At 37.3% G+C, this 57,671-nt stretch carries 45 protein-coding genes (1 of these 45 running past the window's edge); 26 read left to right on the top strand and 19 right to left on the bottom strand.

Features of this window, described 5'->3' with window-relative positions; translation table 11 throughout:
* From N0B48_RS10345 to N0B48_RS10335, 3 genes are all read left to right on the top strand, one after another.
* Positions 1–669 carry the final stretch of a methylmalonyl-CoA mutase family protein gene (locus N0B48_RS10345; protein ID WP_259838732.1) on the top strand. The gene continues 2,679 nt to the left of window position 1, outside the view, so only the last 669 of its 3,348 coding nucleotides appear in the window; its start codon lies off the left edge, out of view; the stop codon is at positions 667–669.
* A gap of 85 nt (positions 670–754) precedes the next feature.
* Entirely contained in the window at positions 755–1,636 is an 882-nt protein-coding gene (locus tag N0B48_RS10340) for a hypothetical protein (RefSeq protein WP_259838731.1), read from the top strand.
* Between the two features lie 87 nt (positions 1,637–1,723).
* The gene (locus tag N0B48_RS10335) at positions 1,724–2,434 is read left to right on the top strand and encodes a Dph6-related ATP pyrophosphatase (RefSeq protein WP_259838730.1); all 711 of its coding nucleotides are present in this window, start codon (positions 1,724–1,726) and stop codon (positions 2,432–2,434) included.
* Positions 2,435–2,462: 28 nt separating this feature from the next.
* Here N0B48_RS10335 and N0B48_RS10330 read toward each other — a convergent pair whose 3' ends face one another.
* A complete protein-coding gene (locus N0B48_RS10330; RefSeq protein WP_259838729.1) occupies positions 2,463–3,872 on the bottom strand; it encodes a pyridoxal phosphate-dependent decarboxylase family protein in 1,410 nt (469 codons plus the stop codon).
* A 164-nt stretch (positions 3,873–4,036) separates the two neighbouring features.
* Here N0B48_RS10330 and N0B48_RS10325 point away from each other — a divergent pair, with 164 nt between their 5' ends.
* Positions 4,037–5,146 (top strand): serine hydrolase domain-containing protein, encoded by a 1,110-nt coding sequence (locus tag N0B48_RS10325; RefSeq protein ID WP_259838728.1) that lies wholly within the window; start codon positions 4,037–4,039, stop codon positions 5,144–5,146.
* Here N0B48_RS10325 and N0B48_RS10320 read toward each other — a convergent pair.
* From N0B48_RS10320 to N0B48_RS10310, 3 genes are read right to left on the bottom strand one after another with little or no spacing between them, the layout of a single operon-like run.
* On the bottom strand, positions 5,130–5,744 hold the full coding sequence (locus N0B48_RS10320) for a hypothetical protein (RefSeq protein WP_259838727.1): 615 nt from the start codon (positions 5,742–5,744) through the stop codon (positions 5,130–5,132). The two genes, N0B48_RS10325 and N0B48_RS10320, sit on opposite strands and share 17 nt — an antisense overlap.
* 46 nt (positions 5,745–5,790) lie before the next feature.
* Positions 5,791–6,516, bottom strand: a complete 726-nt coding sequence (locus tag N0B48_RS10315; protein ID WP_259838726.1) for a hypothetical protein — start codon at positions 6,514–6,516, stop codon at positions 5,791–5,793.
* Positions 6,513–6,836, bottom strand: a complete 324-nt coding sequence (locus N0B48_RS10310; protein WP_259838725.1) for a PadR family transcriptional regulator — start codon at positions 6,834–6,836, stop codon at positions 6,513–6,515. Before N0B48_RS10310 ends, N0B48_RS10315 begins: the two co-directional genes overlap by 4 nt.
* A gap of 81 nt (positions 6,837–6,917) precedes the next feature.
* Here N0B48_RS10310 and N0B48_RS10305 point away from each other — a divergent pair, with 81 nt between their 5' ends.
* Positions 6,918–7,457 carry a 2'-5' RNA ligase family protein gene (locus tag N0B48_RS10305; protein WP_259838724.1) on the top strand — a complete coding sequence of 180 codons (540 nt, stop codon included), beginning with the start codon at positions 6,918–6,920 and terminating at the stop codon, positions 7,455–7,457.
* Between the two features lie 206 nt (positions 7,458–7,663).
* Here N0B48_RS10305 and N0B48_RS10300 read toward each other — a convergent pair whose 3' ends face one another.
* Positions 7,664–9,028 (bottom strand): T9SS type A sorting domain-containing protein, encoded by a 1,365-nt coding sequence (locus N0B48_RS10300; protein WP_259838723.1) that lies wholly within the window; start codon positions 9,026–9,028, stop codon positions 7,664–7,666.
* A 2-nt stretch (positions 9,029–9,030) separates the two neighbouring features.
* Positions 9,031–9,522: a hypothetical protein gene (locus N0B48_RS10295; protein WP_259838722.1), complete on the bottom strand. Its 492-nt coding sequence runs from the start codon at positions 9,520–9,522 to the stop codon at positions 9,031–9,033.
* Positions 9,523–9,844: 322 nt separating this feature from the next.
* On the opposite strand from N0B48_RS10295, the gene ruvC reads away from it, so the two are divergent.
* Positions 9,845–10,399 carry a crossover junction endodeoxyribonuclease RuvC gene (ruvC, locus tag N0B48_RS10290; RefSeq protein WP_259838721.1) on the top strand — a complete coding sequence of 185 codons (555 nt, stop codon included), beginning with the start codon at positions 9,845–9,847 and terminating at the stop codon, positions 10,397–10,399.
* 29 nt (positions 10,400–10,428) lie between these two features.
* Here ruvC and N0B48_RS10285 read toward each other — a convergent pair whose 3' ends face one another.
* From N0B48_RS10285 to N0B48_RS10270, 4 genes are read right to left on the bottom strand one after another with little or no spacing between them, the layout of a single operon-like run.
* Complete coding sequence (locus N0B48_RS10285) at positions 10,429–11,097, bottom strand: hypothetical protein (RefSeq protein ID WP_259838720.1); 669 nt, start codon at positions 11,095–11,097, stop codon at positions 10,429–10,431.
* 6 nt (positions 11,098–11,103) lie between these two features.
* Positions 11,104–17,883, bottom strand: coding sequence for an RHS repeat-associated core domain-containing protein (locus N0B48_RS10280; RefSeq protein WP_259838719.1), 6,780 nt, complete (start codon positions 17,881–17,883; stop codon positions 11,104–11,106).
* A 2-nt stretch (positions 17,884–17,885) separates the two neighbouring features.
* Positions 17,886–19,067, bottom strand: coding sequence for a lamin tail domain-containing protein (locus N0B48_RS10275; protein WP_259838718.1), 1,182 nt, complete (start codon positions 19,065–19,067; stop codon positions 17,886–17,888).
* Positions 19,064–20,404, bottom strand: a complete 1,341-nt coding sequence (locus N0B48_RS10270; RefSeq protein ID WP_259838717.1) for a tetratricopeptide repeat protein — start codon at positions 20,402–20,404, stop codon at positions 19,064–19,066. The genes N0B48_RS10275 and N0B48_RS10270 overlap by 4 nt, the downstream gene beginning before the upstream one ends.
* Before the next feature lie 432 nt (positions 20,405–20,836).
* Here N0B48_RS10270 and N0B48_RS10265 point away from each other — a divergent pair, with 432 nt between their 5' ends.
* The 5 genes from N0B48_RS10265 (at position 20,837) to N0B48_RS10245 (ending at position 25,501) form a co-directional block, all read left to right on the top strand.
* Positions 20,837–21,907, top strand: coding sequence for a DUF4407 domain-containing protein (locus N0B48_RS10265; protein ID WP_259838716.1), 1,071 nt, complete (start codon positions 20,837–20,839; stop codon positions 21,905–21,907).
* Positions 21,908–21,921: 14 nt separating this feature from the next.
* Entirely contained in the window at positions 21,922–23,784 is a 1,863-nt protein-coding gene (locus N0B48_RS10260; protein WP_259838715.1) for a ClpB D2-like domain containing protein, read from the top strand.
* A gap of 133 nt (positions 23,785–23,917) precedes the next feature.
* Positions 23,918–24,508: a phage tail protein gene (locus tag N0B48_RS10255; protein ID WP_259838714.1), complete on the top strand. Its 591-nt coding sequence runs from the start codon at positions 23,918–23,920 to the stop codon at positions 24,506–24,508.
* 6 nt (positions 24,509–24,514) lie between these two features.
* Positions 24,515–25,204: a T9SS type A sorting domain-containing protein gene (locus tag N0B48_RS10250; protein ID WP_259838713.1), complete on the top strand. Its 690-nt coding sequence runs from the start codon at positions 24,515–24,517 to the stop codon at positions 25,202–25,204.
* 99 nt (positions 25,205–25,303) lie between these two features.
* The gene (locus tag N0B48_RS10245) at positions 25,304–25,501 is read left to right on the top strand and encodes a KTSC domain-containing protein (RefSeq protein ID WP_259838712.1); all 198 of its coding nucleotides are present in this window, start codon (positions 25,304–25,306) and stop codon (positions 25,499–25,501) included.
* A gap of 61 nt (positions 25,502–25,562) precedes the next feature.
* Here N0B48_RS10245 and N0B48_RS10240 read toward each other — a convergent pair whose 3' ends face one another.
* The 8 genes from N0B48_RS10240 to N0B48_RS10205 form a co-directional block, all read right to left on the bottom strand.
* Positions 25,563–27,437, bottom strand: coding sequence for a GEVED domain-containing protein (locus tag N0B48_RS10240; protein WP_259838711.1), 1,875 nt, complete (start codon positions 27,435–27,437; stop codon positions 25,563–25,565).
* A gap of 359 nt (positions 27,438–27,796) precedes the next feature.
* Positions 27,797–29,257, bottom strand: a complete 1,461-nt coding sequence (guaB, locus tag N0B48_RS10235; RefSeq protein WP_259838710.1) for an IMP dehydrogenase — start codon at positions 29,255–29,257, stop codon at positions 27,797–27,799.
* Positions 29,258–29,494: 237 nt separating this feature from the next.
* Positions 29,495–29,995 (bottom strand): DUF4252 domain-containing protein, encoded by a 501-nt coding sequence (locus N0B48_RS10230; protein WP_034731654.1) that lies wholly within the window; start codon positions 29,993–29,995, stop codon positions 29,495–29,497.
* Positions 29,996–30,007: 12 nt separating this feature from the next.
* Positions 30,008–31,294, bottom strand: a complete 1,287-nt coding sequence (locus N0B48_RS10225) for a DUF4252 domain-containing protein (RefSeq protein ID WP_259838709.1) — start codon at positions 31,292–31,294, stop codon at positions 30,008–30,010.
* A gap of 62 nt (positions 31,295–31,356) precedes the next feature.
* Entirely contained in the window at positions 31,357–32,028 is a 672-nt protein-coding gene (locus tag N0B48_RS10220; protein ID WP_259838708.1) for a hypothetical protein, read from the bottom strand.
* Positions 32,003–32,512 (bottom strand): GFO_1088 family ECF-type sigma factor, encoded by a 510-nt coding sequence (locus tag N0B48_RS10215; RefSeq protein ID WP_034731659.1) that lies wholly within the window; start codon positions 32,510–32,512, stop codon positions 32,003–32,005. The genes N0B48_RS10220 and N0B48_RS10215 overlap by 26 nt, the downstream gene beginning before the upstream one ends.
* 461 nt (positions 32,513–32,973) lie before the next feature.
* Entirely contained in the window at positions 32,974–34,134 is a 1,161-nt protein-coding gene (locus N0B48_RS10210) for a putative sugar nucleotidyl transferase (protein WP_259838707.1), read from the bottom strand.
* 333 nt (positions 34,135–34,467) lie between these two features.
* Entirely contained in the window at positions 34,468–34,719 is a 252-nt protein-coding gene (locus N0B48_RS10205; protein ID WP_034731665.1) for a type B 50S ribosomal protein L31, read from the bottom strand.
* Positions 34,720–34,899: 180 nt separating this feature from the next.
* Here N0B48_RS10205 and N0B48_RS10200 point away from each other — a divergent pair, with 180 nt between their 5' ends.
* From N0B48_RS10200 to N0B48_RS10180, 5 genes are all read left to right on the top strand, one after another.
* Entirely contained in the window at positions 34,900–36,309 is a 1,410-nt protein-coding gene (locus tag N0B48_RS10200; protein ID WP_259838706.1) for a hypothetical protein, read from the top strand.
* Positions 36,309–36,635 (top strand): nucleotide pyrophosphohydrolase, encoded by a 327-nt coding sequence (locus tag N0B48_RS10195; RefSeq protein ID WP_034731670.1) that lies wholly within the window; start codon positions 36,309–36,311, stop codon positions 36,633–36,635. The genes N0B48_RS10200 and N0B48_RS10195 overlap by 1 nt, the downstream gene beginning before the upstream one ends.
* 92 nt (positions 36,636–36,727) lie before the next feature.
* Complete coding sequence (locus N0B48_RS10190; protein ID WP_259838705.1) at positions 36,728–37,951, top strand: 3-phosphoshikimate 1-carboxyvinyltransferase; 1,224 nt, start codon at positions 36,728–36,730, stop codon at positions 37,949–37,951.
* Positions 37,952–38,003: 52 nt separating this feature from the next.
* Complete coding sequence (locus tag N0B48_RS10185; RefSeq protein WP_259838703.1) at positions 38,004–38,489, top strand: hypothetical protein; 486 nt, start codon at positions 38,004–38,006, stop codon at positions 38,487–38,489.
* 15 nt (positions 38,490–38,504) lie between these two features.
* Complete coding sequence (locus N0B48_RS10180) at positions 38,505–39,179, top strand: hypothetical protein (RefSeq protein ID WP_259838702.1); 675 nt, start codon at positions 38,505–38,507, stop codon at positions 39,177–39,179.
* Between the two features lie 98 nt (positions 39,180–39,277).
* Here the strand turns inward: N0B48_RS10180 and N0B48_RS10175 are convergent, their stop codons facing one another.
* The gene (locus N0B48_RS10175) at positions 39,278–41,110 is read right to left on the bottom strand and encodes an alkaline phosphatase (RefSeq protein WP_259838701.1); all 1,833 of its coding nucleotides are present in this window, start codon (positions 41,108–41,110) and stop codon (positions 39,278–39,280) included.
* A 387-nt stretch (positions 41,111–41,497) separates the two neighbouring features.
* Here N0B48_RS10175 and N0B48_RS10170 point away from each other — a divergent pair, with 387 nt between their 5' ends.
* The 10 genes from N0B48_RS10170 to N0B48_RS10125 all read left to right on the top strand — a co-directional run bounded on the left by N0B48_RS10170 (position 41,498) and on the right by N0B48_RS10125 (position 57,440).
* Complete coding sequence (locus N0B48_RS10170; RefSeq protein WP_259838700.1) at positions 41,498–42,286, top strand: SDR family oxidoreductase; 789 nt, start codon at positions 41,498–41,500, stop codon at positions 42,284–42,286.
* A 119-nt stretch (positions 42,287–42,405) separates the two neighbouring features.
* Positions 42,406–44,010 carry a BamA/TamA family outer membrane protein gene (locus N0B48_RS10165; protein ID WP_259838699.1) on the top strand — a complete coding sequence of 535 codons (1,605 nt, stop codon included), beginning with the start codon at positions 42,406–42,408 and terminating at the stop codon, positions 44,008–44,010.
* 754 nt (positions 44,011–44,764) lie between these two features.
* The gene (locus tag N0B48_RS10160) at positions 44,765–47,911 is read left to right on the top strand and encodes a SusC/RagA family TonB-linked outer membrane protein (protein WP_259838698.1); all 3,147 of its coding nucleotides are present in this window, start codon (positions 44,765–44,767) and stop codon (positions 47,909–47,911) included.
* Positions 47,912–47,930: 19 nt separating this feature from the next.
* Positions 47,931–49,466 carry a SusD/RagB family nutrient-binding outer membrane lipoprotein gene (locus N0B48_RS10155; RefSeq protein WP_259838697.1) on the top strand — a complete coding sequence of 512 codons (1,536 nt, stop codon included), beginning with the start codon at positions 47,931–47,933 and terminating at the stop codon, positions 49,464–49,466.
* Positions 49,467–49,547: 81 nt separating this feature from the next.
* Positions 49,548–51,890, top strand: a complete 2,343-nt coding sequence (locus N0B48_RS10150; RefSeq protein ID WP_259838696.1) for a phosphocholine-specific phospholipase C — start codon at positions 49,548–49,550, stop codon at positions 51,888–51,890.
* A gap of 223 nt (positions 51,891–52,113) precedes the next feature.
* A complete protein-coding gene (locus N0B48_RS10145) occupies positions 52,114–52,692 on the top strand; it encodes a hypothetical protein (RefSeq protein WP_259838695.1) in 579 nt (192 codons plus the stop codon).
* 98 nt (positions 52,693–52,790) lie between these two features.
* Positions 52,791–53,591, top strand: a complete 801-nt coding sequence (locus N0B48_RS10140; RefSeq protein ID WP_259838694.1) for a WxL protein host-binding domain-containing protein — start codon at positions 52,791–52,793, stop codon at positions 53,589–53,591.
* Entirely contained in the window at positions 53,584–56,340 is a 2,757-nt protein-coding gene (locus tag N0B48_RS10135; RefSeq protein ID WP_259838693.1) for a COG1470 family protein, read from the top strand. Before N0B48_RS10140 ends, N0B48_RS10135 begins: the two co-directional genes overlap by 8 nt.
* Entirely contained in the window at positions 56,337–56,861 is a 525-nt protein-coding gene (locus N0B48_RS10130) for a hypothetical protein (RefSeq protein ID WP_259838692.1), read from the top strand. The genes N0B48_RS10135 and N0B48_RS10130 overlap by 4 nt, the downstream gene beginning before the upstream one ends.
* A 9-nt stretch (positions 56,862–56,870) precedes the next feature.
* Positions 56,871–57,440 carry a hypothetical protein gene (locus N0B48_RS10125; RefSeq protein ID WP_259838691.1) on the top strand — a complete coding sequence of 190 codons (570 nt, stop codon included), beginning with the start codon at positions 56,871–56,873 and terminating at the stop codon, positions 57,438–57,440.
* Positions 57,441–57,671: the final 231 nt, after the last annotated feature.

Raw genomic sequence — 57,671 nt, 5'->3', positions numbered from 1 at the left:
CACGCACAGGAAATTGATTTCAACGATATCAGAACGACGCTACAGGCGCTTTATGCTATCTATGATAACTGTAACTCTCTTCACACCAATGCATATGATGAGGCGATTACAACGCCAACTGAGCAATCTGTAAGAAGAGCAATGGCTATCCAGCTGATTATCAATAAAGAATTAGGTTTAGCTAAAAACGAAAATCCATTACAGGGGTCATTCATTATTGAAGAATTAACGGATCTTGTAGAGGAAGCGGTTTATACAGAATTCGACAGAATTACGGAAAGAGGCGGTGTTCTTGGAGCTATGGAAACGATGTATCAGCGTTCTAAGATCCAGGAAGAATCTATGCATTACGAATGGCTGAAGCATACGGGAGAATATCCGATCATCGGAGTGAATACTTTCCTTGGAAAAGATGGCTCGCCAACGGTTCGTCCGGGAGAAGTTATCCGTTCTACAGAAGAGGAAAAGCAGGTTCAGATCGAAACGCTTCATAATTTCCAGAAATCGAATGAGGACAAATCTGAGGAAGCCCTTGGAAAGTTACAGTATGCAGCTATCAACCAACAGAACTTATTTGCAGTGATGATGGATGCCGTGAAATACTGTTCTCTTGGACAGATCACCAATGCTTTGTTTGAAGTGGGTGGTAAATACAGAAGAAATATGTAATCCAACCTGGATTTGCTTATATAAATTAAACCTCAAGGAATTTTCTTTGAGGTTTTTTTGTATTTTTAATTTAAAGTTGATCATGATGAAAAAAGAATTTCAGATTTCAAGTCCATGTAGTGAAAACTGGGACAAAATGCAGCAGGCTCAAGGAGGAAAATTTTGTGACTTATGCTCTAAAAAAGTGTATGATCTTACCGGGAAAACTGATGAGGAAATTCAGGCGTTACTGAGTGAAAATCTATCTGTATGCGGAAAAATACAGAAGAGCAGATTATATACTGAAGAAGAACAAACATCAAAAATAAATCACCACCTTTTCCAACTCCCGTTTCGTAAAATTGCCAGCGGAATATTTATTGCCGCCATGTTCACCTCAGCCCTGAATGCCCAATCCAAAAAAACAGACACGCTTAGAACCCTGGAAATCGGTATGATCCTTTATGCCGCACCATCTGATACACAGGACGCTCCGGATAAGGACAGAGAGTTTTACAGACCTAAAACAAAAACATTGAAATTTAACATTTCAGGAAATAAAGAAACAGTACAGCAATATAATAAAACAAGCATTCTCACTCTTTCCAAAAAATACTCAACCTATTCTTTCTTTTCCGGTGAAATCAGAATCTCTGAAGATGACATCAGCTTCAAAAATATCTATGTTTTCGAAAATGAATCCAATAAAAACAAGCTGTTTTTATCCGCCAACAGCAGACGTTCAAAAGAAGACAGTCCATTAAACTTAAATATTGACAAAGCTCAAAAGATAGATTTTAACCCTGACAGGAAAAATACGCTGTATTTCTTAGACGGTGAGGAGATTTCTTATGAGGATTATGAAAAAAATAAAAACGATTCCAATATTGAATCATATTTTTTATCAGAAGCCTATGCCGAAGAACTTCTTGATAAAACTTACAATCTTCAGTACGGAATGGTCTTATCTTACCGCAGAAGAAATTAAGATCAGGAGACGGAATAAGAGAAAAAGTCGCATCGCATTTACAATTTCTCACAGGTTTTTATCTTCAATATTTACTATGTTTGCGGTATGAAACCCAAAGCCGTATTCAACTGGAGCAGTGGAAAAGATTCTGCTCTTGCTCTTTATAAAACCCTGCAGGAAAACCGTTCTGAAGTCATTACCTTGCTGACCAACATTAATAAAGAATTTCAGCGAATTTCTATGCATGGCGTTCATGTTTCGCTTTTGGAGAAACAGGCTGAAAGTCTGAATCTTCCTCTGATTAAAATGGAGCTTCCCAAAGAACCATCCATGGAAGAATACCGGGAACTTATGAATAAAACCATGTCTGAAATTCAGGCGATGGGAATCACGCAGTCTGTCTTTGGAGATATTTTCCTGGAAGACCTCCGCAAATACCGTGAAGACCAGCTGAAATCAATAGGCATGGAAGCCGTTTTTCCACTTTGGAAACAGAATACAACTGATCTTATCCATGAATTTCTGGATCTTGGTTTCAAAACGATCGTCACCTGCGTGAATGAAACGTATCTCGATAAAAGTTTCGCAGGAAGAATCATTGACCACGATTTTATCCGTGACCTACCAAAAAACGTTGATCCATGTGGAGAAAACGGAGAATTTCATACGTTTACTTTTGATGGACCGATCTTCAGAGAACCTGTTCAGTTTGAAATCGGGGAAACGGTAAAGAAAACGTACCCCAAACCTAAAGCCAGCCCTGACGATGAAAACGGAGCCTATGTTTTCTGGTTCTGCGATCTGATCATGAAATAAACGCTGCTACAAAATGATTTCCTGATCTTTATTTCAACTGAGAGATGATTGTATTCATCACACCGAATATCAGCACAACATCATTTTCAGAGGTTCTCCAGTTAACAAAAGCAGCCCGGATTCCATTCTGCTGATGATAGAAAGTAGGCGTCATGAAGACTTTTCCCGTCTCGTTAAGCATTGCTAAAAACTTTCCAACCTCATCCTGTTTTCCGCTGTCTTTAAGGGTAAAGCAGACCGTATTTAATCTTACCGGAGCCAGGAGTTTAAAATCATCACTGTTTTCAATCATCTGCCCAAACTGTCTAGACAACGTGATGTTATTGTCTACAATTTCCTGATAACCTTTTTTACCGTAAGCCATCAGAGAAAACCAGGCAGGAAGAGCCTTTAATCTTCTTGAATTTTCAGGAAGAAAGTTTAAGTAGCTGAAATTCTCCAACGGATCTCCAAGATAAGGTGCATTGGAATTCTGAAAAGTTTCCACCTGCAACGTTTTGTACTGCTCTTTTATAAAAAACACCGCACTTTCATAAGGAACATTGAGCCATTTATGACAGTCAACAGTAATACTGTCAGAATATTCCCAACCTTCAACAAGGTGTTTATAAGTGTCCGAACAGGCCGCAAATCCTCCAAAAGCCGCATCAATATGCCACCAGAATTTATATTTCTCTTTTAATGCATGAATTGCCTTAAAATCATCGAAGTCAACTGTATTCACCGTCCCTCCGCTGGAAATCAGAATAAACGGTTCTCCGCCAAGCTTGATGATGTGATCTTCCAGGTCATCTACAGAAATGGCTTCACGATCTTCTCCCGCCGTTTTAATTTTTGTGATATTACCGCTTCCGATTCCCAGAAGCGACAGAGATTTTATAGCGGAGGAATGAGGTGTTGCCGTTAATATATTGATTGCGCCAGAAATTCCATCTTTCGCGATATCTCTTCCCTGCTCTTTTCCCACCCATTGGCGGGCAATAGCTAAACAAGTAAAATTTGACATCGTGGCACCGGTCACAAAGCCTCCCAGAAAATTGTCCGGCAGACCGAGAAGATCCAGCAAAATTTTTATAGTTTCCAGTTCTATATTGGCTGAAATATCTCCATGCCCTTTTGTAGACTGAGTGTTCTGATCATAAATCGTGGCAAGCCAGTCGCCCGCTATCGAAGCAGGTGTAGCACCTCCGGTTACAAATCCCAGATATCTCGGTCCTCCTGAACCCACCATGATCGGCTCAAACCTTTCATTGAATATTTTTAATGTTTCTTCAGTTCCAAAACCCTGTTCCGGCAGATTTTGCTTTTCAAATACCGGCATATTACTGACAGAAGTAGGTCTTTCCGAAATAGTATTGAGGTAGCCTATTCCCTGGTTTTTAATAATTTCCAGAATATGGTCTATTTGGTCTGAGTCATTTTTCAAATATTCTTTCATAATGATGGGTTAGTAATCTATTCAAAAATAAAAATACTTATACACATAATCCCCTGTATTAGCATAAATTTTGCATCCCTTTGAGACTTCTAAGAATTTTCTTACATTTAAATAGACATTATTCTTACAATCAATAACTTCAATTTTAATCTAAAAACACACCTGTGATAAAAAAAATTACATTCCTTTTCCTTTTTTACTGTTTATGTTCATGCAAAACCGAAATTCCCAAAATAAAACCGGTTGACAAAAATGCCATCATTGATTCTACGGTCACGGTGTTCCAGAAAACACTTTTGGAGCAACAGATCGATTCTGTATTTAAAAAATATAATTTCAATGGAAGCATTGCTGTCTTCAAAGATTCACTGCAGCTGTACGGAAAGGAAAACGGTTACTCGAATTTTAAAACGAAAGCCAAGATAGATAGCAGTACTGTTTTTGCGATTGGTTCAGTAAGCAAGCAGTTCACCGCAGCAATGATTCTTCTTCAGATGGAACAAGGAAAACTGAATGTTACCGACAAGGCTTCCCAATATCTTAAGGAATTCCAGAGCAAAGAGTATGAGAACATCACCATTCATCAGCTTTTGAATCATACGTCAGGGCTTAATACTTTCGGAGGGAAATTACTGTTTAAAAGCGGTTCGGATTTCTTTTATTCCAATGATGGTTTTAATACTTTGGGTAAAATTGTAGAAACGGTTTCCGGAAAATCATATGATGAAAATGCACAGGAACTGTTCAGAAAAGCAGGAATGAAAAATTCTTCTACCGGAAATACTTTTAAAGGGAACAATTTCGCCAGTGCTTATCTGGGTAATGAAAAAAATGCTCAGGAAGTTCCCAATATGCCCAAGCGACTGGGCAGTAAAGACATCGGTACTCCTGCAGGTGGTATTCTTTCTACCATAGATGATCTTCACCTGTGGAATAACGCGCTTTATGGTGGAAAAATCCTCAAACCTGAAACGCTAAAACAGTTCACTTCCAAAAGTGCGGAAAGACACCACGCTATTCTTGGAAAGATGGGCTATGGTTATGGGATCATGATGAATATTGGCAAGCCGGAAAGTTATTTTCACAGTGGTTATATAAAAGGTTCCCCTTCTCTGAACATTTATTATCCGCAGACCAAAACATCCGTTCTGATTTTATCGAATATTGCTGATGAAGAAAAGGGCAAAAGTTCTACCTTCAGACCTCATGTTGAAGTAAAAAAGATTACGGATAACCTTGAGAATACCCTATTACAGCTTAAATCAAAACATTAATTTTCTTTGCATTCCAGTATAGAAGCTGGAACTGAATAGCCGCTGCAAACAGAAAGAAGGGTTTTATCATGACAGAAAGGGTCGTATGAAGATCTTTAAAAAAGAAAGATGATATTGTAATCAGCACAACTCCAGCAAACAGATTTTTTAAAAGTAAAGGATGAAAGCTGACCTGAAAATAATCATTTAAATTCATGGTTTTCCGCATAAAATTATAAACAGAAAGTCCCAATATTGTCAACAAAAACAGGATCTGTACATCATTAAACAGATTGGGTTTTATATACAGTAATCCTGAAAAAACCAATGAAAAAATCAAGGCATAGACAGTCATCTTCTTGAAACGGGTCTGAAGAATGTCTTTCTCAATTCTGGTCATTTTTCTTGCGGATAAAAAATCTGCTCTTACCATTTCAAGTTCACTTTTCCAGTTCATTTTGGTTTGAAGAAAAGCTTCCTGGAAACCTTCATTATGTTCTTCCATCAGGTTTGATATCTGAAGTATAAAATGATCTTTGATTTCCAACAATAGTTTCTGATCCAGTTTTTTCGAAACAAGATACTGTATGATCTCAATTTCCTGTGCTGTATTTATCATATTTAATTGGCTTTAAATGGTAATTTATCAGTTGATTATCAATATATCAGGCCTCAGAAGTCTGAAGAAAATTCTGTAGTTTTTTAAGGGTCTTTTTATGTTCAAAAAAATTGAAGAGCGTAAAGATAACCGCAGTCTGCAATACAAAAGGAATCACTAAAGTAATAATAACACCTAAGATTTCTGTCGTATTTTGAGCTTTGAAAAACTGGTAAGCATGATGTCCGGTTTTTCCGATGATCTGCCCCATTGAAATGGCACTTACCACCATAAGTCCCATATTTTTCTGATACATGGTATAAAAGCATTTTCCTTTATATTTAAAATCTGCTCTCATGTATTTCCAGATCTTTACATTTAGAACCCAAACCAGCCCCAATGCCAATAGGAACATCCCATTCAGCACCTGGAAAAACATTCCGTATTCCTCCTGGTTTTTTGCAAAATAAATCAGCAATAGATTAATTCCGAAGAAAAAAAGCCCCATTATAATAGATTTTATCAGCAGCCTGTTGTATTTGTCTTTGATTACTTTTTTGGCAATCAAAGGAATTTGTGCCTGGGAAAACAGAATATAACTGACCATTTTAAATTCTCCATCCCAGGATTTCTTTACTTTCAGAAATGCATCTTCAAAATTGAGATTTTCATGGGTCTGGACATCTAAAATCTGAGATATCATATGGTCTTTTATTTCCAGCAGAATATCCAATGGCAGTTTTTGAAAGATAAGATAGTCCGTCACCTCATTTTCCTGTATCTCAGTCATCATATGTTAAAAATGGTATTTAGGTTTAACAAATAACTTTTCATTTCGTTCTCTTGAACAGCCTGCTGTTTTTTCCCCTTTTCGGTCAGAAGATAATATTTCCGGTCTCTTCCGTTGATTTTCTGAATTTCTGAAGTGATCATTCCATCATTCTCCAGTTTATGAAGCAAGGGATACAACGCACCTTCCGTCATTTCAAGCTCGCCTTCTGTAAGCTCTTTTGCCCGTTGCGTGATCTGGTAGCCATACATTTTTACCTCTTTTGAAAGCAGTTTCAAAATAATGTTCTGGAGTGTTCCTTTGTAAAGACTGTTCTTTTTCAAATGATCTTTTTTATACCTTTCAAATCTATGCATAATTTTCTTATGTATGAAATTTTTTTGAAAAAAAATGTATTTTGCCATATGGAAAAAATGTATTTCATCGCGATCTATCCTCCACAGGAAGTTATTGGCGAGGTGAAGATTTTTAAAGAAGATCTCGTTTTGAACTATGACAATTCAAAGGCACTGAAAAATGATGCCCATATTACTTTATTTCCACCCTTCTCCAGAGAACTGGAGTTGGAGAGTGATATTCATGTGGCTTTTCAAAAGATAGACACCAATCTTTCTCCCTTTGAAATAATACTAAACGGTTTTGGAAGTTTTCCAAATCCCAAAAACCCTGTCCTTTTTATACAACCTGAACCGAATGAGAATTTAAACCTCCTTCATCAAAATGTAAAACAATATTTCAATTTTAAAAAATATTCTTTCAATCCCCATATAACTGTTGGCTACAGAAACCTCAGCTATGACAACTATCTGAAAGCATGGGAAGTTTACAAAGAAAAAGAATACAAAACTAAATTCACAGTTGATAAAATACTACTTCTCCGTCATGATCAGAATTGGACTCCGATCGCAGAAAAGAAACTCACAGGAATCATTAATGAACAATAAATGCCGGCTTTTACAACCGGCATTTATTGAGTAAAGAAGCTTGAGGCTGGAAGAGGGAAGTTATTGAGGGCGGAAATAACAACTATTAATCTGTTCTTATTCAATTTTAAAATTAAACACAATTAATTTCTTGACGACTGTCAGAAATGACAATTCCTAAAAGTAACTTCCATCTCCCTTCTTCTCTCTCCCAGTCTTTACTACATCTACTCTTTCACAATTTTCTGCGATATAATCATTCCTTCATTTTCATAAACATTCACAAGATACGTTCCGGCAGGAAGATTTTTAATATTCACCGACAATGTTGAACGGTCTTTTATATCTGATTTTATACTGATAAGCTTTCCGGAAGTATCATACAGCTCGATTCTGGTATTTCCCGCGAATTCCTGTTTTCCTTTGATAAAAAATTCACCGTCTGAAGGATTGGGATATATGCTGTATCTTCTTTCTTCGGCTTTCACTTCTGTCATTTTTTTGGCAGCAGATTTATTCAGCGTCCAGGTGATATTCGTAAAGTGAAGGGTACTGTGGTTATTCACCTTAAGCAATGGATTATTATCATTCACCGAAAAGATCAGGGTATTATTTCCTACATTCAACTGGGAAGGAGACACTGTGAGTGAATTGGCTGTTGATGCAAGCAATGTTCCGTTCAGCTTCCAGGAATTCACTAATGTATTAGGAATCGGAAGAATTTCATTCACGGTAAAAGTTACATTGGAATTGGCATTAACCGTTGAAGTATTCGCAGGTGTATAAGAATCTACGGGAGATACCAATGAATGAATTTTTTCAATAATAGCTTCTTTACAGACCGAGCAGAACTGCTGGTTCAGGTACCTCATCTCACAACTTTGGTGCGGACGATACCATGAAGGGCTTTCCGCATAAGAATATACACCTACTCCGTTAAGTCCTACCCAGTTTTTCCATTTTACAGTAGCAGGATTTGAAGTCTGGGTTTTATTAGGAGATTCTCCGGAACCGGAAAACCAATATTCATCGGCCAGTTTTCCAAATGAATGCCCTAATTCATGAACAACAATTTCATTGGAAGATCCATTGAGAGACGCGAATGCATACGAACCGCCACATCCTCCATACTCTGTAGAATTACCCAGCACGTACGTAATGTCATAATCCGGAACATTGGCGGCAAGAACCTGACCTACTTTATTGGTGGTATTGCTGTAAATACATCGGTGAACACCGAAATCAAAGGAAGAACCAAGATAATTATTCGGATTGGACACCGGAATTACCGGTTCAGTGACATCAGTCGCCGTTCCAGGATGCTTTACGCCAGAAGCGGTAGAAACCACCTTCACGGCATAGGCATTAAAATAATTTTTATATTCTGTGTAAGGGCTTTTGGTAAAAAGATAATTAACGGTAGACTGAGCCGAGGAGACGAAGGAAGTCTGCTGAGCTGTCGTAAAACCATCACCCAATACCGCAATAATAATACGTTTGTCATTCGATCCGTTCTGAAGAAGGGGAACCGTCTGGAATGTCTGTGCAGCACAGCAGCTGCCGATGAAAAGGGCTAATAGGATTTTTCTCATGGTTATAGTTTTTGGGTGAATAAAAGCTGATTTCCGGATTCCGTTACTTTTTCAATCCTTACCGACTGGATGTGTTCAGAATAAGAATATCTTACACTGAATTCAGCATTTTCAAGAGGAATTTTCTTTCTGCTGACGCCTTCTTTTTCATAGACTTCCATTTCAGGGTGCAGTGGATTTTTCACCAGCTGTTTCGTAATTTCCTTTCCACCTGTATCAGACAGAATCACAATAAGATCTCCGGCTTCCACTTCACTCCTGTCAAAAGAAGGAGCGAATTTCAGCTTTCCTTCAGCAATTTTCTTTTCCTGAAGGATAATTCTTTCTTTTCCGGAAGCTTCCCTATCGGTTCTAAAAAACAGATAAACAATCTTACCTTCTTTCCGGATTTCAGCACCGGAGGTTTTATCCCCTGAATAACCTAACGTACTGCTTTTCTGAAAACTGCACAACAGAAGAACGGGAACAATAAAAAAATTAAGTAAATTTTTCATGGCACATTTTATTTTAAAGTTATACATATTTCCCGATACATTGAATATTTTTTTATTTGAATTTGGGATTTTTAAGGAGGGAAGTGGAGGAGGGAACTTGTTGAAGTCTAAAATATTAAGAAAACTTGAGATTGGGGTAATACAACGTTCCGGGATACGGGTTTCGTGGTTCAAAGCAGTAACTGTCGACCAACAATTCAACTCTCAAACCCATATCTCGTATCCTGTAGCTTCCTTCTTCCTCTTCCCACCTTCTGATCTCAGTTATTTTAAATCCTCTTTTTCTCTGATAAAAAAGTTTAGAATATCCTATCTTTGAGCCATGATTTCAGAGAAGATAATTTTAGGCATTGATCCCGGAACGGCCATTATGGGTTTCGGTATTATTTCCGTAAAAAAAGGCAAAATGGAGATGGTTTCTATTCACGAATTAATCCTGAAAAAATATCCGAATCACGAAACGAAGCTGAAATATATTTTCGACAAAACATTAGCCCTGATTGACGAATACCATCCTGACGAAGTAGCTCTTGAAGCACCGTTTTTTGGGAAAAATGTACAGAGTATGCTTAAATTAGGCCGCGCTCAGGGAGTTGCTATGGCAGCCAGTCTTCACAGAAACATTCCAATCACGGAATACTCTCCTAAAAAGATTAAAATGGCTATCACCGGAAATGGAAACGCCAGCAAGGAACAGGTTGCAGGAATGCTTCAAAATCTTTTAAATTTAAAAGAATTTCCTACAAAATATTTGGATGCATCGGATGGTCTTGCGGTTGCGGTATGTCATCATTTTAATTCCGGAACGATAGCAGATACTAAGTCTTATAGCGGGTGGGATAGTTTTTTGAAACAAAATCCAGGGAGGTTGAAGTAGGGAATTTTAATAATAAAAACCACTGTGATTTACTCCAATATCAAAGGAACTTTCTTTGTCTTTAGTTTACCATGAAATATTTTAATATGATTCTTACGTAAAGAATCTAAATCAAATGGGGTCAAATGTTCTTTAATTCTAGTGCTATCAAATTCCATCTCTACCTGAATGAAATATTTTTTATTTTTATCAAAGGTATAGTATGTTCCTGACTCTTTTAATTGTTTTTTAAAAAACACTATTTTTTTAAAAAATTTATTTTTTTCATTAGGACCAACAAAAAATTTATTTTTCTGCATAGCTCTATAGCTTTTAACCCAATAATAATCTATATTCATTCCTTTATTTAAAAGATTTATCCATAATAATGAATCTTTCTTTTCATTGAGAATGAATTCATTCATCTCTTTTTCATTTAAAAATAATTTGTCAAGATAAATAGGACCACTAACTTTTGGTTCTTGACCATCACTGTCATTTATTATAATTTTTGTTCCTGTATAATATCCCCAACCCTCATCAGAAATAGAAGAAGGTAGATAATATATATATTTTTTATCAGAATTATTTTCCATAATAAAACATATGCTTTCATTAGCCAGACATGAATCATAACAAAATTTGAAATCCATTCTCTTTTTATTACAACTAAATAAACTAAAAATACCACCAATAAGAATTAAAATTTTACATTTCATTTTATTTTATTTTCCAAAATCTCTTAATAATATAGATGCTTCATACATATTTTGATTTGATTGTGAAACTTTCCAATCAAAAGTCCTTTGTGAATCTGCATAAGTTGCAGACCACATATATGCGCCTACCTCACTTTGGTGTACAATATAATTTTTAATCACCTTACTGCCTGCATCTGCTCTAATCATACCTGCCCACATTGCCTCACTTCCATTTACTTTACCAATAGCATGAGTAATTTCGTGTCCTAAAGTCAACGCAGCAGCAATATTTGTAGTATATTTTTTAAGATAAAGTTTAATACTTATACTGCCATCTCCATTGCTTTCTGTTTTTCCATTAAATTTATCACTATCTGGATGGTTTTTAAGTACGGTCGCCCATATTTTCGTTCCATGAAGTTTATTTAGCAATTCTTTCAATATAGGTACTTCATTCATCATCTTCCACATATCTGATGGATTACCTGAAAATTTAGCTTCGGCATCACCCATGATTTTCTCTACCTGATTACGCAATTTATCATAATTACTTCTATCAAATCCATCCCTTACAATATGTGCCGTGTGATTTAACCCACTTGTAATCAGCCCTTGTTTAAAACCGTCCCAAAAACTTCCTCCAGCTATTGCAGAGGAAATCCCTCCGGATAACCCTCCTGTTACAATCATGGTAGCCTTCATCAAATCTTTTCCAAAACTATTATAAACAGTACGTCCAGCCGCTTTTGTCGCACCAAAATCTGTACCCAAGGCCTGCACACTGCTTGCCATCAAAGAAGAAATAGCACTACTTAATGCTCCTGCGCCGAATTTCCCCCCATCTATTGCAGACATGGCCCCTCCGCTCAGAGCATGCATTCCTGCTTCAAATAAAGCCTTTCCTATAGAGAGCCCTTCCTGAAAAAAAGAAGTCGCAGCCGAACCAATACCAAAGCTTATCGCTCCTGAAACCGCTCCCATAAGGGCAGATTTACCTAAACCATACCAAAACGGTATCCCACTGATCATATTGACGATTACCTTGGTTGTAATTGCTACAGCAACACCTATAACAACGGCCAATCCTAAAGTAATTTCATTACCATCTAGATCTACATATAACAGAGGATTGTTATATACATAGCCAAAGCGGTCATAATTTTGCGTATTGAAAGGGTCCTGAACCATATTATCCGGGCTTAGAAACTTTCTAAGGATAGGGTCATACAGACGTGCATTCATATTAATAAGCCCTGCCTTCCAAAGATGCTCATGTCCGGTGTAGCCTCTGTCAAGGAATAAGTTCCCGGTTGCCAATTGCTGACTATCGGTAATAAGCTGTCCCGATTCATCTACCAAACTTTTTAGATTACCCCATGCATCAAAAAAGCGTTTCTCTACTACAGAACCATCTGTTTTCGTAATGGCTAAAATACTTCCCAAATTATCCCTATGAAGGTAATAATTATCACTCTCCTGTAAAAGTCCGGCTTTTACAATCTCTTTTTTAATATAATTTGCAGAATATGGGTCTCCCGTGATATAGGTAATAATTTCTATCTCTCCACTTCCTTTTGGGCCTGGTTTTCTCGTAATCTCCACCGCAAAATCGGAAGAATAGAATTTTGTCCTGCCCGTGACGCTTGAACTCATTGAATATCTGCCGTTTAGTATATTATACTCAAAATTCAAATCTTCTTTTCCGGCAAGCTGTATTCTTAATGGGGATTTAAAAGCATTGTAGGTAATGTGTGCAAAACCTCTTTGGCTATTTACATTCTGTCCATTGGTATTAAAATCAATTTTTTGTAGCTTATAATCGGTTTCATTATAATTATACTTCCCAAGTTCTGTATTGGAAGTGATTCTGCCTCTTTTATCATAAGTATATTCATTGGTCAAAACGTCATTTACGGCTTCACTTAACAGTCGGTTCAACTTATCGTAAGTGAAATCTTCTTTTTTGCCAAAAATATTATTCCTGCGCGAGTTCAGCACTCCTTTATTTACGTCATAATTATAGTCTATATCTAAAGCCAACGTCCCATTATTGGTATTCTGATGTCTGATATTAAATAGAGAAAAGTCATTGGGATTATATTGACTGGTAATTGTAAATCCGTTACCGTATTCCATTTGGGTGGTCTGCCCTCTCGAATTAATATCTGAAACGTGCCAAACCATAGTTCCGTTATCATTATTCTGCTGGATTAGTATGCCATTGCTATCATACACATTTTTAATGGATGATGTAGAGCTATAATTTGAAATAAGGGTATACATATTTACACCTTCTGCTCTTCCAAAGCTATCAAATGTAGTAGATGATGTATACGTAAAATCAGGAGTTTCTTCTTTTTTTCCTTTTATCCGATAATACTGGTCATAATAGGTAGTATAGGTAAATGTTTTTCCGTTACTGGTTCCTGTAATGGTCTCTGGTAATTTTGTCTGTCCGTTATAAGTATAATTTTTTTCTATTGTCGTGTTTTCGGCAGGTGTATTCCCATAGGTTTTCTCTGCAAGAGGTCTTCCCAGATCATCATAGCTATACAATGTATATCCTTTAGGATTGGTTTCTTTGGTAATACGGCTTAGGTTATCATACTCATAGGTAAAATTTCCTGCAGAAGGGTCTGTTATTTTCGTTTTATTGCCCCAACCATCAATCTCAAAAGTGGTTTTTATTCCCTCATAATTAGTTTCACGCAATGCACCATTAGGATAATAAGAAAATGAGAGCACCCCCCCGTGATCCTGCTGTCTTATTGTGTGCCCCATTGCATCCAACGTTTTAGAGGTCTTTTTATAACCATCTTCTACAGTTACTTTCAATCCCTCATAACAGGTAGTAATCACTTTTCCGGTAAAAGATGTATTTTTTACAGGACGGTTCAGCTCATCATATTCTACAGTATTCCATTTGGCGGGTTCTCCTTCAAAAAAAGGTTCCGATATTTTTATTTTTCTTCCGAAAAGATCATATTCGGTTTTTGATACGAGCCACTTACCATTAATAGACTGGGTTTTGGCTTGAATTTCCCTGTCGAATTTATCAAATGTGACAATAGTTTCAGTCCCTCCTTCTCTTTTTTTATGGAGATTATACACTCCTCCTGTTGAGACATCAGCAACAGATTTTGAAATTGTTGTTTTTTTTCCAAGGAAATCTGTAATTTCATTAACATTTCCCCACGAGTCATACGCGTAGGAAGTCATTAATCCCAATGAAGAAGCCTCGGAAGAGGCACGCCCCAATGCATTAACATTGATTGTGGCAAACAAGGCGTCCGGAGTTATTGTTTTATTTAGATATCTGTTAGTGACATCATACTCATAAGTTGTGGTTTGCGGAGAAATACCCGTTACTGAACCTGTTTGGGTCTTCAGATTCCCAATACTATCGTAAGTATATGAATTAAGTATAGGAGGAGCATTAGGTTGATTTCCATATTTTTTATTTTCTGAGACTTCTCCATTTGGAAAATAAGCATGCTCTTCTTTTGTAATAAAAGACAAGCCATCCTTGTATACAGCGTTTTCCACTGAGGCTATTTTGCCATAGAAATAATGATCCGTGTTGAAAAATTCCGGTTTGTAAGTATACTTTGATATAGATGAACCTGCACCACTATAATCGGTATACGCTGTTTTTAATTTCAGATCATCATTTTCGTCATATTCATATTTCTTACCGATGGTAATCTTTTTAAGATAGTCCTTTGAAACTTCATCTGTAGATAATACCAAATACTGATGATTACCCTTATCAAATTTTTTATTAATTATTGTATTTTCAGTGAAAAACTTATTGATACCACCATAAGTAGATTTGACGGTTGCATTATCCATTTCAGGATCACTTGTTTGTATATTCCAAAAAACAGCTTTTCCCGGGTTTTTATTAACATATTTCCCGTTTTTAATTTCAGATTCATAAGCATCACTGGAATACGTTTTTTGAAATCCTAAAAACCCTTTTCCTATTAAATGCTGTATCCCGTTCTCATAACGATATTCCTTTGTAAGTGTCTTCCCATCAAAAACCGTATGTATTTTATGAGCCATATAAAGAATGGGATTGGTTTGATGGATATAATAAGGGTATTTAAAATCCTGAGCTTTATAAAGATAGGTTGATTCAGTAGTATCAGGACTTGCAATCATATTTCTGTAATCAACTCTCTGCACGACTTCCGTACCATTGTTTACTTCCTGAATTTGTTTTTCTAAAAAGTTACTGTTGTCTATAGTAATATTAGTGGATGCTCCTGCATAAACGAAAGAATCTCCTCCAAGAGGATCATAAATATAAACTCCTGATTTTGATGTATTGAGATAATCAAAATTTGTAGCAGAAACAATGAGTGATAGTGGAGAAATTTTGGTGTTTTCTATAGAATACGTTGTAAGTTTCTGGAAAGTTCCCCCTTGCAAGTTTTTATTTTCATAAAAATTCATCCTATTGGTAATATCAGAATTGAAAGACTCATAGACATGGGGGGATGTCATTCTAGATAATGAATTACTAAGATTATTAATTGGGACATTAGATAAAGAACCATTGACATTATATTTTGCGGAACCTATTTTATTTAACGTGATAATATCTGAACGTCCATCATTATTAAAATCGGTGATGATAATATTATGAGTAGAATATCTTGTATAGGCATATTCATCCGGTTTGCCATTCCAGAATTTCTGCCAGAAAGTAGATCTTTTAATATAATTACTTTGGGCAGGCTTTAAATAGGCAATTTTTTGCTGTGTATAATCTTCTTGATTTTTCACAAAAGAAACTCCATTACCCGTATATTTCCACCAAAGTAATGTTTCAGTTTGCATTCGGTAATAAGTATCCCCCATCTTCACCCCGGAGCTATCATCCTCCGGAATCGCATATACATTTTGGGGAGTAAGAAAATCTGTAAGGCCATCACCATTAAAATCACCTAAAAAAATTGGCGTATCACTTCCAAAATTAGAGAGCGTCTGATTTGAAATCTTGATGTTTAAGGAATTTGTAGTGAAATCAATTTTATATACTGAATATTTTGAATTGTTTTTATCGACTGCTAATAACTCAGGCAGACCATCCCCATCAAATTCTATGGGATAAACATCTTTGTTATAAAGAGGTATTGATGTTTCATTTAAAAGAATAGGGTTCAACTCAACAGATGTTCCTGAATTAGCTTTTCCTATCTCAGCCCAATATATGCGGTCATTACGATTTACATTACGTGGTTCAATGATTAGAAAATCTACAAGACCATCATTATTAAAATCTCCTTGAATATAGTCTCTTCTTGTATTGTCTCTGGTGTAAGTAGTTTCATAGGTTCCGGAACCATAGTTATCATAAGGGTCTGGTGGAATATAGTTTTGTACTTCTATCAATCCCCCTTTTACAGGAACTCTTATTTTTCTTTCTTCTCCAGTTACCAAACTTTTTATTTGAAAGACAACTTCATCTTTAAGCTGTTGATTACCTGGACTATTCGGATTGTAAGGATCTTCGGATCCTGTAATGTTTTCGTAAACATTAATAAGCTGATCTTTTTCTGTAATTTTATTATTAAGATCTAATACTTTACCAGAAAACAATAATGTGCCTGAATTATTATTTTCTATGGTTATAGAGGGATTCTCAGCTACTGCTCCTACTTTTAATCCGTACCCATTTGTTAACCTAGTCTGGAAAACAGGTTGAATCTTTTCAGGATCTTTATTAAGAAAGTCGCCCATGGTTACACTCCCCAAACCAGTAACGGAGTTCGCTGTTCCACTTCCAGGAAAATTACCCCCTGTTATACCAACCTGAATATGAGAAATGATTTTGACACTTCCCTGGTTCGTTGTATTATAATTAAAATTAAGGGGTTTTAGAGCTTCCCCATGTTCATTACTAACAGCAATGTTGCGCAAACGTTCTACACTATTATCTTCAATAAAATCATGTGACAAAATATATTTCCTGTACAATGAAGGAGAAGTATAAGTGGTTCCAGAATTTATTTCATATAAAATCTTTGAACTGGTATAGGCAATTCCATTTCTAAATATCTGGATATTTTTTTTCCTTGCCTTATATAAAAAATTAATATCAAATTTATCATTTGCAGGAGTTGTCCCGCCATAAGATATTTTTATAATGTTAGGTATGTTATTTTCAACCTGATATGAATAGTGAACTTCATTATTAAAAGAATCAATAAGAACAGAAATATAATGTTGTCCTGAAACAAGCTCTTTATATTTGGCAATTTTTCCATCCGGATATTGAATTATAAAAGAAAATTCACCGGAAGCAAATTGGGTAATCTTTAATTTGGAAAACTTTTCGGTTACATAATTTGTTTCACTGATTTTGATTAATCTCTGTCCATCCAAGTAATAAGGATCGGTATTATTGAATTGTACTCCTATAGTAATGCCATCGATTTCCTTACTCTTTCCTCCTTGGGTAATTGAAGAAAGCCCTACAATATTCCAGCCCCACCCAGCTTGCCCGTTAGCGCTTTGACTATTGTATACCAATGCAATATTGGGTTGGAAACTACGTAAGCCTTTTACTGTTTCTATAGGTAAGGTATAAGTTAGAGCTCCGGATTCATTAACATTCATCTCAGCATTAACAGAAGGAATCAGTACATTAGGAATATTCTTATTTGACGAAGCTGAAGTTGTATTCTCAGCATATCCGGCTGTACTGTATGGTAATGGAATTTCCTTTGTTACTTGAGCTTGAAATAATAAAAATGCAAATAAAAATGTAAATAAAGAGTATAATTTTTTCATCATTACCATTTTAAGATGTTTTTAGATACAATCTGTCCTGTATTAAGTATAAAATTTGCTACAAATGCTCCAGGTAGCTGATTTTGAAGATTAAAAGTAGTTGTGTTAACTCCTGTTCCGGGTGAAAAACCATAAACAGTTGTTCCCGATGAATTAAATATTTGAATATTGTTTATCTTATTTAATGCAGGTCCATTCCATGTAATGGTTACATTATAAGAATCTGACGCTTTTGTTGGGTTTGGAGATATAATTATATTATTTTTTATAAGTTCCAATTCATCAGAAGAAACTCCAGGTGTACCGGAAGATGGAGTACTTGCTCCGTTGCATCCGCCTCCCGTAACTAAATTACCTGCACTATCATAAGAAAAACAAGAACTTCCATTATTTGTATATGATCCATTAGGAGATTGTGAAACTTTTTCAATTGATAGAGAACATATTTTATCAACTAAAGTATTGACATTATCGCTCCAGTCCAAATAAGAATAGTATTGTTGAAAGTCATCTTTTATTATTTCATCATAACTTTGCGTAGTGGGTACATAAGTAGCTGCCAATGGATTCGGTGTTGCTTCATATTTACCATTTGGATAAGTAGTAGGATTATATTGTAAAGAATTAAAAGAATAGAACTGAGAAGGGTTTTGATAAATATTTTTTATAAAATTAGAAGAGGGTTCTGCCTGAAACTCCCAACTGTATTTACTTTTATTAAGTAGATTCGTTCTATTAAAAGAATATCCTAAGATTATTTCCTCTCTTTTATTTCTTAATATAATATCATCCTGATAGATAATCTGGTTTTCTTTTCCTGCTGTTGTAGAAAAATGCTCACTAAAAATGGTAGTATTGTACGGCAAAGTACTGTAAGCAATAACCATAAACTCACCTTTTTTGATAATCTTTTCAGGAAGCCAAAATGTTTTTAATAAATCCTTTAGATACCAATTTTTTAGATTAACGTCCTTATCACTATAATTATATATTTCAATAAACTCACCTCTATGATGCTTTCTAGCATCCATAAGCTCTCCAGTCAGAACTCCGTTTACAGTTTTATTAAAATACAGTTTTTCATTATATGGCGTATTATAATATACTTCCGTAATCAATAATTGTGAATAGACGATTTGTCCCAAAATGGACAGAAAAAAACAAGCAGTAGATTTTATTCTCATAATTTACTTATTAATTTTTGTAAATTTTGTATGTGTACTGACTTTACTGAAGCTCTATTTTGATTCATTAAAGCAATCGACTGTATGAGGGGATCAGTATTTTCAGCATAAGATTGGGGATTGGATGCGATACTTAACACTCTATTTTTTCCTTCAGCGTCGCCTTTTTTAGCATAATACTTTGCAATTAATACATTCATCCGGTCAATAGAATGGGTGTTTGAAACGCCGAACATACTTTTACATATTGTCATTATTTTATCTTTAGCTGCCTCCGGCTGATTCCTAAGAATATCAAGCTTTATCTTTCGGGTATTGAATTCAAATTTCTTATCAGGGTTATCAATATTATCCTCTAAAAATTGTATTAATGAATTGAGTTGGAAAGGAACAGGAATATTTTGATCTTCTGTTTTCTTTAAATGCGCATCTAATAATGCCAAAGCAGACCAAAAACTATTTTTCTGTGTATGATTTTGTGTTTCTATTGTTATTAGAGTATCAAAATTTTTCTGAAGCTTAGTTAAATCTCTGATATACTTTAAAATTAAAGGATCATTTTTATCTACAGTATTATAGTATGAAAGAGCCTTATTAAGTGCTGTTATATTATTTTTATCCTTTCGGTATTTTCTAATAACTACATTGTGCAATTCACGTATATGCTGCTTTCTATCTTTGGAGAGAGGTTTAGATAATAACGTATTTAACTTTGTTTCTAATTGTGAAAGAGGAATATCATTAAATCTTTTTTTAAAATTTTTATGTTGTGTTTTTTTATATGTTTTTAAGGCTGTATTATTATTAGAATTTTGAGTATCTGCATTCCATTCCATTAATCTGCTTATTTTAGCAAATTGTTTTTGTATATTGCTATTATTCGGATGGTTTTGAACAAAAGTCTCATATTTCTGCCTTACCTCAGATAAAAGCCTTCCATTAAAATTGATAACTTTCTTTATTTTTTTATTTCCTAATGCCGCATTGAAATATTCTCTATAAAGACGTTGTTTTAATGCAACGTTATTTGGATTTAATAGCAACGCCCCTTTAAACATTAAGATAACTTCCCATTCTTTCTTTTTCTGAGACAGCAAAGTTTTTCTCATCCCATCATAAGCCCTTATCTCATTAGGATATTGGGAAATGATTTGTTGATAAATTTCTTTCGCTTGATTATTTTCTCCCTGTTTTCTAAAATTTCGTGCATTTTTTAATAAAGTATTTACATCAAGTGAACCAGATATACTTTTACTATTTGAAAATAAATAAGTTGGGAAAAAGAAGGAAATTACACCTAGTGTACCTAGGGTAAGAAATTTTTTTCTAGTTATCATTTTTCTGTGTTAAAATATAAAAAGGGGAAGACCAGATCTCTCGGCCAGTATTTTTCTACCACAAAGGTTGTAAATTTAATTGTTTAACTTCCCCTTAATTATCCGCTAATATATCTTTTTTTTGGGAAATATTAAAATTTTATTAAAAAATATTAATTTTATAATTACCTGATGTGAAACTAGATGAGGTTGATCCGAATGCAAGAAAGAAAATTAAATATTCAGTAAAAGAAATTTTCAGGCCGCTATTTACTCAATCTTCTAATTTTTTTTAAAACGTTTACATTTGTTTCTTTTAGTTCAAAATTTTTTCGACAATAAAAAATTGATATCCAATCAATTAAATCAAAACAATCAATTACTTGGCAAAACATAATACTATCTTTTACATTGGTATGATTTTTAGTATTACATTTGTATAAATTTTCAATAATGAAAACAAACCAACAAACTATAAATCAAGCGAATCATAAAATAAACTGGTTCCAGAAGTTTCTGATGGTATGCTCCGGAGGAAACATTCATATCTTAAGAAAGACCCCTAGTGAGTGGAATAAATTTTCCGGAATTGGTGGGATTGTATTATTCACCGCAGTATTTGCGACCCTGTCTGCAGGCTATGCTATGTATACGGTATTTGATAACGTATGGACTTCGGTAGGATTCGGGATCCTGTGGGGATTAATGATCTTCAATCTGGACAGATACATCGTTTCCTCCATCAAAAAAACAGGAACATGGTGGAATCAGATTCTCATGTCCATTCCCCGTCTGATATTGGCTACTTTTCTTGGGATTATTATTTCCAAACCTCTGGAACTTAAAATTTTTGAAAAAGAAGTGAACAAGCAGCTGAATACTATTATTCAAAGAAATAAAAAACAGCTTGAAGGCGAAATGAGCGGCAGAATCCTGAAGCAAAGCGGTCCGTTTGAAACGGAAAAAAATCAGATTGCTGAAAAAACCATTCAATATCAGAAGGCTTATGACTCGGCGGCGGTAGAACTTGAAAAAGAAATCCTTGGGAAACAGTCCGGGCTGACCAGTGGAAAAGAAGGCTATGGTCCTAATGCAAAACGTAAACAGGAACTGAAGGAACAACGTCGTCTGGATCTGGAAAATTTTCAGAAGCAAAATGCACCGAGAGTACAATATTTAGATACAGAAATCTCCAAAGTCTACACCAATCTGGAAACAGAAAGAAAATCTTCGGAAACCTTTGAAGATAAATTCAATGGGTTTGCCGCGAGATTGCAGGCATTGGATGAACTTGGCAAGAATTCAGCGATCATTGGGCTGGCGGCAGCTTTTATAATGGGGCTTTTTATCTGTCTTGAGATCTCTCCGGTTTTAGTCAAATTAATTTCTCATGTAGGGCCCTATGACCATCTTTTAGAAAAGACGGAAAATGATTTCAGGCTTTATTCTAAGGAAAAAATAGAGAAAGGCAATGCCCTGACTGATTTCAGAATTGACGATTTTAAGGATAATTTAAAAAAATAGTGTATTTTTCACGTATGATTATTGATAAAGAAGAGATCCAGAAGAAAAAGAAGAAGCTGGACGACTGCAAAGCATTTCTGAAAAAAGAATTCATCGGAATTGATAAAATTATTGATGATTTAATGGAATACATCCAGATCTGGTACCTGATGCCGGAAATCCTGACACGCCCTGTGGTGATCAATCTATGGGGAATGACGGGGGTCGGAAAGACCGATCTGGTAAGAAAAACCGTCCGCTTTCTTGAATTTCAGAACCGTTTTGTAGAGATCGAACTGAGCAACAGCGATGAAACTACATGGAGTAAAAGTGTTTCCGATATTTTACAAAGCAACCGCCTCAATGACGAAAAACCAAGCATCATTCTCTTTGATGAGATCCAGCGCTTTAATACTCTAGATCCTGACGGCACTCCGGTACCACAAACAAAATTTACCGATTTCTGGGAACTTTTAAGTGATGGCAAGCTAAGCAAAAGGGAGCGTGATGACCTTGAGCATTATCTCTTCTCCTATCTTTTGCGTAAAAAAGAAAATGACAGACGCAAAAAGAACGGCGAAACGGAAATGGATGAAAATCCGTATCTGAATCTCTGGGATGCCAAAGAACTGAAGAAATACCTCAGCATGGAAGATGATGTCATGAGCATCATTGATATGAAAGAGGAAGATATGATCAAGCTGATCCTTAAAAAACAGAAAGAGAAAAAGATTTATGAGCCGGTAGACTACAGCAAAATGCTGATCATCATCAGTGGAAATCTGGATGAAGCTTTTCAGATGTCCCGCGAGACGAGCGAAGCAGACATCGATGCCAATATCTACCATGCTTTTACAAAGAAAATTACCGTTGTTGATATAAAAAATGCATTATCGAGGAAATTCCGACCTGAGCAGGTAGCCCGATTCGGGAACATTCATTTGATCTATTTTTCATTAAAGACGGAAGATTTTCAGCATTTGGTTCAAAGGGAAATCAATAATCTTAAAACGAAGACAAAATCAAAGTTCGGAATCAGCTTAAAAATTACTAAAAATATTAATGAGCTGATCTATAGAAACGGCGTTTTTCCAGTTCAGGGTGTACGTCCGGTATTCAGTAGCGTAGTGGATATTCTGGACACGAACCTCAGCAAATTTCTTTTTGAAGCGATCATTAACGACGATAAAACCATTGAAATTGACTATCTGGTCAAAGAGAAAAAGATTTCCGGAAAAGTAGGCGGACGTATCATCGATATCCCTTATACCGGAAGAATCGACAGTATACGCCAGTCTAATCAGCAGGATGCCGTTGCCAACATCAGCGTTCACGAATGCGGACATGCCGTTTGTTATATGCTTTATACCGGTTTTGCTCCGCTACAGCTGAAGAGTAAAGTGGCCAGCAGTTATGCGGCAGGATTTACGTTCCCTCATCAGATTCACGATACCAAGGAAAGTCTTCTGGACAGAGTCAAAATTTATCTTGCAGGAGGAATTGCTGAAGAAATTATATTTGGTGAAAACAATGCCAGCATAGGAAGAAGCCATGACAGAGAGCAGGCAACCATTCTGGCCTCCGACTATATCAGAAAATATGGGTTTGATGAGGAATATCAGGCAGTTTACAGCTTTGAAGAATATCCGCACCGCATGCAGCATCATATTACCGATAAAAAAATCGAGAAACTGATGCAGGATCTCGCCAAAAAGACAAGAGAAGACCTTATTCTTCATTTGAATCTTCTGAAAGATATGAGCATCGAACTCAGCAAAAAAGGGAGCATGCTGCCTAAAGAAATCTATGAAACAGCCAAAAAACATCACCTTGATGTAAGCATTAAAGAGGAAGGTTATCTTCATATTGCAGAATATCACAAAATGCTGGGCCAATAGAGAAAAAATCCAATATAACATAGGTTTACATTAATATAATCTTACCTTTCAGTTAATTCTGAAAGGTTTTTTCTTTCCATAATCCTTTTATTGGAAATATTTTATAATTTTACATTAATAAAAACTAATCATCATGAAAAACTTAATTCTAGTATGCATCCTGCTTGTAAGCAGCGCATTTACGTCCGCTTTAAAAGCACAATCAGAACCTTTTCTTGGACAGATTGCTTTTGTTCCGTATAACAGAGCTCCAAACGGTTGGGCAGACTGCAACGGACAACTGCTACCTATTTCACAAAACACGGCTCTTTTTGCCTTGATAGGAACCACTTATGGAGGAAACGGAACCACGAATTTCGCTTTACCGGATATGAGAGGAAGAGTGCTTGTTTCTCAGGGACAGGGTCCTACCATTAGCCAGAACTATCTGATCGGAGAAATGGGAGGAAGCGAAAGTGTTACTTTAACACAACAGCAAATGCCTGCTCACAGTCATACCGTAAATGCAGTAACTGCTGAAGGAAACCAAAATACCCCTACGGGAAATCTTCCTGCAGACACTAAACTTTTGGACAAAGAATATTCTGACGCCAACGCCAATACCACTATGAAGGCGACTATGGTAAATCCTACGGGAGGAAATCAGCCTCATGAAAACAGACAGCCTTATGTAACGATGAGATGTATCATCGCTTTACAAGGTATTTTCCCATCTTTTAATTAATAAGTTATGAAAACTCTATACTTATTAGCTATAGCTCTTGGAAGTTCGGTGGCCGCACAGACCATCACTTTCAATGGATGTCATAATCTGTTTGACAACCAGAATTTTGTTTTCACCAAAACCGGAGTCGATGCAAACAACAAAAACATTTACATCACAACACCGGTGGATGGACAGCCTTGCGGCGGATTAGGAACGTGTGAATTTAAAATCAAGTGGAATAATACCCTTACCAGATGGGAATTCCTTGCTGACGAAGGAAACGGAACCTTCACCACTCCTACGCTGATCTATTATAATTCAACCGGAAATAACACCAGCCCAAGACCTCCGAGCAATACCTTCGGAACATGGATAGAAAACGCAGTACCCACCGGTACGGCCGGACAATGTGGAGGAAATCTTACGGGAATCAATTCTACAATGACAGGCGATGTACACAGTAGTCCACTGGCAACAACGGATGTGACGAAATCCAAAATCCAGATCTTCCCGAATCCTGTATCTGATGTGATCCATATTTCAGGAATTGATAACGGACAAACGATTCAGATTTATAATGTAGACGGAAGACTTGTAAAAAGCGATGCATTTGATCAGAAAATTGATATTTCTTCTCTTTCTGCGGGAGTTTATGTTTTAAAAATTACTACTAAAAACTTCGAATCTCATGAATTTAAATTCGTGAAGAAATAGAGATATAATGTTTTTATAGCATTAATTGATTATCGATTTAGCCTTCAGAATTCCTGAGGGCTATTTTTTGTGAGGAATAATTTTTGCTGGTTCACGGGTATGCCATCAAGTGTTGTCAACTCCTATATTTATTTTCCGGAGACTGAAGTGTTAAGAATTATCTATCAGTCCGGAGCCGTGTATGACTATCTGAAAGTCCCTGTATCCATTTCGGAAAAATTCAGAGAGGCCAGATCCAAAGGACGTTTTTTGAATTCTGTGATCAAACGGAGATTTAAATACATTAAGGTCAGCTGACAGATATTTAATAAAAATGCCTCCATTTCCGGAGGCATTTAAATTTTATATGATCTAAAAATTATTTAATGATCAGTTTAGATGTTTTACTTTCTTTTCCGTTGGAAATCTGAACCATATACACTCCTTTTTCAAGTTGCTGGTTTATTTTATAAATTCCGTTTCCTTCTTCTTTTACAGATGGACTTGCAATAAGTCTTCCTGACATATCAGAAATGGAAACTTTTAAATTCTTACCGTTTTTAGCTTTGATAAATACATTATCACCTGTTGCAACCGGGTTAGGATAGATCACAAGATCATTGTTTTCAGCCTTCACTTCACTGGTTCCTAAAACAGTAACAAATTTAACGGTGTAATCTTCTGCCTGCCCATATTGTAACTGTCCACAAGCGGTCATATTTGCATTCTCATCATCTACCATTACTCTCATTCTTAATGGAGTATTAAGCACCGTAGAAGCAGGAGCCGTAAAAGTGGCATTGAGAGTACCGATTAGAGTGCTAGGATCTGCGGCAATATTATCTCCCGATGCTACCAATTCACCAGCTTCAAAAGTTCCGTTGTTATTAAAATCAATCCAGGCTCTCACTTCATTATCACTCCCGGAAACATTGACCTGAAGGTTTTGTGACTGGCTTACCAAAAGCTGTGTAGTAGTTGCTCTCAGACAGCCTGCACCTGTATAATCCACATAGTAACTAGGCGCATTTTGCCAAACTCCTGTACTGGCATTATTAATACTTCCTAATTTAACCAAAGTAGGCCCTACAAAATAATTGTTTGAAGCTGCATTAGCCAAACCGCTTGGAGTACATGCTGCAATAGGCGTTCCGATAGCTGACGCAGGTGCAGGTGCTGTTGCTCCCAATGAAGTACTTAAAGAACCTCTCAATAAAAAGAAAGAAGTAGCAGCTTTATCATGCTGTCCATTGGTAAATTTGAAGGCTATAGGGTTTGTATAGTTCATCATATTATACTGAACTCCCTGATAATTTGCACCTGTACAATAGTTCATGCTATTATTGGTAGGTGCAGGAAAATCACTTAATAAACTTCTTGATCTTTCCGTATCACATACCCCATCATCATCTTTTGTACAATCATTAGTAGTTTGTGCAGGACAGAAGGAAGTTGCTGTAGTTCCCGCCGGAGGTTGTGCATTGGCGTTCCCAAACGTATGAAGAAGTCCCATACTGTGTCCAAATTCATGCGCCAGAGTAATGTCATCCTGTAGCGTCACCACAAATGATTTCATAAATGATTCATACGCTGAATCAATATTCTGAGGCAGTCCTGCCCATCCCATAATTCCATACTGCCCACCACCATCTACTTTATTCATGATATAGATGTTAAAGTAAGAAGCTTCCGGCCAGTGTGGAGCAATGGTTTTAATTTGTGCAGTGGTAACACCGTCTGTATTTTGACGGTTCACCCCATTGGCATCATATCCAGTAAGAGTTCCACCATTGTATCGTACAATACCAGTGGTAGCATTACAATTCGGATCTCTTTTAGCCAATACTAATTTAATCGGCATTGTTGCTGCTGTTCCAAAATCTGCAGGTACTCCCTGAGCCCACTGATACGTTCCCGCATACATCTGGTTGCAATGATCCAGCCAGGCCTGAATTTGCTCATCACTCTTATTATAAGCAGTTCCGATTGCAGAACCCGTTGGTACAATGACGTGTACTACAACTGGAATTTCGTAAACACCATTAACGGTTTTAAAGCCAGTTCCGTTTTGTACACCCCCTTTTTTATTACTGCTCAGAATCTGGTTTCTGATTTTACGGATAGCATCATCGATTTCATGATTCTCTTTTTCATGTCCTCTCTGTTCAGTATCAAAGCCACACCAATCTTTTTTTTGTTGTGCTGATAATGAAACGGAAAGCAACATTGCTCCATAAAGGAAAATTTTCTTCATTCTTCAAATATTTTAATTATAAATTTAATTAGGCTTATTTATTACTATCAATAAATAAATTACAAATACATCCCATATTAGTAGTAAAAATCTAATTTTGTTACAAATATTTAAGTACCTGATTCACATATTCTATAAAAAAAATAATATTTTAAACTAAAATTTGCAGCATTGCACTTAAAAAATGAATCAAAATAAATAATTCAATTTATAAAATTCAACAATTAGACAAAAACATAGAATTAATTTATATTTTAAATTTAAAAAAGGCCACCCTTAATTTTGATCTCCAAAACAAACCGTCAAATAAAAAATGCCGCACAAATCTGTGCGGCATTTTTATATTGTTTAACTCTATTCTAAAAAGAATAATTCGGAGCTTCCTGAGTGATGATTACATCATGCGGGTGAGATTCTTTCAATCCGCTTCCGGTGATCATAACCATTTTGGTGTCTTTCTGTAAAGCTTCAATATCTTTAGCTCCACAGTATCCCATACCGGCTCTTAATCCTCCGGTAAGCTGGAAGATCACATCTTCTAATTTTCCTTTGTGTGGTACTCTTCCCTCAATTCCTTCCGGAACGAATTTTTTAGCCTCACTCTGGAAATATCTTTCTTTTCCTCCTCTTTTCATTGCGGAAAGACTTCCCATTCCCTGATAAGATTTGAATTTTCTTCCCTGGAAGATAATTTCTTCTCCCGGAGCTTCATCTGTTCCTGCTAAAAGTGAACCCAGCATTACTGCTCCTGCTCCACTCGCAATCGCTTTTACGATATCTCCTGACAGTTTAATACCTCCATCAGCAATCACTGTTACATTCTTAGATGCAGCGTATTCGTATACATTATAAATAGCGGATAACTGAGGAACTCCTACTCCTGCCACTACTCTGGTTGTACAGATTGAACCTGGCCCTACTCCCACTTTAAGAACATTAGCTCCAGCTTCAATAAGAGCTTTCGCTGCTTCAGCCGTTACAATGTTTCCTCCAACGATATCTAAATCCGGGTATGCTTTTCTTATTTCTGAAATTTTATCTAAAACTCCTATTGAATGTCCGTGTGCAGAATCAATGGCTATGATATCAACACCGGCATTGACCAATGCTTCAATTCTGGCCATCGTTTCTTCTCCAACACCTACTCCGGCACCTACGATAAGACGACCTTTGTGATCTTTATTCGAATTCGGATATTCCAACTGATTGTCAATATCCTTGATGGTAATTAATCCTACAAGTTTATTGTCTTTATCTACGATCGGAAGCTTTTCAACTCTGCTTTTCAGAAGAATTTCTTTTGCTTTTTCAAGGTTGGTATTTTTATCGGAAGTGATCAGATTTTCTTTGGTCATGATCTCTTCTACCTTCATATCAAGGTTTTCCTGATATTTTACATCTCTGTTGGTAATGATCCCGATCAGTACATTATCTGCATCTACAACAGGAAGGCCGGAGATTTTATACTTAGCCATTGTTTCTTTAGCTTCAGCCAAAGTATGATCTTTTGAAAGGGTAACAGGATCAGAGATCATTCCGTTTTCTGAACGCTTTACACGGTTTACCTGTGCAGCCTGCTCAGCGATCGTCATGTTTTTGTGAATGAAACCTAAACCTCCCACTCTTGCCAGAGCAATGGCCAGATCTCCTTCAGTAACTGTGTCCATCGCAGCAGAAACTATCGGAACATTCAGCGTGATTTTGTCGGTAAGTCTTGATTTTAATGATACCTGATTAGGTAAAACTTCTGAATAAGAAGGGACTAGAAGAACGTCATCGAAAGTGATGGCTGTCTCTACAATTTTGTTATGAATAGACATCTTTACTTTCTTTGCAAAATTAGGTTATTTTGACGAGATATGAAAATCCTTTTCAATAGTTTAAATAAAAATTAATAACTTAAATCAAAAAAACCGGTCTTATTAAGAACGGTCTTTCTGTACAAAATAATTAGTATAGTATGAAACTACTTGTTATATCTTTTACGGAAGGATGATTTCGCTATATATTTTAGCAAGACATACCTCTCTTGTTATTTTTTTCCACAGTAAAAATTTTTATTTATCTGTAGCGGCATTGATCACTTTTGAAATATCGTCTGCAGTAAAGTTCCCTCTCACGTCCACAAAAACCAGTTCTTTATCTGAGTTTACGGTGATCATCATATTTTTAATGGTTTCTCCGTTCTGTTTTACCCGTACATTGACGTTTTCTCCGTCGTGTTTAATGGTAGCCCAGTCTTCAAAATCATTGTCATTTAAATATTTAGAGTAGTCGTTCAGCATCGCTTTGCTGCCGTTATCTACCGTCATGACTCTAATCTTCGATACTTTTTTGATCAGGGCAATCACTTCTTCACTTTCGCCATCTTCCCTTAATGCCTTCTTGATAAAGGGTTTTGCGAGAAACAAAGGTACATTGAAGCTTGCAAATTTTGCTCCTTTGTAATCGTACCCTGACTGTTTGAAGAAATCGATATTGGGCCTGCGAGACGCTATACACGACTGAAGCATAAGTACTGCGAAGATTCCTACAAAGACGTTTATTAAAGTTTTCATGGCCGTTATTTTTTAGTCGATAGGTTTCAAAGTACCTCCGGATGTTTTGCTGATATTAGCTTCTATTTCAGGTCTTCCTCTGTATTTTACCAATCCTCCTGAAGACGCTCTTACTTTCAGTCTGCTGGAAACATTTACAGACAGGTTTGCCCCGGATGTAGCTTCTGCCTCAAGACTGTCCAGTCTCAGTTCATCTGCTTTTACGAGCGCTCCACTGCTGATGTCTATGATTCCTGAATTCGCTTTTCCTTCAATGGCTGCATTGGATCCGCTTGAAGCTTTTACCATAATGGTTCCGGCTGTAATTCCTGCTCTGATATTTGAACCTGAAGAAATCCCGATATCCACTGCATTTGAGATTTTAAAATCTCCATGTATATTAGCCCCGGATGATGCATCAATCGTAAGATTATTTTCTTTGATAGAATTTACTACATTGAAGTTAGATCCTGAAGAAGCTTTGATATTATCCATTCTTGGGGAAGAAATATTAACGCTTAAGTTTCTAAATCTTAAATTTTTCGTTCCCTTATTGTCTATATACACTTTCAAAACTCCGTTTTCCACTTTAGTGATCACATACTGAAGTTTATCTGCATCGGCAATGACCTTTACACTGGTTGGGCTTTCCTGCTTGAAAACCACATTAACCCCTGTACTCACCTGAATTCCTGAGAATTCACCGACATTTCTTGCTTCCCCGTTAATATAAGAAGAATTACTTTCAGCGGTAAAGCTGCTTCTGGTAGTGGTTGCAGAACTTGTTTTGGTTTTGGTCTCGCTGGAATTGATGATCTTGTTCACATCATCCATGGAAAGTTTTCCATCCAGCATTACCAGGATATTTTCACCTTTTCCTCCGTCGATGCTCAACAGCAGGTCATCCAACATTCCGTCTTTTGCTTCGGCAGAAAGAAATTTAATCTTCGATCCGGAACTGTTCACAGACATGATTTCGCTGTAATTGAGGGTTTTTAAATAAGAGGCTACATCTTTACTCAACTGCGCCAGATGAGTCTGTACCTGAATACCTTCTTTAGTATTGGCTTTCTCTGGATTTTCGGTGATAAGAATCTTTAATCCGTTAATTTTAGACAGCAGCGGCTTGATCTGATCCAGCTGCGAATCATCAATATTAAGACTGCTGAGCATCCCGAACATGGGTTTAGCAATTTTAATAGAAGTTACACCTTCCACTTCCTGATATTTTTCAAAAAGTCTGTCGAACTTGTCACCCTGTCCATACACCGTAAAGAAATGGGAAAAGGCAAGCGCGAATATTATGAATATTTTTTTCATGAGTCAATTTTTATTTTTAAAGCTGATTACTTTTGCCTGATCAGGTGCATAATCTATTTTTGTTAATAATCGTCGTTTACGACGGTAGGCTGTACTAACTTTTCACTAACGTTATTTGCCAATATCTGGAATGAATATTTAGTCACATTGATGGCTTCTTCTACATTCTCGATTCTTTTACCGTTTACGATAACGTATGAATCTTTATAACCTGTAGAGTCTTTTAAAGCCTTGTTGTTTTTAAAAGAGGCATTGTTTACAAATCTCGGTCTTGTTTCTTTTTTAAGCCTTCCTCTTTTTGGCAGAATCTCGTCCAGCACATCTTTTTCTGCTACCGAATTCTCCTGAAATATAGAATCTTTTTTCGCCCCGGATATAGAATCGGTGTGGTTCACCGCTACCTGCTCCTGATGATCGTTATTCTCTTCTATAAACTTTGATTTCTGCTTTAAAACTTCATTTTTCACCAGTTGTTCCTTTTCAAGAGCATCTGTACGGTAATCATTGAAGAAAAAACCTACACTGAAAAGAAGTACTATTCCGGCTGCCATCCAAAACCATTTCGGGAAAGAAGGTTTATTTTTCTGGAGTGGAATGATGGGAGCTTCGTTTGTTTCGGTACCGGGCGCCTCTTCTGTTTTCTGAAGAAAATCTTCAAAGCTCCAGTCCATTTTCTCTTCCTTGATCTCCCGGAAGATCTCGTCGTATTTATTCTGAGATTGATCTTTGTTCATAGCTCATCAATTGTGATATTTGTTCTTTTACTTTTTGTCTCGCCCGCATCAGATTGACTCTTACTGCGTTTTCTTCCATTTCCAGCATTTCGGAAATTTCGGAGACTTCATATTCTTCTACATCTTTCAGATGAATAACCATTTTCTGTTTTTCCGGGAGCTGGTTGATAAAACCTATGATATACTCCTTCAGATTATTGATATCCATGCTGTATAGTTCTGAGCGGTGAAGCTGCAAATCTGCAAATCCTAACTTCACATCGTGGTGCTTGAGCCGGTTCAGGCATTCGTTCCGGACGGACTTTAAGGCATAGGATTTCAAATTTCCAAATTGCCCCAGTTCTTCCCTCTTCTGCCAGAACTTCATCATCAGGTCCTGTACCACGTCCTCTGCTTCATCACTGCTCATAACAAATCTTTTCGCAAAACGATACATCTCGTCTTTGAGAATAAACACCGTATTCTTGAAAGTTTCTTGGGTCATGAGTTTTGTTTCTATTAGTAAGACAATTAAAATCTTAATTCTATTACACTACATTATAAAATAATTGATATCTTTTGCATTTTATTTTCTCCGTATGCTCTTAAAACCTGCATATAAAGGAGTTTTAATGCTGTTTATAAAAATACCTATTTTTTTTCTTTTCTGAACGATAATTTGAAAATCTTAGGTTTTCTACTGTCTTTCGCTATAATAAATTTGAAATTTCATAAAGAGATGGACAATTTATCTCACAGATTTTTTTACTAACTACAAAAGGGACAAAAGTTTTTTTAACACTTTAGTTAATTGAAGTTGACCATACAACTATATAGAAGAACACATAAGTTTTCCAAAAATCTAAGATTTTTACATGGACAAAGTAGGAGAAAATATTCTCAATCATCTGTGTTCTTCTGTGATCTGTGGTAGAAAAAAAGCCTCCGAAATGGAGGCTTTCAATATTAATAGGTATCAAAAATATGTTTTAAAATTGCTTTATCATCATCCGTTAATGGTACTTTTCTTCTGGCCATCGCTCTTTCTGCCACTTCATAAGCTTTATCCAATTTAAATCTTTCATCATCCTTACATCCACCCCATGAAAAGTTCTCCACAAGGTTGGGAGGAAACCCAGGTTTAAATATATTGGAAGCAACTCCTATTACGGTTCCTGTATTTAATTGCGTATTAATCGCCGTTTTGGAGTGGTCTCCCATGATCAAGCCTGCAAACTGAAGTCCTGTATCTTCAAAAGCTTTTGTTCTGTAATTCCAAAGCTTCACCTGGCTGTAATTATTTTTAAGGTTGGAAGAATTCGTATCTGCGCCGAAATTGCACCATTCGCCTATCACAGAATTCCCTACAAAACCTTCATGCCCTTTACTTGAATACCCGAAGATAATAATGTTATTCACTTCACCGCCAACTTTACAATGTGGCCCAACAGTCGTTGCTCCGTAAATTTTGGAACCTAAATTAAATTTGGAATCATCTCCCAATGATATAGGTCCGCGAAGATTGCAACCCTCCATCACCTCAGCATTTTTCCCAATGTAAATCTTTCCCGTTTTCGTATTGATTGTAGAAAATTCTACCTGCGCTCCTTCTTCAATGAACAAGTCTTTTTTATCCCCTAAAAATCCATTGGTAGAAGATAGTTCCTGAGAAGCTCTTCCATCAGTAATCAGATTGAAATCAAAATCGATTGCAAGGTGATTGTAAGTAAATAAGTCTGACGGTTTTTTAAAGAAGGTCAGTTTCTCTTTGATATCCGTCATTTTTTCGATCTGATTCAGGGAAAAACCTTTCATATTGATCCTTGCAGCAACAAGTTCATCTTCATAAACCAAAGCTTCACCCTGCTGAAGATCTTTAATCTGCTGAATTACCGTTTCAGTCGGCAGGAAATTGGTGACTAAGAAAAGACTTTCTTTGTCCTCGGGACTTTTAAATTTATTCTGAAGATAATTTTCTGTAAAATAGGAAACTCCGGTATTTCCCAGGATCTTTTGCCATCGCTCAGAAAAAGTGAGGATTCCGCATCGCATTGCGGCAACAGGACGGGTAAAGGTAAGCGGAAGAAAATCTTCCCAATACTGGGCATCTGAAAATACTAATTGCATTATTTTAGAAGTTAGAGATTAGAAGTTAGAAATTAGATACTCGATATAGAAGTATTCTGCCTCACAAATTATTTACAGCATCTGATTTCTGTCCGGAACAAAAATACGAAAATAGCGGGATTAGAGAAATTAGATGTTAGAAGTTAGAGATTAGTTTACGAAAGGATCAGTAAGAATGTCTGTCTTTCTGTTTGAAAAGAATACAATTCCTTTCTATAGAGAAAAAGTACAAAATGCACCCAACTAACTTCTAGCCTCTAATTTCTAACTTCTATATCAAAAAAAAAGTCTCCCAATAAATTGGAAGACTTCAGTATGTTTGATAACAAAAAATTACTTAGCGAATTTTTTGTATTTGTTCATAAACTTATCAACTCTACCTGCAGTATCAACTAACTTCACTTTACCAGTGTAGAAAGGGTGAGAAGTTGAAGAGATTTCCATTTTGATCAATGGGTACTCTTGTCCTTCGAATTCGATACTATCTTTTGTTTCTGCAGTAGACTTACAAAGAAACACGTCGTCGTTACTCATATCTTTGAAAACAACAAGTCTATAATTTTCTGGGTGGATTCCTTTTTTCATAATACAATTTTTAAAAAATTAAAGTTTGCTTTCGAAATAGTAATGGTATTTCTCTGCTAATTTTAGGCTGCAAAAATACAACATTTTTTTAAATATCCAAATACTCCATTCAATTTTTTTTATTGATAAGAAATTCAAAGTATTTTCGTTAAATTTGGAATCTATTAAACTTTAATTTCGATGAAATTCAAACTATTACTGGCTTTTTCTTTCTGGATGCTTCTTGTAACGGTATCATGTAATAAAGACGATATTACTTTTGATGCCCCTTCGCAGCAGTTACGTTTTTCAAAGGACACGGTATTCTGTGATACGGTTTATCATCAGGTTCGTTCTGAGACGTATTTGGTAAAGGTATATAATAATGAAGACAAAGACGTTCTTATCCCAAGAATCAATCTGGAAAAAGGAAGTGCATCATTATATAGAATCAATGTAGACGGAAAACCGGGCTACGATTTTAAAGATGTTCCTTTGAGAAAGAAAGACAGTATGTATATTTTCGTTGAAATTGCTCCACAAGCGACCGGCCCTGAAGCTATTGCTGAAGATAAAATTCTATTCAGCAGCGGTGCAGGACAACAGCATGTTACTTTATTCTCAGTGGTGCAGGATGCGGAATTCTTCATTCAAACCCCTACCAATCCTAACCAGATCACCACCCATACAGTCTGGAACAAAAATAAAGCGAAGATTATTTATGGTGACCTTACCATCAATCCTAATATAACACTGGATATCGATCCTGGAACTAAAGTGTATTTCCATACCAAAAGCGGTATGAAAGTTTCCACAGGTGCGACCCTAAACATCAACGGAGCACTGAATGATGAAGTTATTCTCCGCGGAGACCGAAATGACCTGGATCATGATACCCTTCCTAAAAACTGGAACTCCATCCGCATGGAAGCTAATTCTAATCTTAACATGAATTTCGCGAGACTTTTCGGGGGAACCAGAGGTTTGGATATGAAGCAGAATACGGCCAATATCAGCAATTCATTCATCCATACTTTCTTTGAATACGGTATTTATGCAGTGGGCTCAACGGTTACGGCTAAAAACTTAGTCATGAATAATTGTGGCGAGTCTTGCATCGGGATCTTCAGAGGAGGAAACCACAGCTATACGCACGCTACCATTGCCAATTATTCCAAAACAATGGGATCATTCAACAGAAACGGAATTACGGCTGCCAATGAATGGAAGAACGCTGCAGGAACTACAGAACAAGGAGCTCTTCAGCGTCTTGATATCAAGAACAGCATCATATATTCAGACAGAGATAATTCTGTGAATTTTGAACAGACTCCGGGTCAGCAGTTTGAATTTCTGATCCAGAACTCATTAATAAAATATTCAGGTGTACCAGAGGCCGGATTTAATTTTGATACCAGTCCTAATGTCATCCAGAGCATCAAGAACCAGGAACCCCAATTCCTTAACTATTTTGCTGCGAAGATGAATTTAAGAGTAAAAACGACATCTCCGGCAAGAGGAAAAGGAAACTTAACGGTAGCAGGAACTGTACCTCTTGATATTGTGAATGTATCGCGAACCACTAACCCTACGCTTGGCGCTTATCAATAATGGAAATCACGCAACTGCAGCAGCAGGTAGACGAATGGATCAAAACCATCGGTGTCCGCTATTTCAATGAACTGACCAATATGGCTATGCTGACCGAAGAGGTAGGCGAAGTAGCCAGAATCATAGCCAGACGATATGGCGAACAAAGCGAAAAAGAAAGCGATAAAAGCAAAGACCTCGGTGAAGAACTGGCAGATGTACTGTTTGTAACATTATGTCTCGCCAACCAGACCGGAGTGAATCTGCAGGAAGCTTTCGACAAAAAAATGAAGATCAAAACTGACCGCGACAAAGAGCGCCATCAGAATAATGAGAAGTTGAAATAGAAATAGATTTCAGATATGAGACATAAGATATCAGACTTTAAACAATCTGATATCTGATGCCTGTCATCTGATGTCTCTAATTTGAAGAAACAATGAAGTTAGAAAAATCAAAATTATCAGCAGATAAAACAGTTCAGATCAGCGGTTCGAAAAGTATTTCGAATCGTTTGTTGATTTTGGAAAGTTTATTTAAAAACATACAGATCGGGAATTTATCCAATTCTCAGGATACACAGCTGCTGAAAAAAGCACTGTCTGAAAATACGGAAACCGTGGATATCCACCATGCAGGAACCGCCATGCGTTTTTTGGCATCCTATTATTCAATCTTTGAAGGAAAGACAACCATTCTTACCGGATCCAAAAGAATGAAGGAAAGACCGATCAAAAACCTTGTAAGTGCTCTGAAAGACTTAGGGGCAGAAATCGAATATTTGGAAAATGAAGGCTTTCCTCCCTTAAAAATTACAGGAAAAAAGATCACTCAAAAGCAGGTGAATGTTCCGGCTAATATATCCAGCCAGTTCATCACTTCTCTCCTTCTGATTGCCGGGAAACTGGAAAACGGACTGGAAATTAATCTGGTTGGGGAAGTCACTTCAAGATCATATATCGAAATGACGCTGGACATTCTGACCAAATTCGGAATTAAAAACAGCTTTGAAGGAAATACCATTACAGTGGAGCCTTTTAACGAGAACAGTGAATCATCAACCGTGAATTATGAAGTGGAAAGTGACTGGAGCTCGGCTTCGTACTTCTACTCGATCTGTGCGCTGGGAAGAGAAACCATCCACCTGAAAAGTTTTTACAAAGAGTCTACACAGGGGGATTCTGCCATTGCTAAGATCTATGAAGACTTTTTCGGGATTAAAACAATATTCACAGAAGACGAACATAAACTTACGCTGATCCCGGAGCCGGACTTCTCATTCCCGCAAAAAATTGTTCTGGATATGAACAACTGTCCTGACATTGCCCAAACACTTTGTGTAACAGCTGCAGCTTTAAAAATTCCTTTCGAAATTTCCGGACTGGGAACTTTAAGGGTGAAAGAAACGGACAGACTTCAGGCTTTATATAATGAACTGAAAAAACTGGGAACTGAAACAGAAATCACGGACCTTACCATTAAATCAATACATTTTAGAGAACCGGAAGACAACATTTCCATCAGAACCTATCAGGACCATAGAATGGCGATGAGTTTTGCTCCGTTCTGCCTGATTAAAGAACTCAATATTGAAGAGGAAGACGTGGTGGAGAAATCTTATCCGATGTTCTGGAAGGATCTGGATGATGTGATGATTCGGTGATATGTTGATGTGATGATTTGATGATGCGGTAATTTGAAAATATACAGATTTTATGAGAAATTTTTTTCTGCTTTTTGCTGTAATGATTCCGATGGTGTTTTCGGCGCAATATCTCTTGCCCAATGAGGAAACTATTTTCTCATTCGACACCAAAAACGGGAAGAAAATGACTTTGGTGAAAGATAAAAAGAATAGCTACATCCAATATAGATTCGGGAGTAAAGATCGTGTAGAGATGGAATTCCCAGCCACAAGGACCAAAGAAAGCTGGAAGCAGTTTACCTACAGTTCTTACCACAGAGGCGGTGGAAAGCAAAACGCAGGCATGGACCTCAACTATCTGACCTTTACCAATAATAACTACCAATATCAACTGTTCAGAACCTATTCTGCGGAAGATGAATCATTTTCTACAGGAATTACCGTTACAGACAGCAAACGAAAAGCAACTGATATTACAGGAGTTTACAAAACCATCAAAGGATGCCTATGTAATCTGGAAGATACAGAGGTAAAGAAAGAAGATTTTGGTTCATAATTTAATCCTTTAAAAATGAAACAACTTTTCTCTCTCGCCACTTCCTTGTTAGTCCTAGGACTTCATGCCCAGAACCTGAAAGACTTTGCAGTTCCGAACGGTTATCAAAAAATTGCTGAAGCAAAAGGAGATCTGGACAAAGACGGAAAAGATGAAACCGTAATTATTTTCAATACGGATAAAAAAACTCATCTGGATGACCGCGATGATTTCCTGAGATCATTTTTCATCTTAAAAGACATAGACGGCCAGCTGAAGATATGGAAGGAGAACAACTCGGTTCTTTTTTCCAGCGGAATGGGTTTTTACCCGGAAGATAATGCACCTCCGGAAATATCCATCAAAAACAACAGTCTTTCTATTACTCAAATATTCAATACGAATTCAAGGCATACGCAGACTTATAAACACACCTTCAGATTTCAGAACGCTGATTTTTACCTCATCGGTTCATCCGACAGATTTGAAGATACCTGTGATTTCAATTATCTGAACGAGATTAATTTCTCCACAGGAAAAGTAATTGTGGATGAAGAACACGCTTCCTGTGATGAGGATGTAAAAGTGATCCCCAAAGATATTCACAAAGAACTGATCCATCCTTTTAAAACTCTGATCAAAATGAACAATTTCAGGATTGGGGAAAACAAATTTAAAATTCCCGGTTTAAAAAGAGAAATTTACTATTGATTATCAACAATATAAATGAGCAGAATAAAAATCCTGCTCATTTCTTTTTTACGTTGTCCATAGAGTTATCCACAGAGTTATCCACAATTTATGAATAGCTATTTACTTCGGATTCCGTACGCTTCCAGTATTTTATTAAAGATCTCCGTGTTTTCAAACAGCCCTGTGAATTCCTGAGAATGGGGACCATAAGCAAATACACTCGATGGAATTGACGTATGATCATTGGTACTGAAATTTCCGAAAACCCAGCCCTCTTTAAGACTTCCATCCAAAAGCGTCAGACCTCCGGTTTCATGATCTCCTACGACGATCACCAGCGTTTCTTTATTTTCATCCGCAAATTTCATCGCTTTTCCTACTACATGATCGAAATCCAGCAATTCGGTCACCAGCTGCTCCAGGTTATTGCTGTGTCCACCACCATCTGTCTGCGACGCTTCGACCATCATAAAGAACCCTTTTTTGTTTTCCTTTAAATCATTTATGGTAAGATCAAAAGCATCAGCCAGCCAGTTTCCTCTTCCGCTGCTTATTCTCTGTGAAGCTAAAGGATCAATCACCAACGTACGGCTGTTTATTTTACCAACTGATTTCAGATCCTGGTAGAAATCAATCCTGGCATCTTTGATCTTTTGCACATTCTCCTGGCTCAATCCGCCGGTAGGTCCTCCGATTAAAATTTTCGTTTTAGAACTGACAAAATCTTTCAGAATAGGTTCTGAGCTGTTCCTGTTGTCTGAATGGGCATAGAAATCCGCCGGAGTGGCATCGGTAACATCTCCTGTAGAAATTAAGCCGGAAACCATTCCTTTACTGGCAATAATATCGGGGATTTGCGCCAAAGCCTTCCCCTGATCATCTACTCCTACAAAAGTATTTTTGGTTTTAACGCCTGTAGCAAATGCCGTTGATCCCGGCGCGGAATCTGTGATGTAGGCATTCGAAGAATTGGTTTTGGATAACCCGGTGGATTTCATATTGAAAACATTCAGCTTTCCTTTATTGGCCGTAAAAGCAGCATAGTATTGAGGAAGAGAAGTTCCGTCCGGAATCAGGAGAATAACGTTTTTAACTTTCTTATCGGTTTTATCTGTTTTATAGGTCGGATTGTAGACCTCATACTCCTTTGTATTCTTATAAAAATTCTTAGGAATGGTATTGATGAACTTTTTAAGATCAGGAATATGATCGGTATTGATATAATCCACATCAAGATCCATCAGATTTACCCAGGCATTGGTAAAATCAGGGGCTCCGTAGAATCGGACAGGCTTTTGCTGAGCATGTGCCTTTTCTACAGATTTTCTGATCTTTTCCGTTTCTTCATCCCTTGGAATTCCTTTTCCGTTCCATTGAACAAGATTCTGAAAGTCTGCACTGAACAAGCCAATCCTTTTCAACTGATCGGTGGTATAATTTGTATCAAGGTCTCCATCAAACCAGAGATAATTTGGATAGTTTTTAAAATCTCCCGGCTGAGGTCTTCCGCCAGTGATCACAATTTTAATTCCGGGACAACCCGTAATTTCAGGATACTTCTTCAAAACACCCACCAAAGCACTCAGAGACGTTTTATAATCCTGTTTGATATCGATAAGCAGTTGAAGCTTTTTATTACCATCAGAATAAATATTTCCTTTATTCAATTTGATCTGTTTCGATATCGGATCAAGGTAAAGGTTTTCAAGTGTTCGGTTTGGTAACAGCTCTTTTTCCGTATGAGCAACCCACAACTTCCCTTTGACAAGAAAAACATCCGCTTCAATAGAACCAAAGTTGGCATAGTATGCCTGCCAGAAAGGAATTTCCTGCTGATAATCATTATGCGAATGGGCATTTCCTACGGTATACTTCAGATAATTTTGTGCCTGGTTTTGGGTAAACAGACCAAAAGCCAGTACTGCTGCTATTTTTTTTGATAATTTCATAATACGTTCGGACAAAATTAGGAAAGCTCTCTTGTCCGCTCCATTAAGGTTTTCTTATCTTTTTATTAATAAATAGTATCTTAAAAATAGTTCATTAAAAGCTAAATGTAATTGTCTGATTTCAAAACACATCACATTTAAACTAATAATTTAGTTTAATAAATCATGATGTATAGAATTCTTTTCTGAAAGATTCAGGCTGATATAGGGAGATGATCTCCTAATGATATTCATTCCGAACGATTTTAAGCCGCAAATAAATCACAGAGTTCATTTTTCTTTTTTTACATTTGCTGAAAATACGGTTTAGGCTGAGACAGTTGATAAAAAACGGTTCACCCGCATCCGGAACAAAAAGTAAAAGTCTAAAAAATTATAAACAATTCAATGACGATCATCATCACTGGAACCTCATCAGGAATAGGTTTTGTACTGGCTGAATATTTTGGAAAGAAAGGGCATCAAGTATACGGTTTAAGCCGAAAACATACAGAAAGCCAGTATTTCAGGTCTATCCCGACTGATGTTACTGATAACGCTGCCGTTCAGAATGCTATCGCTGAAATTTTAAAAACAGAATCAAGAATCGATGTCCTGATCAATAATGCAGGAATGGGAATGGTGGGCGCTGTGGAAGATTCTACCAAGGAAGATATTTTAAAACTCTTCAACCTGAATCTTGTAGGTCCTGTCCAGATGATGAGCGCCGTTCTTCCGAAAATGCGTGAAAATAAATTCGGAAAAATCATTAATATTTCGAGTATCGGAAGTGAAATGGGACTTCCTTTCCGTGGTTTTTATTCTGCTTCAAAATCTGCTCTGGATAAAGTAACGGAAGCGATGAGGTATGAAGTTTATCCGTGGAATATTGATGTCTGCTCGCTGCATCTTGGTGATATCAAAACAAATATTGCAGAGAACAGGGTAAGAACGGAAGTTTCCGCGCCTTATAAAAGTGTATTCGATAAAGTCTATGCTTTGATGAATTCCCATGTGGGCGACGGAACTGAGCCTCTTGAGGTCGCTACTTACGTTGAAAATCTTCTGAATAAAAATAAATGGAAAGCCCATTATTATTTTGGTAAATTCGGGCAGAAGATCGGGGTTCCTTTGAAATGGATCCTTCCTCAGGGAACGTATGAAAATCTGATGAAGAAGTATAATAAACTGGACTAAATTCTGTTATTTAAAAAAATTATTTAATATAGGTTTGAACCATTAAGATTTATTAAAAGTTAAGAATGAGCTTGAATTAATTCTTACAATATCAGTTAATGGTTTAGATAAATTGAGCATTGAAGTTATTTCTAAAAATATTTTTTATCCTGTTCTGCGTTTTTGTACAAGCGCAGAAGAAACAGTATTGGCTCATCGATACGGAAACGAAGGTCAGAAAAAAAGTAAAAGATTCCGTTTCAGCAGTGAAATTTCTGGATTCCCTGTCTCAGAGCAATTATTTTTTCACCAAACTGAATGACGTAAAAATAAAAGGTGACAGCACAGAAATTTTCTTCGACAAAGGAAAAAACTTCAACGAAACGTATGTAGAACTTTCTGATTCTATTACCCAGAGATTAAAAATCCAGAAAGATTTTTTCACCAAAAATTTAGATTCCACAAAGAAAAGCATCAGTAAAAAATACATTGATGACGGTTATTCTTTCAGCCGGCTAAAATCTAAATATAAAGGTCAGAAAAACGGATATCCCATCATAGAGCTTGACATCAACAAGAATGATAAGCGGACCATTGATGGTTTTGTCGTCAAAGGTTATGAAAGGGTTCCGAAAAGGTTTATGAAAAACCTGGACAAAGAATTCAAAGGGAAAACCTACGATGACAAAAATTTGCTGGCCATCAGTAAAAATTTTCAGAACCACGCTTTTGTTACACTCGAAAGACCACCTCAAACGTTATTCACCAAAGATTCCACAAGCATTTATCTGTTTATGGAAAAGAAAAAAACGAATACTTTTGACGGGGTGATCGGTTTCGGGAATGACAAAACGGAGAAATTCACCCTAAATGGAACCCTGAATGTAAATTTCAGGAATATGTTCAACAGTTTTGAAACCGTCAATCTTTACTGGCAGAGAAACCCGGATAAAGGGCAGACTTTTGACCTTCAGACTGATATTCCCTATTTGTTTAAATCTAATGTAGGAATGAACCTGAAAGTTAATATTTTCAGACAGGATTCTACTTTCGCCAACGTAAAATTCCTTCCGGCTTTCTATTATCACATCAACAACCGGAATAAAATCGGACTTCGAGGGACTTTGGAAACATCGAGTATCATTGATGCGCTTTATGTTCAGGGGAAAGATTATAATAAAAAAGGTCTCGGGATCTGGTATGAAATGACTGAACCCACAGATATTGACCTTTTCCTGTACAAAACAAGAATCAATGCGGGATACGATTATCTGACAACGATCTACTCCAAAGATAATATTAAGGCCAACCAGAACCAATTCTATTTCTTTGGGGAACATAATTATCATATTTCCGGCAACCATTTTCTTAATATCAAAGGGGAAGGAGCGATGATGGATTCAAAGGTTGAGTTTTCCGCGAATGAATTGTACCGTTTCGGGGGCTGGAATTCTATGCGGGGCTTCAATGAGAAATCCCTCAGCGCTGATTTTTATTATTACGCAGGTTTAGAATACCGCTATCTCATTGGAAATCAAGCTTTTTTTGACTTCTTCGGACAATACGGACAGCTCAATAATAAATCTTTAAATGTAAAGCCTAAGCTCTACAGTGTCGGGCTTGGATTTAACTTTTTTATCCCGATCGGGCTGATGAGTTTCCAGCTTTCGAATGGTAATGAGTTCGGGAATCCTTTTAAATTTAATGACATCAAGATTCACTGGGGTATCCTGAGTAGATTCTAGGACCATATTTTTCATCCACATTTTTTCCACATGCATCTTTGCAATAACTTTTTAACGCAAAGCTTTATTGCTATATGCACTAGTTTCAAGGTGAGCAAAGAGATGTGGCTGCGCCACTGAATAGAAGACGTTTTATCCATACGCTTCATCGAATCAATTTTAATTGATTCTCTTCTTTGCACTCCTAGAATATGAAGAATGATATTCAAACTTTACGTGGTAAGTTCGCAATTATAAATTCTCTTTAAATTCCAAATAAAAATATTCAGTTAAATTATTGGAAAAAAGATAGGTTTTGCGCTGATACTTTGATATCGTTTTAAACGTTTGATAATCGCAAGGATAAACAAAGGTTTCTTGAAATGACACAAAACTGATAAAGATAAACAAAGGCATTTCATTTAACAAAAGTAAAACAAAACATCAAAAATTTTGGGACTTTAATTTATTCTAAAAATCGTATTTCGGAAATAAGTGAAACGCCTTTGTTTATCTTATTTTAAAGTATTTAAAGTCAATTCTTTGTTTTTCTTTGTGTTAAAAAAAATTACATCTACTTCATCTTTGGAAAAATTATGCTTTTATAAGCGATATAATATATAGTAAAATAAAAGGAAATATTAAATAACCCGAACATTTTCAGTTTTATTATTATGTTAAATGTGTCTGTTAAAAAATATTAAAAACGTATTTTTATTTTAATACCACATTAAAGTACTGGTAACACTGCACCGCTAAATTTGTCCTCAAAAAAATGAAGAAGACTTTAGCTACTTTTGCTGTTTTTTTACTCCCCCTTTATCTTACTGCCCAAGAAATTAACATTTCCGGAAATGTAAAATCCGAAAACGGCTCCATCGTTCCCGGAGTAAACATTACCGACAAAAACACCGGAAAAACTACGGTGACCGATGAAAACGGTAATTTTACGATCTCAGCCAACCCAAAAGATCTCCTTGAGTTTTATGCTCCTGATTTTTCCATGTACACGGTGGAAGTTTCTTCAAAAAGACAATATTCTGTTGTTTTGACTAAAGCCAATGAAAAACAGATCGAAGGGGTCGTTATTACAGCTTTGGGTATCGCCAAAAAGAAGGAAAAAATAGGGTACTCTACTCAGGAAGTGGGTACCAAACAGTTTGAAACCATCACCACTCCAAGTATAGGAAACCTGTTCTCCGGACAGGTGGCAGGTCTGAATGTTTCAAATCCTACCGGAATGCAGCAGGCTCCACAATTTACACTGAGAGGAAATTCCAATCTGGTTTTCGTTATCGACGGGGTGATTGTAGAAAAAGAAGTGTTTCAGAATCTGGATCCTAATAATATAGCCAACATCAATGTTCTGAAAGGAGCAACAGCCTCTGCCCTATATGGTTCCAGAGGAAGGTACGGAGCTGTTTTGATCACGACGAAAAGTGCAAAGAAGAACGGTTTCTCTGTAGAATTTTCACAAAATACAATGGTGACCACCGGATTCACGAATCTTCCCAAAACCCAAACGGAATACGGAAACGGCTCGCACGGAAAGTACGAATTCTGGGATGGAGCCGACGGCGGTGTGAATGATGGTGATATGATCTGGGGACCCAAATTTGTTCCGGGACAGCAAATTGCCCAATGGAACAGCCCGATCAGAGATAAGCTGACCGGACAAGTAACGCCATGGTACGGTGCGGTAAACGGAACGCAGTACAATGATAAATCAAGATATGAAAGAGTTCCGATCGACTGGAAATATCACGATAATTTAAATACATTTTTAAAGCCGGCCGTCATCAACAATAACAGTTTCGCGATCAGCTACAAAAATAATAAGGACATCTACAGACTCTCCGGAAATTTCATGAATTATGACGACAGAGTTCCCGGTTCTTACTTGCAGCGTTACGGTGTCAATTTCTCTTCTGAAAATCATTTAGGTGAAAAGCTGACTCTGGATACCAAATTCAATTTCAATCAGACTTTTACACCTAATATTCCTAACTACGACTACAACCCAAGCGGTCATATGTATACCATCCTGATCTGGATGGGAGCGGATGTAGATGGAAGAGATCTTAAAAACCACATGTGGATTCCCGGAAAAGAAGGTACTGCACAGGCCAACTGGAATTATGCCTGGTACAACAATCCATGGTTCGGGGCTGAGTATTATAAAAATAAAAACAGAACCAATGTGATCAATGCGCAGACCGGTTTGGAATATAAAGCCACCGAAGATTTCTCCGTAAAAGGTAAGATTTCCATGGTTGAAAATCATAACGAACAGAAAATATTAAGTCCATATTCTTACTTCAACTACAGTGCGCCAAGAAGCGGCGGTTATCTTCTGAACGATACCAAAACATGGAATCTGAATTCTGATGTACTGGCTACCTACAAGAAAAAAATATCCGATAATTTTGACTTCACCATCAATGCCGGAGGTTCTACATTTTACTATAAAAACAATATAGACAACGCTTCAACAGACGGATTGAAGATCCCTGAGCTGTATTCATTGGAAAACTCCACAGGTGCTGTAAAATACTATGATTATCTTAAAGAAAAACTGATCTACAGTGCTTATTCAACGATCGATATCGGATTGTATGATGCCTTTTTCATCAACGTTTCCGGACGTAATGACTGGTCTTCCACACTTCCGAAGGCCAACAGATCTTACTTCTATCCTTCCGCGTCAGTAAGTGCACTGATTTCAAATTTAGTGAAAATGCCGGAAGCCGTGAGTCTTCTAAAGCTATCAGCTTCATGGGCTAAGGTAGCATATGATTTCAAACCATACTCAACCCGAAATTATTATTTTAACAATAAAGGAGCTACGTTTAACGGAAACCCGATGTTCAATTATCCTACGATCCTGAACGTTGAAAACTCTTTAAAACCGGAACAGACCAACTCTTATGAACTTGGATTGAGTGCCGGGTTATTTAAGAACAGACTTACCTTGGATGTCACGTATTTCAGAACGCTGGACTATAATAATATCCTTGAATTCCCAACTGCCCCGTCATCCGGATTCACTTCTCAATATGTGAACGGTAACGAATACACGACAAAAGGTCTGGAGATCTCTTTAGGCCTGGTTCCCGTAAAAACAGCCAATTTCACATGGAGGTCTTTAATTAACTGGAGCACGTATGAGCAGAAACTGACTTCTATCTATGACAACAGGTCGAACTACAACAACATCAAGGTCGGTGAAAGAATGGACAGTTTCTATGATTATACGTGGAAGAAATCTCCGGACGGAAAAGTAGTGTTGGATGCTAAAACAGGAATGCCAACAAGAGCAGATGCACCAAGCAACCTGGGTCATTTCAATCCTGACTGGACTTTTGGTTTCAACAACACCTTCAAATATAAAAAGTTCTCACTGAACATCGGAATCGACGGAAGCATAGGCGGTGTCATGAGATCTCAGGTGGTAGAAAAAATGTGGTGGGGCGGAAAACATCCGAACTCAACGGCTTACAGAGATCTTGAATATGCGAATCCGGGAACGTATTATTTCGTGCCGGACGGGGTCAACTACAACGCAACTACCGGAATGTACACTCCCCATACGAAGCCTATCAGCTTCCAGGACTGGGCACAGAACTATCCTTACCAGGCAAGGGTAACAGAAGACGAAAGTGAATTATTCGCGAATGTTTTCGACAGAACCTTTATCAAGCTGAGATCTGTAGTGCTGGAATATGACTTCTCTTATCTTCTTAATCCGAAAGGAATGATCAAGAACTTCACGGCCAATATTTCTGCATACAATCTGGCGATGTGGAAAAAGTCGAAAAACCTTTATTCTGATCCTGACTACCAGATCGGTTCCAAAGACGTGAATGATATCCAGGATCCTTCCAGCAGATGGATCGGAATCGGATTTAATCTTAAATTTTAATTAATAAGTATCCTGAACAATGAAAAATAATATCAATATAATAGCGAAACCGCAAAACGGTACAACCGCAAAATGGCTCAGAAGATTCAGTATAAAATCGGCTGCTTTTGCAGGACTCTTGCTATTGGCTTCATGCGAATCTGATCTTGACAAAATCAATGAGAACCCCAATGATCAGCCTACAGCAGATCCCAAAGTTCTTTTAACCTATGTTTCCAAAAATACTTTTCAGGTGAATGGTGACAATATGTATGCTTCCAGAATGATGATCGGGACAGACGGTGAAAATGTCTATCAGTACATGAAATGGAATGATGATACTTTCGAGCCCTATACCAAAAGTCTTCTGAATGTAGGGAAAATGATGGACGAAGCCGCGAAGATCAACAATAAGAACTACGTTGCCATCGGTAAATTCTACAGAGCGTATCATTTTTTTAATTTAAGTTTAAAATTCGGAAGCATTCCTTACACGGAAGCGGTGAAAGGTGAATCAGGAATTATCCAGCCGAAATATGACAGCCAGGAAACCGTGATGGCCGGAATTTTATCAGAATTGAAAGAAGCCAATGATCTGATCAATACCACCGATAAAATAGAAGGTGACATCATTTACAACGGTGATGCGACCAAATGGAAAAAGCTGATCAATTCTTTCAGACTGAAGATTTTAATCACCATGTCTAAAAAAATGACCCTGGGAAGTTACAGTGTAACCTCTGAATTTGCTTCTATTGCGAACAATCAGCCTTTAATGACTTCTATTTCAGATAACGGAGAACTTAAATTTGCCGATGCTGCAGACAGCAGATATACCATGTTCAACAGCAGTGGTTACGGGTCAAGTTTATACATGGCCAATTATTTTATCAATCTGTTTAAACTGAGACAGGATCCGCGTCTTTTCACATTTGCTGCACAAACTACAGGCGCCAAAGAAGCCGGAAAACCTGTTACAGATTTCACAGGATATAACGGTGGAGATCCCAATTCTTCCTATTCTGACAACGCCGCGTTGATCACTGCAAAAAATATTTCGAAAGTCAACGACCGTTTTTATAAAGATGCGACCAATGAGCCTTCTTCCATATTAAGCTATTCCGAACTTGAATTTATTCTTGCAGAAGCTGCCAGCAGAGGATGGATTTCCGGATCTGCAAAAACGCATTATGACAATGCCATTAAAGCCAGTTTCAGCTTCTATCAGACCTATGTGAAAAATCCGGGACAATATTTTTCAGGATTTGATGTGAATCAATATCTTGCATCGCCACTGGTGGTTTACAGTGATTCTGATCTGCTGGAAAAACGTCTGGAAAAAATCATGACTCAGAAATATATGACTATGTTTCACCAGAGCCAATGGACTTCCTACTATGATTATCTGAGAACAGGATATCCCGAATATCCACTGAAAGACGGAGTTTCTGCTCCATTTAGATTCAGATATCCGCAGGCTGAATACAACTACAACAGTACCAATCTGAAAGCTGCAGTGACGGCTCAATACGGAGGAAATGACAACATCCGTTCTAAACCATGGTGGCTTCAGTAAGAATCTAAAATTTATATAAAAACAGATCAACCGCAGGAAAATCCTTTTTAACTTGCGGTTTATTTCTTATTTTGATTGAACATGAACAGAAGAGAATTTTTAGAAAAATCGAGCCTTTTGATGGCCGGACTGGGAACTTCAAGCGTTCTTCATCCCGCTATTTTAAAAGCACTGGCCATTGAGCCTGCAGCACTGTCTACTTTTTATGATGCAGAACATGTCGTGATCCTGATGCAGGAAAACCGTTCTTTTGACCATGCTTTCGGAGCATTAAAAGGTGTAAGGGGATTTTTAGACCAAAGAGCTTTCGTGAAACAGGACGGACATTCGGTTTTCTTTCAAAAAGATGATTCCGGAAAATATGCTTCCCCTGCCAGACTGGATCTCAGAAATACAAAATCCACATGGATGAGCTCTCTGCCTCACTCCTGGTCTGATCAGCAGAAAGCCTTAAATAAAAGAAAATATGATCAGTGGCTTCAGTTTAAAGCCTCGGGAAATAAAGACTATAAAAATATTCCGCTTACATTGGGTTACTATAACAGGGAAGATCTTCCTTTTTATTATCAGCTGGCGGATGCATTTACTATTTTTGATCAATACTTTTGTTCATCACTGACAGGAACAACTCCTAACAGACTTTTCCACTGGTCCGGAACATTAAGAGAACAGCAAAACGGAAAAGTAAAAGCTAATGTTTACAATGAAAATATTGATTATGACAAAGCAAAACAGGCGCACTGGAAAAGCTTTCCTGAAATTTTAGAGGAACAGAATGTGTCCTGGAAGATGTATCAGAACGAGATCAGTCTTCCAAAAGGAATGTCCGGTGAGCAGGAAGCCTGGCTGAGCAATTTTACGGATAATCCAATTGAATGGTTCTCCAAATTCAATGTGAAATTTTCAAAAGGTTATCATCAGAATATTCCTAAGATCATCGCTTACCTGAAAGAAGAGATGGCCAAAAAACCGGATCAGAAGAAAAGATTTGAAACACTGATCGCTGAACTTGAAGAAGATCAGACCCAATATACTCCTGAAAATTACAATAAGCTTTCGCAGAAGGAAAAAAATCTGCACGAAAAAGCATTCACCACCAATATCGATGATCCCGACTACTGGAATCTGGAAACAGGACAAGATGAAAACGGAGAAAAGCTAGTCGTTCCTAAGGGCGATGTACTGTTCCAGTTCCGGAAAGATGTGGAAGAGAAAAAACTTCCGTTGGTTTCCTGGCTCGTGGCTCCCGAACATTTTTCGGATCACCCGGGATCGCCTTGGTACGGTGCATGGTATATTTCAGAGGTTTTAAATATTCTGACCAAAGATCCTGAAACCTGGAAAAAGACTATTTTCATTATTAATTACGATGAGAACGACGGTTATTTCGATCATGTTCTTCCGTTTGCTCCGCCAGTTAATCCAAGCCAGCCGGTTGATCTGAACGGTAAAGAAGGAGTGGAATATGTGGATAAATCCCAGGAATACATGTTTGTCCTTCCGTTGAAAGACCATGAAAGAATAGAAGGAACGGTTGGTTTGGGCTACAGAGTTCCGATGATCATTGCATCACCTTGGACGAAAGGAGGTTTTGTGAATTCAGAAGTGTCGGATCATACTTCCGTGCTGCAGTTTCTGGAGAAATTTATTCAGAAAAAATTCAGTAAAGACGTCAAGGTTGACAATATCAGTGACTGGAGAAGAGCGGTTTGCGGGGACCTGACTTCTGCCTTTAATTCTTCCAACACCAAAGCTCCCCAGATGGATTATCTGGACCAGAAAGATTATACAAAGACCATCAATGCTGCCAAAAGCAAGCCAGTTCCCAATTTGAAATGGTATGCTGAAAATGAAATCAATGACGGTCAGCTTGAAATTCAGGAGAGAGGAAGTAAGCCTTCCAACCCGCTTCCTTATCATTTCCATGTCAATCTGGACAACGGAAAAATCAAAATGACGAATTTAAGGGAAGCCGGAGTTCCTTTGCTACTATATGACAGAACAAAATTTAACAGCAACGATTATCATTTTTCATATGCATTGTATTCAAAACAGGAACTCTCTCATGCAGTGAATCCCGGAACCTATGATTATGAAGTCTTTGGGCCTAATGGTTTCTTCCGGAAATTCAGCGGAAATAATACGCCAGAAATAGAAGTACAGCTGATCAACAGCGGTTCAAAAAATGAAGCAGAGCTGATTTTCAAAAAGAAAAAAGGTGCCATTTCGGTTATTCTAGAAGATCTCTATGATAAAACGAAGAAGACCGTTTCTGTGCATCAGCCTGAAGAAAAAATAAAAATTGACCTCAGTAAAAATAAAGGCTGGTATGATATAAAAGTAAGATCAGACGGTCATATCTGGCATTTTGCAGGAAGAGTGGAAACCGGGAAAGTTTCTATTTCAGACCCACACTGGGCATAATCCAGAGGTTAATAAAAAAATAAAAGCCTTGCACCGATCGTGTAAGGCTTTCCTTATGATTACGATCATAGCTTAATATACTGGTTTTATATAATTTGCATATAAACATTATAACACATAATGCAATACTGTAAAAGAATGTATAATAATATTTAAAAAACCAGATTTTATCGCTATTATTTGCTGATTTTTATTAAATTCACTTAACTAATTAACAAACATCATGAAAAAATTAAACCTAAGCCTTGCAGTATGCTTTCTTGCCGCCGCATTTTCCAGCGGATTACAGGCACAAGACACCAATACTGACAATCACACGATCACAATTTCCATTCCTGAAGTTGCACTGGTAGACATAGAACCTGCTGCAACCAAAAACATTACTCTGGGATTTACAGCACCTACAGAAGCAGGTAACCCCGTGACAGCCAGTACGTCCAACAATACACTTTGGCTGAATTATTCATCCATCAAATCTGTGGCAGACCCAACCCGTAATGTTTCCGTGAAAGTCAATGCTCTTATTCCGGGAATCGATATCCACGTGACGGCAGCAGCTGCTACAGGAAGTGGAGCGGGTACATTGGGTACACCGGCGGCTCAGATCACATTGAGTGCAGCGGATCAAACTATTATTTCAGGAATCGGAAGTGCTTATACCGGAAACGGAGCCAATAACGGACATAATCTTACGTATGCTCTGGCAGCAGGAAGCGGCCCTGGTGGTGTAGCTGTGTACGCAGATCTACAGGCAACGGCTACTACTGTGGCTACAGTTACCTACACGATCTCGGACAACTAGTTTTTATTCTCAATTTTAAGCAATACAAGAAGAAACTGCCCGACGGTTTCTTCCAGGTTTTATATGGTCTGCGATTTAATTCCAAACTTTACATGATTATGATGAAGCGTATTTTTCTTTTGATGTTTATGATGATGCAGTTTAGCTTTTTATATGCGGGTATCGTCGTTCTGAATGGTCTTACCCATGCCTATAAAGTAGAAAACGGAAAAGTATACAAAGGAAAAGTGGAGATCGAAAATACGGGCAGTAAACCTCAGAACGTAAAATTATTTTTACAGGACTTTACTTATCATGCGGACGGATCCATCAATTATACTACGGTTCATACGAATAACAGAACGAATGGTGACTGGATCAAACTCAATACGAACCTGATCACGTTGAAGGGAAAGGAAAAAACTGAAGTATTTTATGAAATTACGGTTCCCAATCAATCGGTAGACCCGGGAAGTTATTGGAGTGTGATTATCGTTGAACCTGTAGAAGATATAAGACCAAGCGATGATAAAGCGGGTGTTAATATCACTTCTGTCGTACGCTATGCCATTCAGGTCATCACTGATTATCAAACAGAGAAAGCCAAACCGGACCTTAAATTTGAAAGTGTAAAAATTGAGAAGGAAGAAGGAAAACATATCGCAAAAATAGCCATCGCCAACAACGGCAATCTGTATTGTAAACCGACTGCCTCAATAGAAATCTACAACCGGAAAACCGGAGAACGCATCGGAAGCTATACGAGCATTGCGATGGGATTATTACCACAGACCTCCAAATCATTCTACATTGATATCAGCAAAGTTCCGGCAGACCAGTACAAAGCGGTCATTATAGCCACAGATGAAGATGAAAATGCCTTTGCGCTCAATGTGGAATTAGAAGTAAAGAATGATTAAAACTTGGATTTTATATATCGTCCTGTTATCACTATTCCCGGTACTTATTTTTTCTCAACACCAGTCAAGTCAATTGGCCAGTAAAAAAGATAGTCTAATGCCGGGAATGTCTACTTCTATTTCCTTTGCGCTGGAAAATAATTCGGATGAAAATAAAACCTACGATCTTACTGTTACGGCTTCGAGTCCGTTTCTTACCCCAATTTTAGCCAAAGGAGAACTTAAAATCTCAGCTCACGAGAAAACAGTTTATCTTGTTCCTATCCGTATTTCGGCGGAGGCAGCACAAGGACTTTACTCTGTAATTCTGCATGGAACTGCCCAATATGACGGTACTACTTTCACCAAAACTTCAAAAGTTATCATTTCCGGAAGCCGAAAACTCAGCCTCACTGCATTAAATTCACCGGAGCTTATCCGGGCTGGCGAAACAATTCAGGCTTCTTTTCTTTTAAAAAACAATGGAAATATCACCGAAACTCTGATTTTGGAAAGCAAAAATGCCGTAGTAAATCATGATGCCTCCATCACATTAGGACCCAACGAATCAAAAGTAATTGGCATTTATAAGCTTACCAATGCAGAAATTGGTCAGAATGAATTTCAGAATCTGAACCTGTCTGTGTATTCTCAGGATAATCCAAAGGAAAATCAAACGGCTTATGTAAGTGTAAAAATTATATCGGTAAAACCTGTGGAAGACGATATTTATCACCGGCTTCCTGTTTCCGCTTCTATGTCTTTTATCGGAATGAAGAATATGGGTATTTATCAGGATGGATTTCAGGGAGAAATATACGGTAAAGGAACTCTGGACAAAGACAATAAAAACCAGATTGAATTTCATGCGGTGTCAAAAAACCCTGTTGAATTCAATTCTTTTACTCAGTACGAAGAGTATTTCATCAATTATAAAAGAGAGAATTTTTTTGTCCATCTCGGTGACAAAACCTATTCTGCTTCTTATTTAACGGAGTTTGCAAGATACGGCCGTGGGGCAGAAATCCGTTATGACTTCAAAAAAGTTAGTCTGGGTGGTTTTTACAATCATCCGCGGTTTTTCAGGGATATCAAAGATGAATTTAATATTTATTCAACCTTTAAAATCAGAAAAGAATCAGAGATCACTGCGGGATATCTTTATAAAATTCCGAGGAAAGGTGAAATGAATTTCGGCAATATCAGACTGGATTCTGAGGCTCACCTTCCCTACACAACAGGAAAATTCAGGATCTCAAAAAACATTGTTCTTTCCGGAGAAGCTGCATTCAGTAAGACTGAGCAGATGGAAGGAACGGCTTATATGGCGCAGGCCCAGGCCACTTATGAAAGGTTTAACGGTAATCTGATGTATATGCGCGCAAGTCCAAAGTTTGCGGGATATTTCACTAATACCAGCACATTTAACGGAAGTCTTCAGTACAGGATTTCTAAAAAGCTGAATGTCTTTGGAAATTATCTCCAGGATGCAAAGAATTTCCAGCGGGATACATTATTCTATGCAGCACCTTACAGAAGTTTTCTACAGTATGGAATTCAGTACAAATACATTCCAAGCGGCCTGATTACTTTGTATAATGGTTTTCAGAAGTACCAAGACCGTCTGGAACCGAAACAGTTTGATTATTATGAAAAGTATTTTAAAGTGAGTATTGATCAGCAGATCGGAATGTTTCAGGTGAATCTCCAGGGACAGTTTGGGAAAACGAATAATTACCTGAGCGGTTTTAATGGAAATTCAAGTTTTTATACTACTAATATATCTTTTGAAAAATTTAAAACCTCTTTCAATGTTTATGCAAGTTATGCGATTACCTCAAGGTATCAGCTGCAGAATGACAAACAGGTTTATTATGGGGCAAGAATCTTCAGCAGGTTTTCAGATAAAACCAGTCTGAGTATTTTTTATCAGAATAATTATATGCCTGAGGAATATTTCAGAGACCGGAATCTTTTTGAGGTTCTGTTTCATCAACAACTTTTCAAGGGTAGTGAGCTTGATCTGTCAGGAAGATATTCTTTGCAGCGGGGCGAGCTTGGTGATAAGGATTTTATATTTTCATTGCGCTATACGCTTCGCCTTAATGTTCCTGTTCAAAAAACCGCGGAATACACTTCTTTATCAGGAAACATAGGCAATCTGGGTGTAAAGAAGACCGAAGGCATCAGATTGATTCTCGGCAATCATTTATCCATTACGGACAAGGATGGAAATTACCTGTTTAAAAATATTGTTCCCGGAGACTATTTTCTGGAGATAGACCGATCTACCGCTGATATTAATGATATTACAAATATCTCTTTACCGGCTTCACTACATCTTACCGGCAAACAGAATATATTCAACTTTGGATTAACCAGAGCGTCTACCATTAAAGGAAGTATCGAACTTATTGAAAATGATGATAAGGAGTCGTACAGTTTCGCGCAGTTTTCGCCTAAAACAGAGAAAAAGAAAAGGCAAAGCATCATTATTGAAGCATCAAACGGTGAACAGACGTACCGGAAAATAGCATTTATCGGTGAAAAATTTGACTTCACGTATCTGCGCCCCGGAGAGTGGAAAATTAAATTGTACAGGAACGGTCTTGACAAGCGATATAAAATAGCAACGGATTCTTTTCAGTACAGCCTTAAGCCGTCGGAAACACAGAACATAGCTATCCGTATCGTAAAACAGCAGAGTGAAATTAAATACCAGCAGGAAATGATCAAAGTAGGTTATAATGAATTAAAAAAGAAAAAATGAAATTGAAGCAACATATAATAACTGTGGTTTTTGGTCTCATATCCGGCACAACATTCTCACAAACCACCGTGCCTATAACCCTTCCCGTAGTCACACTGATGGATATAGAACCTACAGGAAACTTTACATTGAATTTTACAGCTCCAACAGAAGCCGGACAGGCTGTAACGGTTCCGGCAGCCAATACCACAAAATGGGTCAATTATACTTCGGCTATTGCATCGGGAGGACTTACCAGAAGAATTACGGCATCTATCAATACGCCCATCGCCGGAATTAATATACGAGTACAGGCAGCTGCAGCCTCTGGAGCTGGTGGAGGGACTTTGGGTACATCTTCAGGTTTGGTTACCCTCAGTACAACGGCTACTACTATTATTACAGGAATAGGGGGTGCATTTACCGGAAATGGTGCTAATAATGGGCACATGCTTACGATCAGCCTTGCGATTAGTTCTTATGCTAATCTTTCAGCCAACACAAATACTCCTGTTATCATCACCTATACCATCACAGAATAAAATTTGAAAATGAAAATCAATAGTCGCCTTCTCCGGAATATACTTTTAAAAAAATACCTGTATTTCATTCCGATAATAATGGGTAGTTATCTGGAAGCTCAAACAGTAGTTCCCAGCGGAAGTGGCTGGACCGTAAGTGTGCCCGCTATTACCGAAGCAGGGAATAACTATGGAGGGACTTATTCAAGTGCTACTAATGCAATTATACTATCAGGTACCATGCCAGGATCTTTCCTTAATCTTCTCGCCAATGGAGCTGCCAGGATCAGTGTACGCTATAATCCTACAACCTGGAATAATACTCTGCATCTTTACGCAAAAAGAAGTGGTGGAACGGCTACTATTAGTGGACTTTGTCTTGCTTGTACTGCAACTGTCAATGGAGGAACAACATATATAGAAATACTGCAGTCCGCCGACACCGCATTTTGCACTATAAACTTTTCCGGACTTTTAGGATTGGGTAATAGCGTATCTTATTCTGGAATTAATGTACAATTGCAAATGACAGGTGTTTCTGTAGTAATCCCTGCAGCAGCATATAGCTCACAACTCGTTTTCACCATAGGCCCAAACTAAAAAAGTCCCGCACATTTCTGTATAGGACCTTGCTTATTGCTTATTGCTTATTGCTTATTGCTTATTGCTTATTGCTTATTGCTTATTGCTTATTGCTTATTGCTTATTGCAAAGGTAGTTGATTTAATATGGGTATAAACGAAAAAAGTCTCACACAAAACTGTATGAGACTTTTTAATAAAAACTGGCGGCGGCCTACTCTCCCGCTTTCGCAGTACCATCGGCGCTGGT

Source organism: Chryseobacterium herbae (genome assembly GCF_025154075.1).
Classification (GTDB): domain Bacteria; phylum Bacteroidota; class Bacteroidia; order Flavobacteriales; family Weeksellaceae; genus Chryseobacterium; species Chryseobacterium herbae.
This window is presented reverse-complemented; position numbering and strand designations above follow the sequence as displayed.

What these genes read in the sequence shown, in the direction of transcription:
- N0B48_RS10220 (WP_259838708.1), bottom strand. Translation starts at nt 32,028, where the DNA reads ATGAACAAAGATCAATCTCAGAATAAATACGACGAGATCTTCCGGGAG.
- N0B48_RS10185 (WP_259838703.1), top strand. Translation starts at nt 38,004, where the DNA reads ATGAGAAATTTTTTTCTGCTTTTTGCTGTAATGATTCCGATGGTGTTT.
- N0B48_RS10130 (WP_259838692.1), top strand. Translation starts at nt 56,337, where the DNA reads ATGAAATTGAAGCAACATATAATAACTGTGGTTTTTGGTCTCATATCC.
- N0B48_RS10180 (WP_259838702.1), top strand. Translation starts at nt 38,505, where the DNA reads ATGAAACAACTTTTCTCTCTCGCCACTTCCTTGTTAGTCCTAGGACTT.
- N0B48_RS10190 (WP_259838705.1), top strand. Translation starts at nt 36,728, where the DNA reads ATGAAGTTAGAAAAATCAAAATTATCAGCAGATAAAACAGTTCAGATC.
- N0B48_RS10265 (WP_259838716.1), top strand. Translation starts at nt 20,837, where the DNA reads ATGAAAACAAACCAACAAACTATAAATCAAGCGAATCATAAAATAAAC.
- N0B48_RS10315 (WP_259838726.1), bottom strand. Translation starts at nt 6,516, where the DNA reads ATGATGACTGAGATACAGGAAAATGAGGTGACGGACTATCTTATCTTT.
- N0B48_RS10195 (WP_034731670.1), top strand. Translation starts at nt 36,309, where the DNA reads ATGGAAATCACGCAACTGCAGCAGCAGGTAGACGAATGGATCAAAACC.
- N0B48_RS10170 (WP_259838700.1), top strand. Translation starts at nt 41,498, where the DNA reads ATGACGATCATCATCACTGGAACCTCATCAGGAATAGGTTTTGTACTG.
- N0B48_RS10155 (WP_259838697.1), top strand. Translation starts at nt 47,931, where the DNA reads ATGAAAAATAATATCAATATAATAGCGAAACCGCAAAACGGTACAACC.
- ruvC (WP_259838721.1), top strand. Translation starts at nt 9,845, where the DNA reads ATGATTTCAGAGAAGATAATTTTAGGCATTGATCCCGGAACGGCCATT.
- N0B48_RS10255 (WP_259838714.1), top strand. Translation starts at nt 23,918, where the DNA reads ATGAAAAACTTAATTCTAGTATGCATCCTGCTTGTAAGCAGCGCATTT.
- N0B48_RS10285 (WP_259838720.1), bottom strand. Translation starts at nt 11,097, where the DNA reads ATGAAATGTAAAATTTTAATTCTTATTGGTGGTATTTTTAGTTTATTT.
- N0B48_RS10245 (WP_259838712.1), top strand. Translation starts at nt 25,304, where the DNA reads ATGCCATCAAGTGTTGTCAACTCCTATATTTATTTTCCGGAGACTGAA.
- N0B48_RS10260 (WP_259838715.1), top strand. Translation starts at nt 21,922, where the DNA reads ATGATTATTGATAAAGAAGAGATCCAGAAGAAAAAGAAGAAGCTGGAC.
- N0B48_RS10340 (WP_259838731.1), top strand. Translation starts at nt 755, where the DNA reads ATGAAAAAAGAATTTCAGATTTCAAGTCCATGTAGTGAAAACTGGGAC.
- N0B48_RS10225 (WP_259838709.1), bottom strand. Translation starts at nt 31,294, where the DNA reads ATGAAAAAAATATTCATAATATTCGCGCTTGCCTTTTCCCATTTCTTT.
- N0B48_RS10175 (WP_259838701.1), bottom strand. Translation starts at nt 41,110, where the DNA reads ATGAAATTATCAAAAAAAATAGCAGCAGTACTGGCTTTTGGTCTGTTT.
- N0B48_RS10275 (WP_259838718.1), bottom strand. Translation starts at nt 19,067, where the DNA reads ATGAGAATAAAATCTACTGCTTGTTTTTTTCTGTCCATTTTGGGACAA.
- N0B48_RS10230 (WP_034731654.1), bottom strand. Translation starts at nt 29,995, where the DNA reads ATGAAAACTTTAATAAACGTCTTTGTAGGAATCTTCGCAGTACTTATG.
- N0B48_RS10295 (WP_259838722.1), bottom strand. Translation starts at nt 9,522, where the DNA reads ATGAAAAATTTACTTAATTTTTTTATTGTTCCCGTTCTTCTGTTGTGC.
- N0B48_RS10280 (WP_259838719.1), bottom strand. Translation starts at nt 17,883, where the DNA reads ATGAAAAAATTATACTCTTTATTTACATTTTTATTTGCATTTTTATTA.
- N0B48_RS10215 (WP_034731659.1), bottom strand. Translation starts at nt 32,512, where the DNA reads ATGACCCAAGAAACTTTCAAGAATACGGTGTTTATTCTCAAAGACGAG.
- N0B48_RS10205 (WP_034731665.1), bottom strand. Translation starts at nt 34,719, where the DNA reads ATGAAAAAAGGAATCCACCCAGAAAATTATAGACTTGTTGTTTTCAAA.
- guaB (WP_259838710.1), bottom strand. Translation starts at nt 29,257, where the DNA reads ATGTCTATTCATAACAAAATTGTAGAGACAGCCATCACTTTCGATGAC.
- N0B48_RS10270 (WP_259838717.1), bottom strand. Translation starts at nt 20,404, where the DNA reads ATGATAACTAGAAAAAAATTTCTTACCCTAGGTACACTAGGTGTAATT.
- N0B48_RS10320 (WP_259838727.1), bottom strand. Translation starts at nt 5,744, where the DNA reads ATGATAAATACAGCACAGGAAATTGAGATCATACAGTATCTTGTTTCG.
- N0B48_RS10305 (WP_259838724.1), top strand. Translation starts at nt 6,918, where the DNA reads ATGGAAAAAATGTATTTCATCGCGATCTATCCTCCACAGGAAGTTATT.
- N0B48_RS10250 (WP_259838713.1), top strand. Translation starts at nt 24,515, where the DNA reads ATGAAAACTCTATACTTATTAGCTATAGCTCTTGGAAGTTCGGTGGCC.
- N0B48_RS10145 (WP_259838695.1), top strand. Translation starts at nt 52,114, where the DNA reads ATGAAAAAATTAAACCTAAGCCTTGCAGTATGCTTTCTTGCCGCCGCA.
- N0B48_RS10135 (WP_259838693.1), top strand. Translation starts at nt 53,584, where the DNA reads ATGATTAAAACTTGGATTTTATATATCGTCCTGTTATCACTATTCCCG.
- N0B48_RS10200 (WP_259838706.1), top strand. Translation starts at nt 34,900, where the DNA reads ATGAAATTCAAACTATTACTGGCTTTTTCTTTCTGGATGCTTCTTGTA.
- N0B48_RS10240 (WP_259838711.1), bottom strand. Translation starts at nt 27,437, where the DNA reads ATGAAGAAAATTTTCCTTTATGGAGCAATGTTGCTTTCCGTTTCATTA.
- N0B48_RS10150 (WP_259838696.1), top strand. Translation starts at nt 49,548, where the DNA reads ATGAACAGAAGAGAATTTTTAGAAAAATCGAGCCTTTTGATGGCCGGA.
- N0B48_RS10140 (WP_259838694.1), top strand. Translation starts at nt 52,791, where the DNA reads ATGATGAAGCGTATTTTTCTTTTGATGTTTATGATGATGCAGTTTAGC.
- N0B48_RS10330 (WP_259838729.1), bottom strand. Translation starts at nt 3,872, where the DNA reads ATGAAAGAATATTTGAAAAATGACTCAGACCAAATAGACCATATTCTG.
- N0B48_RS10300 (WP_259838723.1), bottom strand. Translation starts at nt 9,028, where the DNA reads ATGAGAAAAATCCTATTAGCCCTTTTCATCGGCAGCTGCTGTGCTGCA.
- N0B48_RS10210 (WP_259838707.1), bottom strand. Translation starts at nt 34,134, where the DNA reads ATGCAATTAGTATTTTCAGATGCCCAGTATTGGGAAGATTTTCTTCCG.
- N0B48_RS10160 (WP_259838698.1), top strand. Translation starts at nt 44,765, where the DNA reads ATGAAGAAGACTTTAGCTACTTTTGCTGTTTTTTTACTCCCCCTTTAT.
- N0B48_RS10335 (WP_259838730.1), top strand. Translation starts at nt 1,724, where the DNA reads ATGAAACCCAAAGCCGTATTCAACTGGAGCAGTGGAAAAGATTCTGCT.
- N0B48_RS10125 (WP_259838691.1), top strand. Translation starts at nt 56,871, where the DNA reads ATGAAAATCAATAGTCGCCTTCTCCGGAATATACTTTTAAAAAAATAC.